General features: G+C 61.7%; 56 protein-coding genes (1 of these 56 only partly in view). 36 read left to right on the plus strand and 20 right to left on the minus strand.

Going from position 1 to position 55,971, the window contains the following annotated elements:
• Window positions 1-647 (plus strand): 3-ketoacyl-ACP reductase (locus BLR25_RS14215; RefSeq protein ID WP_143009870.1); only part of this gene is annotated, 647 nt, incomplete at its 5' end.
• A 4-nt stretch (window positions 648-651) separates the two neighbouring features.
• Complete coding sequence (locus tag BLR25_RS14220; protein WP_091938558.1) at window positions 652-2,733, plus strand: FAD-dependent oxidoreductase; 2,082 nt, start codon at window positions 652-654, stop codon at window positions 2,731-2,733.
• A 210-nt stretch (window positions 2,734-2,943) separates the two neighbouring features.
• Here BLR25_RS14220 and BLR25_RS14225 read toward each other — a convergent pair whose 3' ends face one another.
• Both BLR25_RS14225 and BLR25_RS14230 read right to left on the minus strand, forming a co-directional pair.
• Window positions 2,944-6,246, minus strand: coding sequence for a PAS domain-containing protein (locus tag BLR25_RS14225; protein ID WP_091938559.1), 3,303 nt, complete (start codon window positions 6,244-6,246; stop codon window positions 2,944-2,946).
• A gap of 405 nt (window positions 6,247-6,651) precedes the next feature.
• Window positions 6,652-7,110, minus strand: a complete 459-nt coding sequence (locus BLR25_RS14230; protein ID WP_218122756.1) for an Lrp/AsnC family transcriptional regulator — start codon at window positions 7,108-7,110, stop codon at window positions 6,652-6,654.
• 176 nt (window positions 7,111-7,286) lie between these two features.
• Between BLR25_RS14230 and BLR25_RS21315 the strand changes: the two genes are divergently transcribed.
• On the plus strand, window positions 7,287-7,526 hold the full coding sequence (locus BLR25_RS21315; protein ID WP_176785904.1) for a DUF2917 domain-containing protein: 240 nt from the start codon (window positions 7,287-7,289) through the stop codon (window positions 7,524-7,526).
• A 121-nt stretch (window positions 7,527-7,647) separates the two neighbouring features.
• Here BLR25_RS21315 and BLR25_RS14240 read toward each other — a convergent pair whose 3' ends face one another.
• On the minus strand, window positions 7,648-8,913 hold the full coding sequence (locus BLR25_RS14240; protein ID WP_091938561.1) for an Hsp70 family protein: 1,266 nt from the start codon (window positions 8,911-8,913) through the stop codon (window positions 7,648-7,650).
• Window positions 8,914-9,073: 160 nt separating this feature from the next.
• Between BLR25_RS14240 and BLR25_RS14245 the strand changes: the two genes are divergently transcribed.
• The 3 genes from BLR25_RS14245 (at window position 9,074) to BLR25_RS14255 (ending at window position 10,779) form a co-directional block, all read left to right on the plus strand.
• Window positions 9,074-9,328, plus strand: coding sequence for a hypothetical protein (locus BLR25_RS14245; RefSeq protein WP_091938562.1), 255 nt, complete (start codon window positions 9,074-9,076; stop codon window positions 9,326-9,328).
• Window positions 9,329-9,341: 13 nt separating this feature from the next.
• On the plus strand, window positions 9,342-9,881 hold the full coding sequence (locus BLR25_RS14250; RefSeq protein ID WP_091938563.1) for an RrF2 family transcriptional regulator: 540 nt from the start codon (window positions 9,342-9,344) through the stop codon (window positions 9,879-9,881).
• Between the two features lie 130 nt (window positions 9,882-10,011).
• Window positions 10,012-10,779: an NAD-dependent epimerase/dehydratase family protein gene (locus BLR25_RS14255; RefSeq protein ID WP_091938564.1), complete on the plus strand. Its 768-nt coding sequence runs from the start codon at window positions 10,012-10,014 to the stop codon at window positions 10,777-10,779.
• A gap of 141 nt (window positions 10,780-10,920) precedes the next feature.
• Here BLR25_RS14255 and BLR25_RS14260 read toward each other — a convergent pair whose 3' ends face one another.
• The gene (locus BLR25_RS14260; protein WP_091938565.1) at window positions 10,921-11,814 is read right to left on the minus strand and encodes a LysR family transcriptional regulator; all 894 of its coding nucleotides are present in this window, start codon (window positions 11,812-11,814) and stop codon (window positions 10,921-10,923) included.
• Between the two features lie 592 nt (window positions 11,815-12,406).
• Here BLR25_RS14260 and BLR25_RS14265 point away from each other — a divergent pair.
• From BLR25_RS14265 to BLR25_RS14320, 13 genes are all read left to right on the plus strand, one after another.
• Window positions 12,407-13,348 carry a LysR family transcriptional regulator gene (locus BLR25_RS14265; RefSeq protein WP_176785905.1) on the plus strand — a complete coding sequence of 314 codons (942 nt, stop codon included), beginning with the start codon at window positions 12,407-12,409 and terminating at the stop codon, window positions 13,346-13,348.
• Between the two features lie 353 nt (window positions 13,349-13,701).
• Complete coding sequence (locus BLR25_RS14270) at window positions 13,702-14,379, plus strand: aspartate/glutamate racemase family protein (RefSeq protein WP_091938566.1); 678 nt, start codon at window positions 13,702-13,704, stop codon at window positions 14,377-14,379.
• Window positions 14,380-14,435: 56 nt separating this feature from the next.
• Window positions 14,436-15,272: a transketolase gene (locus BLR25_RS14275; RefSeq protein WP_091938567.1), complete on the plus strand. Its 837-nt coding sequence runs from the start codon at window positions 14,436-14,438 to the stop codon at window positions 15,270-15,272.
• Window positions 15,272-16,204, plus strand: coding sequence for a transketolase family protein (locus tag BLR25_RS14280; RefSeq protein WP_091938568.1), 933 nt, complete (start codon window positions 15,272-15,274; stop codon window positions 16,202-16,204). The genes BLR25_RS14275 and BLR25_RS14280 overlap by 1 nt, the downstream gene beginning before the upstream one ends.
• A 56-nt stretch (window positions 16,205-16,260) precedes the next feature.
• Window positions 16,261-18,024 carry a thiamine pyrophosphate-binding protein gene (locus tag BLR25_RS14285; protein ID WP_091938569.1) on the plus strand — a complete coding sequence of 588 codons (1,764 nt, stop codon included), beginning with the start codon at window positions 16,261-16,263 and terminating at the stop codon, window positions 18,022-18,024.
• Between the two features lie 96 nt (window positions 18,025-18,120).
• Window positions 18,121-19,143, plus strand: a complete 1,023-nt coding sequence (locus tag BLR25_RS14290; protein WP_218122757.1) for a TRAP transporter substrate-binding protein — start codon at window positions 18,121-18,123, stop codon at window positions 19,141-19,143.
• A 314-nt stretch (window positions 19,144-19,457) separates the two neighbouring features.
• A complete protein-coding gene (locus tag BLR25_RS21040) occupies window positions 19,458-19,700 on the plus strand; it encodes a hypothetical protein (protein ID WP_143009872.1) in 243 nt (80 codons plus the stop codon).
• Complete coding sequence (locus BLR25_RS14295) at window positions 19,670-20,518, plus strand: sugar phosphate isomerase/epimerase family protein (protein ID WP_091938571.1); 849 nt, start codon at window positions 19,670-19,672, stop codon at window positions 20,516-20,518. Before BLR25_RS21040 ends, BLR25_RS14295 begins: the two co-directional genes overlap by 31 nt.
• Before the next feature lie 12 nt (window positions 20,519-20,530).
• Window positions 20,531-21,367, plus strand: coding sequence for a shikimate dehydrogenase family protein (locus BLR25_RS14300; RefSeq protein ID WP_091938572.1), 837 nt, complete (start codon window positions 20,531-20,533; stop codon window positions 21,365-21,367).
• A gap of 82 nt (window positions 21,368-21,449) precedes the next feature.
• Window positions 21,450-22,052 (plus strand): TRAP transporter small permease, encoded by a 603-nt coding sequence (locus BLR25_RS14305; protein ID WP_091938573.1) that lies wholly within the window; start codon window positions 21,450-21,452, stop codon window positions 22,050-22,052.
• On the plus strand, window positions 22,049-23,329 hold the full coding sequence (locus BLR25_RS14310; RefSeq protein WP_091938574.1) for a TRAP transporter large permease: 1,281 nt from the start codon (window positions 22,049-22,051) through the stop codon (window positions 23,327-23,329). The genes BLR25_RS14305 and BLR25_RS14310 overlap by 4 nt, the downstream gene beginning before the upstream one ends.
• A gap of 97 nt (window positions 23,330-23,426) precedes the next feature.
• Window positions 23,427-24,437: a TRAP transporter substrate-binding protein gene (locus BLR25_RS14315; RefSeq protein ID WP_091938575.1), complete on the plus strand. Its 1,011-nt coding sequence runs from the start codon at window positions 23,427-23,429 to the stop codon at window positions 24,435-24,437.
• Window positions 24,438-24,606: 169 nt separating this feature from the next.
• A complete protein-coding gene (locus BLR25_RS14320) occupies window positions 24,607-25,671 on the plus strand; it encodes a Gfo/Idh/MocA family protein (protein ID WP_091938576.1) in 1,065 nt (354 codons plus the stop codon).
• 134 nt (window positions 25,672-25,805) lie between these two features.
• Here BLR25_RS14320 and BLR25_RS14325 read toward each other — a convergent pair whose 3' ends face one another.
• Window positions 25,806-26,195, minus strand: coding sequence for an MOFRL family protein (locus tag BLR25_RS14325; protein ID WP_091938664.1), 390 nt, complete (start codon window positions 26,193-26,195; stop codon window positions 25,806-25,808).
• Between BLR25_RS14325 and BLR25_RS14330 the strand changes: the two genes are divergently transcribed.
• Complete coding sequence (locus BLR25_RS14330; protein ID WP_091938577.1) at window positions 26,155-27,792, plus strand: sensor domain-containing diguanylate cyclase; 1,638 nt, start codon at window positions 26,155-26,157, stop codon at window positions 27,790-27,792. The two genes, BLR25_RS14325 and BLR25_RS14330, sit on opposite strands and share 41 nt — an antisense overlap.
• Before the next feature lie 10 nt (window positions 27,793-27,802).
• Here BLR25_RS14330 and BLR25_RS14335 read toward each other — a convergent pair whose 3' ends face one another.
• Complete coding sequence (locus BLR25_RS14335; RefSeq protein ID WP_091938578.1) at window positions 27,803-28,366, minus strand: YgjP-like metallopeptidase domain-containing protein; 564 nt, start codon at window positions 28,364-28,366, stop codon at window positions 27,803-27,805.
• A gap of 291 nt (window positions 28,367-28,657) precedes the next feature.
• Here BLR25_RS14335 and BLR25_RS14340 point away from each other — a divergent pair, with 291 nt between their 5' ends.
• From BLR25_RS14340 to BLR25_RS14385, 10 genes are all read left to right on the plus strand, one after another.
• The gene (locus BLR25_RS14340) at window positions 28,658-28,978 is read left to right on the plus strand and encodes an ArsR/SmtB family transcription factor (protein WP_091938579.1); all 321 of its coding nucleotides are present in this window, start codon (window positions 28,658-28,660) and stop codon (window positions 28,976-28,978) included.
• Entirely contained in the window at window positions 28,975-29,478 is a 504-nt protein-coding gene (locus BLR25_RS14345; RefSeq protein ID WP_091938580.1) for an arsenate reductase ArsC, read from the plus strand. Before BLR25_RS14340 ends, BLR25_RS14345 begins: the two co-directional genes overlap by 4 nt.
• Window positions 29,475-30,548: an ACR3 family arsenite efflux transporter gene (gene arsB, locus BLR25_RS14350; protein ID WP_176785907.1), complete on the plus strand. Its 1,074-nt coding sequence runs from the start codon at window positions 29,475-29,477 to the stop codon at window positions 30,546-30,548. The genes BLR25_RS14345 and arsB overlap by 4 nt, the downstream gene beginning before the upstream one ends.
• A gap of 18 nt (window positions 30,549-30,566) precedes the next feature.
• Complete coding sequence (arsN2, locus tag BLR25_RS21790) at window positions 30,567-31,844, plus strand: arsenic resistance N-acetyltransferase ArsN2 (protein WP_176785908.1); 1,278 nt, start codon at window positions 30,567-30,569, stop codon at window positions 31,842-31,844.
• Window positions 31,841-32,395, plus strand: coding sequence for an RNA polymerase sigma factor (locus BLR25_RS14360; RefSeq protein ID WP_091938581.1), 555 nt, complete (start codon window positions 31,841-31,843; stop codon window positions 32,393-32,395). Before arsN2 ends, BLR25_RS14360 begins: the two co-directional genes overlap by 4 nt.
• A gap of 120 nt (window positions 32,396-32,515) precedes the next feature.
• Entirely contained in the window at window positions 32,516-32,764 is a 249-nt protein-coding gene (locus BLR25_RS14365; RefSeq protein ID WP_091938582.1) for a carboxymuconolactone decarboxylase family protein, read from the plus strand.
• A 31-nt stretch (window positions 32,765-32,795) separates the two neighbouring features.
• Entirely contained in the window at window positions 32,796-33,365 is a 570-nt protein-coding gene (sigZ, locus tag BLR25_RS14370; protein ID WP_091938583.1) for an RNA polymerase sigma factor SigZ, read from the plus strand.
• 104 nt (window positions 33,366-33,469) lie between these two features.
• Window positions 33,470-34,528, plus strand: a complete 1,059-nt coding sequence (locus tag BLR25_RS14375) for a permease (protein WP_245715569.1) — start codon at window positions 33,470-33,472, stop codon at window positions 34,526-34,528.
• A 19-nt stretch (window positions 34,529-34,547) separates the two neighbouring features.
• Window positions 34,548-35,318 carry a pyrroline-5-carboxylate reductase family protein gene (locus BLR25_RS14380; protein WP_091938584.1) on the plus strand — a complete coding sequence of 257 codons (771 nt, stop codon included), beginning with the start codon at window positions 34,548-34,550 and terminating at the stop codon, window positions 35,316-35,318.
• Between the two features lie 29 nt (window positions 35,319-35,347).
• Window positions 35,348-35,578 (plus strand): thioredoxin family protein, encoded by a 231-nt coding sequence (locus tag BLR25_RS14385; protein WP_091938585.1) that lies wholly within the window; start codon window positions 35,348-35,350, stop codon window positions 35,576-35,578.
• Here the strand turns inward: BLR25_RS14385 and BLR25_RS14390 are convergent.
• Genes BLR25_RS14390 through BLR25_RS14400 form a run of 3 tightly spaced genes read right to left on the minus strand, consistent with a single transcriptional unit; the run spans window position 35,575 to window position 39,644 of the window.
• Window positions 35,575-36,231 carry a TorD/DmsD family molecular chaperone gene (locus BLR25_RS14390; RefSeq protein WP_091938586.1) on the minus strand — a complete coding sequence of 219 codons (657 nt, stop codon included), beginning with the start codon at window positions 36,229-36,231 and terminating at the stop codon, window positions 35,575-35,577. The two genes, BLR25_RS14385 and BLR25_RS14390, sit on opposite strands and share 4 nt — an antisense overlap.
• A 54-nt stretch (window positions 36,232-36,285) precedes the next feature.
• On the minus strand, window positions 36,286-37,062 hold the full coding sequence (locus tag BLR25_RS14395) for a 4Fe-4S dicluster domain-containing protein (protein ID WP_091938587.1): 777 nt from the start codon (window positions 37,060-37,062) through the stop codon (window positions 36,286-36,288).
• Window positions 37,063-37,085: 23 nt separating this feature from the next.
• The gene (locus BLR25_RS14400; protein WP_091938667.1) at window positions 37,086-39,644 is read right to left on the minus strand and encodes a molybdopterin-dependent oxidoreductase; all 2,559 of its coding nucleotides are present in this window, start codon (window positions 39,642-39,644) and stop codon (window positions 37,086-37,088) included.
• A gap of 292 nt (window positions 39,645-39,936) precedes the next feature.
• Between BLR25_RS14400 and BLR25_RS14405 the strand changes: the two genes are divergently transcribed.
• Genes BLR25_RS14405 through BLR25_RS14415 form a run of 3 tightly spaced genes read left to right on the plus strand, consistent with a single transcriptional unit; the run spans window position 39,937 to window position 43,569 of the window.
• The gene (locus BLR25_RS14405; protein WP_218122758.1) at window positions 39,937-40,794 is read left to right on the plus strand and encodes a substrate-binding domain-containing protein; all 858 of its coding nucleotides are present in this window, start codon (window positions 39,937-39,939) and stop codon (window positions 40,792-40,794) included.
• Window positions 40,794-42,236, plus strand: coding sequence for a sensor histidine kinase (locus tag BLR25_RS14410; protein WP_091938588.1), 1,443 nt, complete (start codon window positions 40,794-40,796; stop codon window positions 42,234-42,236). The genes BLR25_RS14405 and BLR25_RS14410 overlap by 1 nt, the downstream gene beginning before the upstream one ends.
• Window positions 42,226-43,569: a sigma-54-dependent transcriptional regulator gene (locus BLR25_RS14415; protein WP_091938589.1), complete on the plus strand. Its 1,344-nt coding sequence runs from the start codon at window positions 42,226-42,228 to the stop codon at window positions 43,567-43,569. The genes BLR25_RS14410 and BLR25_RS14415 overlap by 11 nt, the downstream gene beginning before the upstream one ends.
• A gap of 49 nt (window positions 43,570-43,618) precedes the next feature.
• Here the strand turns inward: BLR25_RS14415 and BLR25_RS14420 are convergent, their stop codons facing one another.
• Genes BLR25_RS14420 through BLR25_RS21795 form a run of 3 tightly spaced genes read right to left on the minus strand, consistent with a single transcriptional unit; the run spans window position 43,619 to window position 45,093 of the window.
• Entirely contained in the window at window positions 43,619-43,807 is a 189-nt protein-coding gene (locus BLR25_RS14420) for a hypothetical protein (protein WP_091938590.1), read from the minus strand.
• Window positions 43,808-43,817: 10 nt separating this feature from the next.
• Entirely contained in the window at window positions 43,818-44,972 is a 1,155-nt protein-coding gene (locus BLR25_RS14425) for a putative sulfate/molybdate transporter (protein ID WP_091938591.1), read from the minus strand.
• A complete protein-coding gene (locus BLR25_RS21795; RefSeq protein WP_281245586.1) occupies window positions 44,965-45,093 on the minus strand; it encodes a hypothetical protein in 129 nt (42 codons plus the stop codon). The genes BLR25_RS14425 and BLR25_RS21795 overlap by 8 nt, the downstream gene beginning before the upstream one ends.
• Before the next feature lie 52 nt (window positions 45,094-45,145).
• Between BLR25_RS21795 and BLR25_RS14430 the strand changes: the two genes are divergently transcribed.
• Window positions 45,146-45,541 carry a hypothetical protein gene (locus tag BLR25_RS14430; protein WP_091938592.1) on the plus strand — a complete coding sequence of 132 codons (396 nt, stop codon included), beginning with the start codon at window positions 45,146-45,148 and terminating at the stop codon, window positions 45,539-45,541.
• 110 nt (window positions 45,542-45,651) lie between these two features.
• On the opposite strand, the gene moeA is transcribed toward BLR25_RS14430, so the two are convergent.
• From moeA to BLR25_RS14465, 7 genes are read right to left on the minus strand one after another with little or no spacing between them, the layout of a single operon-like run.
• A complete protein-coding gene (gene moeA, locus BLR25_RS14435) occupies window positions 45,652-46,920 on the minus strand; it encodes a molybdopterin molybdotransferase MoeA (RefSeq protein ID WP_091938669.1) in 1,269 nt (422 codons plus the stop codon).
• 22 nt (window positions 46,921-46,942) lie between these two features.
• A complete protein-coding gene (locus BLR25_RS14440) occupies window positions 46,943-47,770 on the minus strand; it encodes an ABC transporter substrate-binding protein (protein WP_091938593.1) in 828 nt (275 codons plus the stop codon).
• Complete coding sequence (locus BLR25_RS14445; protein ID WP_091938594.1) at window positions 47,746-48,465, minus strand: ATP-binding cassette domain-containing protein; 720 nt, start codon at window positions 48,463-48,465, stop codon at window positions 47,746-47,748. Before BLR25_RS14445 ends, BLR25_RS14440 begins: the two co-directional genes overlap by 25 nt.
• Complete coding sequence (locus BLR25_RS14450; protein WP_091938595.1) at window positions 48,465-49,160, minus strand: ABC transporter permease; 696 nt, start codon at window positions 49,158-49,160, stop codon at window positions 48,465-48,467. Before BLR25_RS14450 ends, BLR25_RS14445 begins: the two co-directional genes overlap by 1 nt.
• 54 nt (window positions 49,161-49,214) lie before the next feature.
• A complete protein-coding gene (locus tag BLR25_RS14455) occupies window positions 49,215-51,092 on the minus strand; it encodes an aldehyde ferredoxin oxidoreductase family protein (RefSeq protein ID WP_176785909.1) in 1,878 nt (625 codons plus the stop codon).
• 23 nt (window positions 51,093-51,115) lie between these two features.
• Window positions 51,116-51,463, minus strand: coding sequence for a MoaD/ThiS family protein (locus BLR25_RS14460; protein WP_091938597.1), 348 nt, complete (start codon window positions 51,461-51,463; stop codon window positions 51,116-51,118).
• Window positions 51,464-51,502: 39 nt separating this feature from the next.
• The gene (locus tag BLR25_RS14465) at window positions 51,503-51,820 is read right to left on the minus strand and encodes a 4Fe-4S dicluster domain-containing protein (RefSeq protein ID WP_091938598.1); all 318 of its coding nucleotides are present in this window, start codon (window positions 51,818-51,820) and stop codon (window positions 51,503-51,505) included.
• A 556-nt stretch (window positions 51,821-52,376) separates the two neighbouring features.
• On the opposite strand from BLR25_RS14465, the gene BLR25_RS14470 reads away from it, so the two are divergent.
• A complete protein-coding gene (locus BLR25_RS14470) occupies window positions 52,377-54,281 on the plus strand; it encodes a sigma 54-interacting transcriptional regulator (protein ID WP_143009873.1) in 1,905 nt (634 codons plus the stop codon).
• A gap of 57 nt (window positions 54,282-54,338) precedes the next feature.
• Here BLR25_RS14470 and BLR25_RS14475 read toward each other — a convergent pair whose 3' ends face one another.
• Window positions 54,339-54,533, minus strand: a complete 195-nt coding sequence (locus tag BLR25_RS14475; protein WP_143009874.1) for a hypothetical protein — start codon at window positions 54,531-54,533, stop codon at window positions 54,339-54,341.
• Between the two features lie 94 nt (window positions 54,534-54,627).
• On the opposite strand from BLR25_RS14475, the gene BLR25_RS14480 reads away from it, so the two are divergent.
• Window positions 54,628-55,971: the 5' portion of a hypothetical protein gene (locus BLR25_RS14480; RefSeq protein WP_245715570.1), read on the plus strand. It continues 9 nt past the right edge of the window; 1,344 of the gene's 1,353 nt are visible here — the first part of the coding sequence; the start codon lies at window positions 54,628-54,630; its stop codon lies beyond the right edge, outside the window.

Genomic DNA, 55,971 nt, shown 5'->3' on the forward strand with positions numbered 1-55,971 from the left:
CCAACTTTGCCGGCATCGAGCAGGCCGGCAATCCCTGGGTCTATGTCCAGGCGGACGTCTCGACGCCGGCCGGTCGCGAGAAGATCGTCTCGACCGCGATGGCGCGTTTCGGGCGCATCGACGTGCTGGTCAACAACGCCGGCGTCGCCCCCAAGGTGCGCATGGACTTGCTCGAGACCAGCGAGGAAAGCCTCGACCGGCTGCTCGACATCAACCTGAAGTCGACCTTCTTCCTCTCCCAATCGGTCGCCAGGATCATGGAAAGCGCCAAAGCGGAGGATCCGCAGCGGACGCCGAAGATCATCAATATCTCGTCGGTGTCGGCCTATACCTCCTCGACGATGCGGGGCGAATACTGCATCTCGAAGGCGGCGATCAGCATGGTGACGCTGCTCTTCGCCGATCGCCTGGCGGCGGCCGGCATCAATGTCTATGAGATCCGGCCGGGCATCATCGCCACCGACATGACCTCGGTCGTCAAGGACAAGTATGACGCGATGATTGCCAACGGACTGACGCCGATCAAGCGCTGGGGGCAACCCGAGGATGTCGCCAAGGCCGTCTGGGCGGCCTGCTCCGGCCTGCTCGATTTTTGCACCGGCGAAGTCATCAACGTCGATGGCGGATTCCACATCCGGAGGCTCTGAGATCATGGCAAACCCGATTCCCCAGCACATCCTGGATGCGATGACCGACGTGCATCTGCCGCGCGAGGTCACGGCGCCAAAAATCGACGAGATTGTCGAATTCGACGGGCTCAGGATTCCGGTCTACCGTGCGCCGGCCGTCGTCCTGGGCAGTGGCGCGGCCGGCTTGCGAGCCGCCGTCGAACTCAAGCGGCGCGGCGTCGACGTGATGATCGTCACACGCAAACTGTTCTGGGGAACCTCTGCCTTCTCCGGCTCGGACAAGCAGACCTTGCATACCGCCTGCACCAAGCACCGCGGCGATGATTTCACCAAGATGGCCCAGGCGCTCGGCGGTGGCGGCGCGATGGATTCCGACGTCGCCTACGTCGAGGCGGTCGGCTCGATCGATGCCTTCTCGGGCCTGAAGTTTCTCGGTCTTCCTCTTCCCGAGGATGCCTATGGCGCGGTGCTGCGTTACCAGACCGATCATGACGAGTATGGCCGCGCGACCAGTTGCGGGCCGCGGACCTCGCGACTGATGGTCAAGGTATTGGCCGAAGAGGCCATTCGCCTTGGCATCCCTTTTCTCGACCATGCAACGGGCATGGCCCTGCTCAAGTCCGGCGAAGGCGATGAGGAAAAAGCGGCGGGACTGCTCCTGCATGTTCGCACCAACCACGAAAATCCCTTTGGCTTATGCGCCGTCCTCAGCCCGAATGTCGTGCTCGCCAGCGGCGGACCGGGCGAACTCTACCGCGACAGCGTCTACCCGAAGAACTGCTTCGGCTCACTGGGGATGGCACTCGAAGCCGGCCTGGTGCTGACCAACCTGACCGAACACCAGTTTGGCATTGGCACGCGCCGCACCGAGTTCCCCTGGAACCTTTCCGGCACCTATGTGCAGGTGATGCCCTACGTCTACTCGACCGACGCGAACGGCAGCGAGTACAACTTCCTGGCCGACTATTACCGGACGACGCAGGAACTCGCCTCCAACGTCTTCCGCAAAGGCTATCAGTGGCCCTTCCATGCCTCGCGCACGCTGGATTTCGGATCGAGCCTCGTCGATCTGGCGATCTACCGGGAAACCCGCAAGGGCCGAACCGTCTGGCTGGACTTCAACCGGAATCCTCAGCCCGTTCCCGGCGACCTGCCCTTCGACCTGGCGCGCCTCGACCCGGACGTTCGCGCCTATCTGGAGAACAACCAGGCCTTGCAGTCGACGCCGATCGAGCGCTTGCGCTGCATGAACCCGTTGGCCATCGAACTCTATCGCCAGTACCGAATGGAGCTTGAAAAGGCGCCGATTCCGTTCAACGTCAATCACCAGCACATGAACGGCGGCATCGAAGTCGATACGCACGCCCGCAGCAGCCTCGCCGGTTGTTACGCGGTGGGAGAGATTGCCGGCACGCACGGCGTCACCCGCCCCGGCGGCGCGGCGCTCAATGCCGGACAGGTCTTTGGCCGGCGTTGCGCGGCGCATATCGCCGAACGCCTGAAGCGCCACCCGGCACCCTCGGACAAGCTCGCGCGCTTTGCCGACACGGTCGCAAACGCGTTGACCTGGTTCCGCAAGAACCATACGGAGAATCAGCAGGGGCTTGCCCTGCCGGCACTTGCCAAGGAAATTCAGGATCGCATGAGCGACCATGCCGGCTACATATGCCATGTCGACAGCGTCGGCGAAGCGCTCGAAGCCGCCCGCGATCTCAATCGCCGGATCGCAGAACAGGGCATCAAGGTCCCCGATTCCACGCATCTATATGAAGCCATCCTGCGCTCGCAGATCGCCTTGCTGTCGGAGGCGGTCCTGGCGGTGCTGGATTTCTACATCCGCGACGGTGGGGGAAGCCGCGGGGCGCGGATGCTATGCGATCCAGCCGGCGTTCCGGTACCGTCCTCCCGGCTCGGCGCGCTCGACGAATTCCGCATCCGCCCGGAAAACCCCGCGCATCGCGGCGAGAAGATTCTGCTTCGCTACCGGCCGGGAACAGGCTTCGAGATCAGCAAACGCACGCTGCGCGGTCTTGAGGACACCGGCAAGATCTATTTCGAAAAGAACTGGGGCGCGTACCTGACCGGCACCATCTACCCGGAGTGAATTGATTCGCGAAGCGCTCAAGCCTGAGGCATCGATGCTCCAATCTCGGCAGTTGGCCGACGAACGGGTCTTGACCCTGCCTCAGGCGGCAGATCCAGTCAGCGATGTCCGGCGCCGCTACGATAACCTACGGACTGCCTTCTGAACGCGGTCTTGCAACCGCTCCAGCGCAAGGTGCAACGCAATCCAGCGGTTGATTGAGAACACACCCTAGAGATATTTCTTTATTTCAGCATCGTAGCGGGTGACATGGTCAACGATCCAGCCTCGTAGAATCTGCAGCAGTTCCGGGCTGCTTGGAAGCTTTCCACGCATCAGATTAAAGTGAAGACCGGCATAGTCTTCAAGAATCCTGCTGTGTTCGTCGATATGCTTATGCAATACATTGGCAGGCATCGCGAGCGAATTCAGGAAGGATTCTTCATGCTTGAAGTGGGCTTTGAGTTGAGCGCCAAATTGCGTCAAATAATCAAAGAATTGCACGCTGCCGATCTGGACATCGACCAAGGCTTCCAGTTGTTTGACAAGTTCGAAATGCTCGCCGTCTATCATCGCCATCCCGATCTTCGGTAGCGATTCATGCTCCGCGAATTTTTCATGGTGCTCCAGCCACCTCAGGACTTTTTCGAAAAGTACATCTGGTTTGAATGGTTTTGAGATGAAGTCATTCATGCCTGCTTGAAAACAACGCGTCCTGGTTTCGGAAAACGCATTGGCGGTCATGGCGATGATCGGCATTCTGGAACCCACCATCCCTCGTATTGCCTTTGTCGCTTCAATCCCGTCCATCCGGGGCATCTGCATGTCCATCATGATCAATGCGTAGGCGTTTTCCTTGACCTTTGCAATCGCCTCGATGCCATCGCTGGCAGAGTGCGTGACCAACCCCGCCTCTTCCAGATAGATCCTGGCGATTTCCAGATTGGAGGGTTCATCGTCGACAAGCAGGACCACTTTGTCGTGATGACGCAGCCGAATTAACTGCTCTGCTTCGGCTTCCGCCAATTTCGGCCGCATTTCCCTGCGGCGCTCTTTCTTCGGCAAGCGCACCGTCAGCCAGAAAACACTCCCCGCCCCGAGTGTGCTCGAAACCCCGATTTCACCTCCCATCAGTTCGACGATTCGCCGGGAAATCGCCAAACCGAGCCCCGTTCCCCCATACTTGCGCGTCGTCGAATTGTCGGCCTGCTCGAAGGGCGCAAACAATCGACCAATCGCTTCTTGCGAGATGCCGATGCCAGTGTCTTCGACCTCGAAACGGACGATAACCGAATCTCCATGATCCTCTTGTGCGCGAACGCGGAGAACAACCGAGCCACTGTCGGTAAACTTGATCGCGTTGCCAACGTAATTCAGCAGCGCTTGCTGCAATCGCAGTGGGTCACCGTACAACACACGCAAAGAGGGATCTTTGTAGATTTCCAACATCAATCCCTTTGACTGAACGCGCTCGAACACGATCGATTTGATATTGGCGAGCAGTTCGTCGATCTCAAAATGCACATACTCGAGAGCGACTTTGTCAGCCTCTATCTTCGACAGATCAAGAATGTCATTGATGAGTCCAAGCAGATGTTCGGCGGCAATATGTATTTTTCCGACGCGATCCGCCTGGACTGCGCTTAAATCGCCACGGCGAAGAATATGGGCCATCCCGATAATGGCGTTTAGCGGCGTCCGGATTTCATGGCTCATGGTCGCCAAAAAGGTGCTCTTGCTCTTGTTGGCTGCTTCGGCAACCCGCTTTGCCTCGGTAAGTTCGGCCGTACGTGCTTCGACAAGTTGTTCCAGGTGGTGGCGATAGTGCTCCAACTCCTGTTGCGCCAACTTCCGCTCCGTGATGTCCTCGACCAGGGAAATGATGCCGAACGCCTGCCCAAGGTCGTTGCGCAACGGCGATGAGTACCATCTGCAATCGATGATCGAGCCATCTTTACGTACATTACGGATGCTGCTGCGATCGAAGGCCGCTCCGGCCAGAAGCGCTTGCATCTTACCCCGCATTGAATTGCATTCGTCATCTTTGACGATGAACGAATAGTGATGCCCCAAGGCTTCGTTCCTGGTGTAACCGAATATTCTTTCCGCGGCCGGATTCCATTGAGACACTTTGAAATCGCTGTCCCACTCGATGAACCCCAGCGGTGCTTGATCGAATTGAAGCGACAATTTCTGGTGGGCCGCCAATAGTTCGGCCTCCTGGAGCTTGCTGGCAGTGATGTCCGCATTAATTCCGAGCACGCGGATCGGATTACCGTCTCGATCACGAATAACCACGCCATTGGCCTTGATGTACCTCACCCCTGTCGTTGGATGAAGAATCCGGAACGATGTATCGAACTCACTTTCTCCCCGGAGGGCTGACTGATATTCGGCGAGCGTCCGTGCCCTGTCTTCCGGATGAAGGCTCTCGGACCATATTTCAATCGTATTGTTTGCGCTACTTCTATCGACGCCATATAGCTCGTACATACGGTCGTCCCAGAGCATTCTGTTTTCCTGCAAACACAGATCCCATATGCCGAGCCGAGCCGCATCCGTCGCCATCAGCAGCCTTTGGGACAGGGTGGTCATTTTCTCCTTGGCCAGCACAATGTCTTTCGTCCGCGCATTGACTTGACGCCGGAGTAACACAACGAAACTCGCCAATAGCACAACGGCGCCGAACGAAATCAACATCCAGGCGATAACACCTCTAGATAATCCGCGGTCCGCGCTCTCAAGCCACTTCTTCGACTTGATGTTCAGAACGGAGTCCTTGTCCGCCTTCATGCGCGCAATATGCTCATCAATTTTTGATATGAGCATTCCATTCTTATTTTTCTTGACCGCGTAAGTCAGCCGAACCGGAGAAAACAAAATCGGCGTTCTGATAACGGACTGACCTTCCAAGAAGCCGGTGTCCTGCTGGTTTCCCGCTGCGCCCGCGTCAACCTCCTTGTCACTGATCGCCTTGAACACTTCGTAGTAGTTGTTCTTGAATATCACCTGGGCGGATACCTGGAATTGCTCCAGCTGCGAAACAATTGCTTTCGCATATATATCGCCTTTGAGAACGGCAATTTTCTTGTTTGAAAGATCGGGGATGCTCTGAATGGAGCCGCCGGGACGTTGCCAGACTACCCCCCAATCCAGAATGACGAATTCTTCCGGGAAGTCATATGCTTTGGCTCTTTCAGCAGAGTATGCAACAGTCGTAACTAGATCGATCTCTCCATCAGCAAGGCGTTGCAGATTTTCGGCCCACGTTCCATAAACATACTCTAGCCCCCATCCCTCTTGCTCCGCGATGTAGTCGAGAACATCGACAAACAGGCCTTTGACTTTCCCATTTTCGGCAAAAACAAGCGGCTTCGTGTCATATACACCGACGCGAACGATGTTTGTGGCTGCATATGACAATACAGCGTTAAACAGGAAGCACAAAACCAGAAGGGCATGCAGGAGATTTCCCCCAAGCACTCGGACACGGATTGCTCGACACCGTTTCTCGACAAAATGCATCAGTCTCATGCCACGGCCCCTCAAGATCAATTTGATCGAAACATTGCGACACGCACCCCAAAAAACGCAAAACCAGACGCACAAACGATTATTATTGTTCGTTTATTATATCAAAATGATCGAATATGATTGAGTAATGATTTCCCCGAAGGCTGCTTTGGCTGCTACTTGAATAGAGGCAATCGGAAGCTTGCTGACCGAGATGACCGGGGTATTGAACGACGACGATGTCCGACAAGCGTCGATCGGCCAGGGCCGGGCTCAAGTAAAAGGCAGGTTGAGCCTTATAGCGCCGGAAACCGCGCGACTAGCAGTCACGCAAGTCCGTCGAAACGCCGGCAGGTCATGGCATGTTTTCACTCATCCGCCGCGAATGGCCGGCGAGGCGGTATGCCTGCGCTGCTCAAGCTCAACTCACATGCAAAGCATCCGGTCCTGAAAGACCGTTTTCATGACCAGCGTGGAAATGAGGCGGCGGACGTTCGGCAGCGACGAGAGCTGGTCGTCGTAGAGTTTCTGGAACGCATTCAAATCGCTGGTCGTCACCTGCAGGAGATAGTCCGGCTCGCCGAAGAGTCGCTTCGCGTCGACGATTTGCGGGATATCGACGACGGCCCGCTCAAACGCCTCCACCGCCGTGCGGTCTCCCTCCCGCAAGGTCACGAACACGATGGCCGAGAACTTCAGCCCGAGCGCGGCGGAATCCAGTTGCGCGCGATAGCCCTTGATCACCCCTTCCTGCTCGAGCGTCCGCACGCGGCGGTGGCACGGGGAAAGACTCAAGCCGACGCGATCGGCCAGTTCCGTAATAGAAAGTCGGCCATCTGCCTGTAGTTCGGCAAGAATTTTTCTGTCGATCTTGTCAATTTCCAATTTTCTTCCAATTCATTGCAAAAATCAGGAAGGATTTGGAAGCACATTCTACAGCTAAAAGCCTATTCTTTTCACACGCTCGACACCTCGATGTTTCCCGCTTTCCGGCACCCGGAACATCGATGCGGCGGGCGAACGCGAGCGCCAGACAGACAGGATCATTCGGGGGAATCACCATGAGCGAGAATGCATTTTCCATCGACCGTCATCAGGCCGTTCTGCTGCCACCGCAACGCCCCTTGACCGTGATTTCCGGGGAAAGCCCGGTCTGGATCACCCAGGCAGGCGATCCGCGTGATTACATCGTCAGACACGGCGAATCCGTCGCGTTTTCCGGCGCCGGGGTGCTGATTGCCCAGGCCCTGTCGCAAGACGCGGAATTCCTCGTCAGAACGCCAAACACGCCACTCAGCTAGACGGATGCGCGCCGGGTGGGCATCCCCCGCCCGATGCCTTTGCGCCAATGCAAATGTATTGGCCCGCCGCACGATTGCGGCATAAGACGCGACCGGCCGGCGGCCGGGAAAAACGGCGCGACTAGCCGTAGCGCCGGGCGGCCTCGATCGCCAGTCCGGCGCCGATACTTCCGAACAGATCGCCCTCGACCGGGCGCGCCTGCGGCAGCATGGCGGCGATGCGGCGACGCAGCTGCGGCACGCCGCTGGCGCCACCGGTGAAGAAGATCGTATCGATGCGTTCTGGCGCGACGCCGGCATCGCGCAGGAGTTCGGCGAGCTTCGCCTCGATCTTGCCGACCAATGCGCTCGTCGCCGCGTCGAATTCGTCGCGGCTCAGCTGCCGCTGCAGGCCGGCCTCGATGCGATCCAATACCAGCGTCGTATGCGGCTGATCCGACAGGGCGATCTTCGCCTGCTCGACCTCGTTGGCCAGCCAGTGGCCGGCGCGTTTCTCGATCAGCCCGAGCAGGCGCGCCGTCTTCTCCGGTTCCTGCGAATCAAGGGCAAAGCGCTTCTGTTCGCTCAGCACCCGGTAGGTGTAGGCGGCGTTGATGCTGTGCCAGGTGGCGAGGTCGTAATAGATGCGCGAAGGGATTTCGCGCTGGCTTTTCAGCAGACTGCGGAAACCGAAGAGCGGCATGACGCTGGCCAGGCTGAACAGGCGGTCGAAGTCGGTACCGCCGATATGCACGCCGCCGTTGGCGAGCAGATCCTCGCGACGATCCGGCCGCGCCGCGCGTTGCGGCGAGAGGCGGACAAGCGAGAAGTCCGAGGTACCGCCGCCGATATCGACGACGAGGACCAGTTCCTCGCGATCGATCTCCGTTTCGTAATGGAAGGCTGCGGCAATCGGCTCGAACTGGAAACTCACCTCCTTGAAGCCGACGCTGCGCGCGATCTCGCCCAGCGTCGTTTCCGCCATCCGGTCGGCGACCTGATCGTCATCGACGAAATACACCGGCCGTCCCAGCACCACGTGCTCGAAGCTGCGCCCGCCCTGTCGGTCGGCCCGCTGCTTGAGTTCGCCGATGAACTGGCTGAGCAGGTCGCGAAACAACAAGGAGCGCCCGTGGACTTCGGTTCTGCCGTCGAGGAGACGACTACCGAGCAGGCTCTTCATCGAACGCATCAGGCGCCCGTCATAGCCCGACAGATACTCCTGCAGCGCGGCACGGCCAAAGTAGGTACGACCATCGTCGGCATTGAAGAACACCACCGAGGGCAGCGTCACCTTGCCCTCTTCCAGCGGCAGCAGGGTTTCCCGCCCCGGACGAACACAGCCGACGGTGGAATTGGAGGTACCGAAATCGAGGCCGCAGGCGCGGGCGGAAGAAACGTGAGGCATGAAAAAAGCGGGGCGATGTGCAGCGGGGCGGCGATGCTACGCGAGCCGGCGGCGCTTGTCCAGACCGCGCGTCATACAGCGGCCCGGCGGAACAACACGATCAAGCAACGACTGACACAGGTCGACGCTACCGGAGAGAGGCCCCACCGCTTCCAGCGCCTTGGCGCAACTCGACGCGGCGATCCACGACATCGCCCAGCACGTCGAGACCATCGCGCTGATGACCGACGAGAACACCACGGCATCGGACTCGAATTGTGCAACGGCACGCTTGCTCGATGAACTTTCCTCGACCCTCGAAGGATCAGTCAATCGCCATAAGACGGAAGCATTGATCCGGGCGAAGCGGCGGAGCGATCGGCCGTTGCCGAGCCCCGCCCTGCCGCATCGAGTTGCGTTTTTTAACGCGGAGTAGTATTGTCCGCGTTATGGCACACATTACCAACAGCGTCGAATACGGCATTCACTGCCTGCTTTGGCTGGTCGATCCCGCCAGCGGGCAGCCCAGCAGTCGTGATCTTGCGGAATTGCAGGGGATCTCGCCTTCATTCGTCGCCAAGATTTTTCCGAAGCTCGAGAAGGCCGGCATCGTCCAGGCGGCAGAAGGCGTGCGCGGAGGATATCGGCTGGCCAGAGCGCCCGATGACATTACGGTACTCGACGTCGTCGATGCGATCGAAGGCTACAAACCGCTGTTCAACTGCCAGGAAATCCGCGACCGTTGCGCCGTGTTTGACGACGACGCACCCACCTGGGCAACCCAGGGCGTGTGCGAGATCCACGCGGCGATGCTGCGCGCGGAGAAGGCCATGCGCGACAGTCTCGCGCAGGAAACGCTGGCGAGCATCGCCGCCGTCGTTGAACGCAAGGCACCGAAGAGTTTCCCCGTCGAAGTTCGCGACTGGCTGAACGACAGAACACAAGGCCGCGCAGCGCGACGACCGGCCAAACCCTCCGGCGATCCATAGCCCCCCCCACGCTGTCGTCATCCTTTCCAGCAGCACCACCTTAACGGCCCCCCCGCCGGGCACCGCGACGGGTGTCGCACATCCGTTTCGCGGGTGTCATTCCACTGCCCGGCCTACATGGAGTCCACACATGATCGAGAAATCCGAAATCGAGAGCCCCTTCAAGAACAAACGCATCTTTCTCGCCGGCGCCTCCGGCGCAATCGGCCGGCAACTCGCGCCCCTGCTCGTTGCCGACGGATGGCAGGTGCTCGGTACGACACGATCGGCAGACAAGGTGCCGTTATTGCGGGCGATGGGCGTCGAAGCGGCGGTAGTCGATGTCTATGATGCCGCGGCCTTGTGCCGTGTCATGAGCGAATTCAAGCCGGAGATCGTCATCCATCAACTGACGGATCTTCCGCACGCACTGGAAGCGAGCCAGATGACAGCGGCGTTGGTCCGGAACGCCCGCCTGCGGGACGAAGGGACGCGCAACCTGGTCGAGGCGTCGGTGCTGGCCGGCGCCAAGCGTCTGATCGCCCAGAGCATCTCCTTCATTTACGCGGACGGTCCTTTGCCGCACCGCGAGGAAGATCCCCTGCTGGCCGAAACGCACGCGGTCTATGGTGAAACCGTCCAGGGCGTCGCCAGTCTTGAGCGCCAGGTTCTCAACGCGTCGCTCGACGGGATCGTGCTCCGATACGGCCTGATCTATGGCCCCGGCACCGGCTTCGAGGCCCCCATCGCTCCCGGCTCGGTCCATGTCGGTGCGGCAGCGAAGGCCGCACACCTCGCGATCACCCGGGCAACGCCCGGGATCTACAACGTGGCCGAGGACGATGGCAGCGTCGTGATCGGGAAAGCCACCGGCATCCTCGGCTGGGATGCAGGCTGGCGGCCGGATCGCCAAGCCTAAGACAGCGGAATTAGCAGGGCATCGGCCGGAGCGGTCTCTCCATCTCTCAACGGGACTTGACCGTTCCGGCGCAGCAAGCCGACCGGGAGCCGCGGAGACGTACCGGCGGATTTCCTTCGCTGTGTGCTGAAGCTGGTGACCTTACGCAGACTTCGAGCGATCGATGATGAAGTCACGGAAGCGCTTCACCGACGGCTCCAACTGATGGTCCTTCATCCACAAGAGATGGATGTCCCGGTGCATCGTTTCCCGTTCGTCTTCGTGGAAACGCAGCACCTTGAGTTTTCCGCCTTCGAATGTCGGCGATAGCGGCGTGATCGCGATACCGAGATTTGCGCGGACCAGCGCCGACATGCCGATGCATTCGGCCACTTCGCCGGCAATAATGGGCTTGGCACCGATTCTCTCGAAGCATTTGACGAGATGGTTGCGGATATCGCTCGTCTTGCTCAGGCTGATCAAGGGTTCGTTCCTGACGTCGGCCAGGCTGACGCAGTCGTTGTTCGCCAGACGATGGTTCTCCGGCACGACAACGAACAACTCCTGCTTGAAAACGGGAACGCCCTCGATGGTCTTGTCATCCGGGTTCGCGGACAAGAGCAAATCGACGCTTCCCGATTTGAGTTTTTCAATCAAGGTGTAGTGCAGCCCCTGAAAAAACTCGAACGTGATCTGGCTATTGCCCTGATCGGCATAAAACAATTCAAGCATTCTCGGCACGAAGTCGAAACTGATGCTGTAGATGTAGCCGAGATTCACTTTCCCCGTTGAGGCATCGAGCATTTCATACAGATGCGCCTTGGCTTCGTTCAGGGTTGAGAAAATCTGTTTCACGTAGGGGAGAAAACTCTCGCCGTACTTGGTCATCAAGGTGTGGTTACCCTTTCTTTCGAAGAACGGGACGCCCAATTCCTTTTCCAGCTCCGAAATGGCATAGCTGAGACTTGGCTGGGAAATGTAGAGCTGGTTTGCCGCCTTGGTGTAGTGCAGCACTTCCGCCATCACCAGGAAACACTTGAGTTGTTGCAGGGTCATCGACGCATCCTTTCCTGATGACAATTTCAAGGAGGACAGGCATTTCCGGCGTTCGGGGTCGGGTTTCAACCCTGGCGGCGCGTCCAGTTCGCCTGCCCTGCCCGTCGCCCCGCCTGTCCACGCGCCCGCCGTCGCCACCGGCAACCGGCAACAACGGATGTGCCTGTCCCGATTGCGGCGGGAACAATGGTGGCGAATTTAGGTGTTGAAAAAAATTCTGTCTATTGTATTGACCGAATAGTGACTATTCGTATGGAGAATTATGGAAAGACGATTGTCCTAGTTCAAGGGCAGGTCCCGGCACCGCGGCGACCGGCGTCGCTCCACCGGCACGGACAGCGTGCAGAAAAATGCCAGCCACGGAAATGAAACTCCGCAGGCTGGCGATAACGCGTCGGCATTGCAGTCAAATGCCGGCACGGAGGTAAGCACGTGGCCCGGACGAACTCTCCTGCATGCTTGGTCCAGGCGCCATTACGCACCCGGCGCCATGCATGCGAAGTCATGCGCACAAGCCTTATGCATAATTTACCGATTGCAACAAATTCTGTACATGCAATACTTGCTATACAGACTATTCGATTGATGAATAATGAAAAAACCTATTCGCTCATCGGAACTCCTGGATACCCAGTCAATCCAGCTATTCGAGTCGCTTTACGCGACCCGCAGCGTGACGCGGGCGGCGGAACGCCTGGGGATGGCCCAGCCAACCGTCAGCAATCAACTCAATCGATTACGGAGACATCTCAAGGATCCGCTATTCGTTCGAACGGCAACCGGAATGGAGCCGACCCCCGCCGCGGATGAACTGATAAGAACCGCCCGCGAGGCGCTCGAATGTCTGAGGCATTTCTCGAATTGGGAACCGGCCTTCGATCCGAACCGCGAACAACGTCATTTCCGCATCTGCATGAGCGATGCCAGCCACATCACCCTGTTGCCGCGGATACTGGCGCATGTCCGGGCCGTGGCGCCGAAGGTGCGGCTCGGAGTCGTCCGGATTGACTCGCAAACCCCACGTTTGCTGGAGTCCGGAGAAGCCGATATCGCGATCGGTCTCATTCCGGAATTGGGACAAGGCTATTACCAGCAAAGCCTGTTCGAACAGGATTGGGTATGCCTCGCCAGTCGCGACCATCCGAGAATCAAGACCCGACTGACGATGAAAAGTTACTTGAGCGAAGCGCATGTCGGCATCGTTTCAGGAACGGGCTATCGCCTGCTCAACGCCGCCATCAGCCGCCTGCAAATCGACCGCGAGGTCGTTCTCGATCTGCCCGGATTCCTCGGGCTTCCGGCGATCGTGTCGTCCACCGACCTGTTGGTGACCCTGCCACGGCATATCGGCGAAACGCTGGCCAATGCCAACGATCTCAAGGTCTTCGCCTGCCCGTTCCCGATCGAGAAGTTTACGGTCAAGCAGCATTGGCACGCCAGGTATCACCGCGATGCCGCCAATCGCTGGTTGCGCGGCATTTGCAGCGAACTCTTCCTGCGCAAAGCAGGCGAAGCGCCCGAGCGCCGGGCCTAGCGACGCCTGGCCACGCCGCCGCAATCACCGACAGAACGCCGGCGTGATGCGCTTTCAGGGCGTCATCGGCTGAGCCGGATGCGCGCCGATAGAGTCATTCGATGCGCCGATAGAAATCCGGTATTTCACCTCTCAACGTGATTTGCATAGTCTGTCGTCGGGACACCGGCATTCATGCCACATGCAACTCGACGGCGCCCGTCACTCCATCTCAAGCCACGGAAATATAAGACAAAAATCGCCATAGACTGGCTCTATGAGCGCATAAAAATTGAGTATTTCATTTTCCCGAAGCAAGTCTTTACTCTAAAAAAAAATCACATACCCGATGACGAGTAGAGCGGAGAAATTTGATGAGATACGAGAAGCGCATCACTGTCCTGCAGACCAGCTTCGCCAAAAGAGAAGACACCATCGCTTACCTTGAGGAGCACTTGCCGGGAATCACGGTCGATTTCATTACCGACAGCTCCCTGCTGCCCGAGATCCGCAAGGCAGGAAAGCCGACGCAGCCGGTTATCCGGCGCATGACGCTGTACGCAATGGCCGCCGAGGCAATGGGCGCGGATTTGATCCTGAACTCCTGTTCGACCGTGGGCGAGGTCGCCGACATCTACGCGCAACTCGTCTCGGTACCGGTCGTCAAGATCGACGACCCGATGGCCCGGGAGGCCGCAGCCCTGGGCGACAACATCGCGCTGATCGCAACCCTGCCGACGACGCTCGGTCCGAGCCGGCGTGCCATTCAGCGTTACGGCCAGGAGCAAGGGCGCGACATCAAATTCACCGAGTATCTCGACCAGCCGGCCTGGGAAGCATTGGCCGCAGGCGACAGCAAACGTCATAACGCCATCCTGATCGAGAGCATCCGACGCCTGGACGCCGCCGGCTTCGACGCGATCGTCATGGCGCAGGTGAGCATGCGGGCGCTCCTGCCCGATCTCCGGGAGGTCAGGACCCCGGTGCTCTGCAGTTTCTACAGCGGACTGGATCGGGTGATCGACACCGTCAAGCAGATGTGCAAGGCGTAATCGTCCGGCGGATTCCATCCGGGCATTCCCCAAATTTCCGTGAAAAGAGAAGCAAGATGGCCGATTTCGAAAAACTCGATGTACAAGAACTGAAGGACATGGCCCGCACCATCCGCCAGGACATCGTCAAGATGGTCCATGCGGCCGGTTCCGGGCACCCCGGCGGAAGCCTGTCGGCAACCGACATCATGACCGCACTCTATTTCAACGTATTGAACCTCGATCCGCAGCAGCCGAAATGGAAAGGGCGTGACCGCTTCGTGCTGTCGAAAGGACATTGCTGTCCCGTCCTTTATTCGGTGCTGGCGCGGCGCGGCTTCATCGATGTTTCCGATCTCACTACCTTGCGCAAGTACGGCAGCAAGCTGCAGGGCCATCCCGATATGCATAAGTGCCCGGGCGTCGAGATGAGCGCGGGATCCCTCGGCAATGGCATCGGCTGTGCCGTTGGCATGGCGATCGCGGCCAAGGTTCGCCAGGAAGATCACAAGGTCTTCGTCCTGCTCGGCGACGGGGAGTGCCAGGAAGGCTCGGTGTGGGAAGCGGCGATGTGCGGCGCGCACCATCAACTCGGCAATCTGATTGCCATCGTCGACGTCAATCGCCTGCAAATCCTCGACACCACCGACAAGGTCATGAAGATCGATCCGCTAGCCGACAAATGGCGCTCGTTCGGCTGGAAGGTGCTGGAAATCGACGGCCACGACATGGCGCAGGTGCTCGACACCCTGAATTATGCGAAATCGATCGACGGACCGGTTGCCATTCTCGCCGCGACAGTCAAGGGCAAAGGCGTTTCGTTCATGGAAGACGTCATCAAATGGCACGGCGCAGCGCCCAGTGAAAAAGAACTGGGACTGGCATTGAGTGAAATTGAAGGAGCGGCGAAATAATGGAAGCGACACGATTTGTATTTGGCAAGGAGATCCTCGAAATTGCCAAAACGCATGACGATTTCGTGGTTTGTAATGCCGACACGAAGGCCTGCGGCATCGAGGCGATGGGCGACCTCTTCCCGACGCGATCGTATTCGATCGGAATCGCCGAGCAGAACCTGATCAACGTCGCCGCGGGCTTGGCGGCTGAAGATTTCAAGGTATTCGCCTGTACTTTCGCCGTGTTTGTGACGATGCGCTGCTGCGAGCAGGTGCGCAATTTCATCTGCTATCCGCACCTGAATGTGACCGTCGTCGGTACGCACACCGGTCTGCAGGTCGGCGAAGACGGGGCGACCCATGCGGCGGTCGAGGATGTGGCGATCATGCGCGCCTTCCCCAACATGACGATCATCCAGCCGGCCGACGCTGTGGCGGCCAAGGCCATCGCCCACGCCGCCCACCAGTTCCACGGGCCGCTCTATGTTCGTTTGCACCGCAATCCCTCGCCGCTCATCTACGACGAGTCCTATACGTTCGAGCTCGGAAAGGCGACACGGGTACTGAACTTCGGCGACGACGTCGCCCTGATCAGCTCCGGAATCATGCTGCAGAAAGCCCTCGACGCAGCCGGCGCCCTCAAGGAAAAAGGAATCAAGGCCCGTGTCATCGACATGAGCACGCTGAAGCCGCTCGACGAAGACGCGGTGCTCGAGGCGGCGCGAGCGACCAACGCAATCGTCACGATCGAGGATCACTCGCTGATTGGCGGTCTCGGCTCGGCGGTGACCCAACTCCTCTCCGAGAAGCACCCCTGTCATGTGAAATGCATCGGCATTCCGGATGTATTCGGCGAATCGGGGCCGAGTGAGGTTTTGTACGCCAAGCACCGCATGGATGTCCCCAGCATCGTCGCCGCCGCCGAACAGGTGGTTGCGAAGAAGAGATAGGTCCGCATCAACACATTGAACGGCAGAAAATTTTTGCGCAATCAGGAGAAAATGCAATGAAAAGGAATATGTCGGAACAGATCGTCAAATATCTTGAGGATCGTGGCATTGAATACATTTTTGGCATGTGCGGCCATACGAATATCGCGTTTCTCGCGGAATTGGCCAAGAGCGAAAAGATCAAGTTCGTCAACGTTCGTCACGAACAGATTGCTTCCCATGCTGCCGATGGCTATGCGCGGATAACGAAGAAGGCGTCGGTGGTCTTGAGCACGCTCGGCCCGGGCATCACCAATAACGTGACCGGGGTCGCGACTGCGGCACTCGACTCGATTCCGATGGTCGTCATCGCCGGCGATGTCCAGTCCTACTATTTCGGCAAACATCCGCACCAGGAGGTCAACCTGCATGCGGACGGTGCGCAGAGCGAGATCTACCGGCCGTTCGTCAAGCGCGTGTGGCGCGTTGACCGCGCCGAACTGTTCCCGGAAATTCTCGAAAAGGCGTTCATCATGGCCGAATCGGGGCGGCCGGGCCCGGTCCTGATCGACGTGCCGATGGACATGTTCTCGGCGCATGTCGAGGAAGCCTTGTTCAATCGGGTGAAGTGCAATACCCGGAAACTCGAAAAGCCGTCGATCGACGAAGAATTGGCCGAGCGCGTCATTCGCGAGATCGCCGGCGCGAAAAATCCGGTGATCCACGTCGGCGGCGGCGTCAAAGGCGCGTGCGCGACCAAGGAGTTCGAGGAATTCGTCAAGCACATGGGCATCCCGGTCAGCTGCACGTTGATGGGCAAGGCCACATTGCCGGACACCAACCCGCTGATGTTGGGCATGACCGGCTTTTGGGGAACGAAGTTCATCAACGACAAATGTCGTGGCGCCGACTATATCCTCGCCATGGGGACGAGTTTCAAGGAGTGTGACTCCAGTTCCTGGTATCCCGATTTCACCTTTGCCGGCCCCCCGACCAAGCTGATCCATATCGACATCGACCCGGCCGAAATCGGACGGAATTATCCGGTCGAAATCGGCGTCGTCGCCGACCTGAAAAACGCGCTGAAGGTGCTGAACAAGGTCGCCAAGCGCTTGTATCCGACGCCGCGCAGGAATCCGGCAGTCGAGCAAGAGATCGCGCAGGCGAAGCAGGCATTCCGGGACGCCAACCGGGCGGTTGAGGAAAGCGCCCAGTTCCCGATGAGCCCGCAGCGCATCCTGGCCGATTTGCGCGCCGCCGCGCCCGCCGATGCGCTGATCGTGACCGACGTGGGCTGGAACAAGAACGGGATCGGCCAGCAGTTCTCGTTCTATACCGCCGACACCTTCATCACGCCGGGCGGCCTCGCGACGATGGGCTTCGGCGTGCCGGGCGCCATGGGCGTCAAGATCGGCGCGCCGGACAAGACCGTCATCGCCGTCGTCGGCGACGGCGGCTTCGGCCAGAATCCGGCGGTATTGGCCTCGATCGCCGCCGAGAACGTTCCGGTGGTCGTCGTCATCATGAACAACAACGCCTTCGGCACCATTGCCGGCCTCATCAAGGCGCACTACGACACGACCTTCGGAACGCTGTTCACCCGCAACGGCGAGGAATATGCCCCCGATTACGCCGGCATCGCACGCAACTACGGCATCGACGGCGTGAGCATCGAGCGCGCCGAAGACTTCAAGCCGGAACTGGAGAAGGCGATCAAGGCGAACAAACCGATCGTGCTCGACGTCCGGATGGTGAATATCCCGACGCCGACCGAGGGCCACTGGGACATTATGACGGTGTTCTCGCCCGGCAAGACGGTGCATCACGTCAGCACGCACTGAAGTCACCCGGCGCCGTCCCGGAAAGTCCGGTAGTTCGGGCTTTCCGCGGACGCGCCTTTTCAGCAACAGAATCGATCCATTGGACCGGAGAATGCCATGCGAATGAATCGTCTGATTGATGGAGTACTCGCGCTTACGGCTTGCCTGGCGCTATCGGCGGCAGGCGGGGCTAGCGCCCAGGAAATCCAGGAGCGCACGATCAAGTTTGGTCACCTGAACAATACCGATCACCCGATCAGCATGGGGGTGCGGAAATTCGGCGAACTGATCGCGGCCAAGAGCGACGGAAAGCTCAAGCTGAAGGAATATCCAGCCTCGCAACTCGGCAGCGATATGCAGCAACAGGGCGCGCTGCGGGGCGGGACACAGGAAATGTCGGCACCGGCCTCGACTTCGCTGGCCGGCATCGTACGGGAATTCGGCCTGCTGGATTTTCCCTTCGCGGTCAGTAACAGCGCCCAGGCCGATGCTCTTCTCGACGGACCGCTGGGCAAGGCCCTGATGGCCAAGCTACCGGAGAAAGGCCTGGTTGCGCTGGGCTTCTGGGAACTCGGATTTCGCAATGTCACCAACAGCAAGCGCCCGATTGCAAAGGCCGATGACCTGGTCGGCCTCAAGCTTCGTGTCATCCCGAACGAGGTCTTCGTGCAGAGTTTCAAGGCCCTCGGCGTCAATCCCGTGCCGATGCCGATCTCCGAGGTGTACACGGCAATGGAGACGAAAGCCATCGACGGACATGAAAACCCATTTTCGGTCATCCATTCCAACAAGTTCTACGAGGTCCAGAAATTCGTCAGTGCGACGAATCATGTCTATGGGGCCAATATTCTGCTCGTCAGCAAGAAGTTCTGGGACAAGCTTTCCTTGACCGAGCAGAAGATCCTGCAGGACTCGATGAAGGAAGCCATCGCCTACGAGCGGACCATGAGCCGTGCGACCGCGACGAAGTCGGTGGCCGAACTTCAGGCGGCCGGCATGCAGTACAGCGAATTGCCGCCGGCGGAGCTGGCCAAGATGGCGGCAACGGTCAAGCCGGTCACCGACAAGTTCGCAGCGGACTATGACCCGGCAATCATGAAGATCTATCGCGAAGAACTCGCCAAGGCGAGAAAACTCTAGCGAGTTGCCCTGACGGGTACGACGGGGATGCGGCCAAGACGGCATCCCCGCAGCCCCCCTCCCTTTTCCGGAAAAAACACACTCAGTGCGGGCGACGAATTGCCGTTCCCGCCGGCGTCGCTCTGTCCGATAACACGACATTGGCATAGTGAAACAACGGCTGCGTCAGCGCACGCGGTCGAGATCGCGACATCGATCGCTTTGCCCGACCGATGGCCGACGCCAGCAAGGCCTGTGATCGACTTAACCATTTGATTACGCGTAGCAAATTTACCTATTGACCTTCATAGAATGCGTCTATAAGCGGATAGAAAATGAGTATTTCATTTTTATTTTTGGCTCTTCTAGTATCCCCTTACACCACTTTCATGGGCCCGGTTCGACAGCAATCCGCAGTCCTCGCAGCGAAGTGCAATGCCATTGGCGAGTGTCATGAATCGCCCATCGGCGATGCAGCGGAATCGGCTCTCGAGGTCGCTCTTGTTTCGGCTGGCGCACCCCAACGATTTTTTCTCCAGGAGAAAACATGGCTTATCAATATTCGCTGGCGCATCTGACGGCGCTGGGTTGTCCGCCGCCGGAGCTGGCCTATGTGGCCGCCCGTGCCGGCTACGACTTTTTCAGTCCCCGCCTCATTTACATGGGATTGCCGGGCGAACCGAACTATGCGCTGGCCGACAACCCCGAGATGTTGCGCCAGACGAAGCGTGCGATGGCGTCGACCGGCATCCGGGTCCATGACATCGAACTGGCCCGCATCTATGACGACATGCATCCGACGAAGTACCTGCCGGCCATGGAAGTCGCGGCCGAACTCGGTGCCAAGGCGGTGCTGTCGAGCGTGTGGACGACGAATCTCGATTACGCCACGGAGAAATTCGCAGAGGTCTGCGACCTGGCGAGGCCCTTCGGCTTTACGGTCGACCTGGAGTTCGTTCCGATCGCCGGCATCAACAATCTCGCCGGCGCGGCCAAGATGCTGCGCGATGTGAATCGGTCGAATGCGGGATTGATGATCGACATGCACCACTTCCATCGCTCGCACGACAACCCGGAAGACCTCGATCGTCTGCCGCGCGAGTGGTTCCACTTCGCCCACCTGTGCGACGCCCAGGGAGAGATTCCCAGCGACCGCGACGAATTCATTCGCATCATGCGCGGCGAACGCCTCTATGTCGGCGAAGGCGGCATCGACATCGCGAATATTCTGAAGCGCATCCCGTCATCGATCATTTCCATCGAACTGCCGCACCTCGCCCGTGCCCAGGAATTCGGCTTTGCCGAACACGCATTCCGCTGTCTCGAGTCGGCGAAACACTATGTCAAGGAACATCTTCCCGAGTCGCTGCAACCCAAGTTGCATGGCGCGGCCTGAGGAGAAAAACAGATGCTAAGCGGAAAATCCACCCTGATTCCCCTTCTCGGCTACCCAACCTACGCGTTCAAGGCCCCGCTGGTTTACAACCCCTGGTTCGAGAAGCACAACATCGATGCCATGGTCATCCCGATGGGCGTCAAGGCCGAGGACTATACGACCACATTGCGGTCGGTATTCAACATGAGCAATGTGCATGGTGCACTCATCACCATGCCGCACAAGGTCGCCACGGTCGGACTGGTCGACGAGGTCTCGATAACGGCGAAGATCGCCGGTTCCTGCAACGCCATCCTGAAGCGACCCGACGGATCGCTGCTCGGCGACATGTTCGACGGTTCCGGTTTCGTGCGCGGTATCCAGCGTAACGGCTTCAAATGCGAGGGCGCGACGGTGCTGCTGGTCGGTGCCGGCGGCGTCGGTTCGGCAATCGCCGCCTCGCTGGCCGCAGCGGGCGTGAGAGCGATCTCGGTCTACAAGACGCGGAGCGATGCCGCCGTCAATCTGGTGGCACGCCTGAAGGAACACTATCCGCAGATCGATATCCAGTTGGTGTATTCCACCGACGTTTCCGGTTTCGATCTCATCGTGAACGGCTCTCCGCTCGGCATGAAGGATGACGATCCGCTGCCGTTCGATCTCACGCATCTGTCGCCCGGGACCTTCGTCGGCGAAGTGGTGACGAAGCAGGAAATCACGCCGCTGCTCGAAGTCGCCCGCGCCAAAGGCTGCCGTTACGTTCTCGGGACCGAGATGCTGTTCGAGATGATTCCCGCCTATCTCGAATTCTTCGGTTTTGGCACGGCGACCCCCGAAGAATTGAAGTCGGTGGCGCGTATTTCGTACTAGCCGGTGCCGACGATGACGACGTGGTTCGCGATCGCGAATGACAAATAACGGCGCCGACAGGCTTTTTGCCGAAGGGAGCGGTATGGCATATCTCATCGATTTGTACTTCAGGGGACTGAAGTTTCTGGTCGTTTTCTTCATCGGATCGATGGTCGTTCTGGTGCTGGGGAACGTGATCCTGCGCTACGGCTTCAACTCGGGCATTACCGTGTCCGAAGAGCTTGCGCGCTGGGGCTTCGTCTGGCTCACCTTCACCGGTGCGGTCATCGCCATGCGCGAACACTCGCACCTCGGCATGGATACGGTGGTTTCGCGCCTGCCGGTGGTCGGCAAGAAGATCTGCTTCGTGCTGAGCCATCTCATCATGATCTACTGCGTCTATCTCTTCGCCGACGGCAGCTGGAAACAGACCGTCATCAACCTTGGCGTCGAGGCGCCGGCCTCCGGGCTCTCCTCGGGCTTCTATTACGGCGTCGGCCTTTTCTTCAGCCTACCGGCGGCGCTGATCCTGATCCACGACCTGTACCTGATGCTGACCGGGCAACTGAAGGAAGACCAGCTTATCGGCGTCAAGGAATCCCAGGAAGACCTCGAAGAAGGCGAGCTGGAGGAATTGCAGCGCGAGATGGAGCGCGAAACGAAGGCGCTCGCAGCGCATCAACACCAGAAGCAGGGGACGCCATGACCATCGCCATCTTTACTTTCTCGTTGCTCGGCGCCATGGCCCTCGGCATGCCCATCGCATTCGCCCTGATCGCCTGTGGCGTCGCCCTCATGGCGCACCTGAGCATGTTCGACACGCAGATCATTGCGCAGAACCTGATCAACGGGGCGGACAGTTTCCCCCTGATGGCGATTCCGTTCTTCATGCTCGCCGGCACGACGATGAATGCGGGCGGATTGTCGCGGCGAATCATTCATGTGGCGATGACGCTGGTCGGGCATATCCGGGGCGGTCTGGGCTATGTCGTCATCCTGGCGTCGTGCATCCTGGCGTCGCTGTCCGGCTCGGCGGCGGCCGATGCGGCGGCGATGTCGGCGCTGCTCTTTCCGATGATGGTCAAGTCCGGCTACAACCCGGAAAAATCGGCCGGACTCATCGCCTCGGGCAGCATCATCGGACCGATGGTGCCACCTTCTCCGAACCTGATCCTGTTCGGCGTGACCGGCGGCCTGTCGATTACCAAGTTGTTCATGGCGGCAATCGTCCCCGGATTGATGATCGCGATCGGGATCACCATCGCCTGGTGGTGGATTGCGCGGAATGCCGATTTCGAAGTACCGCCGCGCGCGTCGGCCGCAGAAGTGGGCAAGGCGATCCGCGAAGGGCTTTGGGCCCTGGTGATGCCGGGCATTCTTGTCTTCGGCCTGAAATTCGGCATCTTCACCCCGACCGAAGCGGGGGTCGTGTGCTCCGCTTACGCGCTATTCGTGGCCATGTTCATCTACAAGGAACTGAAGTGGTCGCAACTGTACGGTGTGCTGGCGCAGGCCGGCCAGACGGCGGCGATCGTCATGTTCCTGGTGGCAGCCGCCCTGGTCTCCGCCTGGCTGATCGCCATCGCCGAAATTCCCCAGCAAGTCGTCGAAATCCTGCGTCCGTTCATGGGCAGCAAGATCCTGCTGATGGTTGCGGTCAACATCCTGGTCGTCATCATCGGCACCGCCCTGGATATGACGCCGACGATTCTGATCCTGACGCCGGTGCTGGTGCCGGTGATCGTCGCCGCCGGCATCGACCCGATCTATTTCGGCGTCGTCTTCATCATCAACAACGCGATCGGCCTGGTGACGCCGCCGGTCGGCACCACCCTCAACGTCGTCTGCGGCGTGACCAAGGTGACGATGGACAACGTCATCGTCGGGGTGCTGCCGTTCATGGTCGCGCAACTGGTCGTGATGACATTGCTGATCTTGTTTCCGGAATTGGTCCTGGTGCCGATGCGAGTGCTGATGGGCTAAGGGAATACGAACACCGGCAATGACCGCTGAATAGCGCGGATGGTTCTGTACGGAAAGTCTCTCCGATTAGAGGCTAACTTGATTAGGAGGAAGTGAAATGAGAATTGGCAATCTGCTTGGAAAGACGGCAATCGCTCTCTGTGCCCTTGGTCTCTTCTCGACCGTGCAGGCGCAGGTCAGCGAGCACACCTTCAGAATTTCGATTGCCGGCGCCCCGGGTCATCCCTCTGTCATGGGCGCGGAAAAGTGGGCCGAACTGGTGAAGCAAAAGAGCGGCGGCAAGATGACGATCAAGGTCTTTCCGAACGGCCTGCTCGGCGGCGACGTGCAGGTGCTGTCGGCGGTCCAGGGCGGAACGATCGATTTCACCTCGATGAATTCCGGCATCCTGCAATCGCAGGTGAAGGAATTCGCGATTTTCGACTTCCCGTTCATGTTCGAGAATGGCAAGGAAGCCGATCCGATTCTCGACGGCGCCTTCGGCAAGAAACTGGCCGATCTGCTGCCGGCGAAAAATCTGGTTAACCTCGCCTATTGGGAACTTGGTTTCCGCAACCTGACCAACAGCAAGCGTCCGATCGCCAAGGCTGATGACATCGCCGGCCTCAAGATCCGCGTGATCCAGTCGCCGATCTACATCGAGACCTTCAATGCCCTGGGCGCCAATGCCATCCCGATGCCGATCACCGAGGTGTACACGGCGATGGAGCAGAAGATCATCGACGGGCACGAGAATCCGTTCTCGGTGATCGAGACCAGCAAGTTCAACGAAGTGCAGAAATTCCTGACGGTCAGCAACCATATCTACAATCCGCAATCGGTCCTGGCCAGCAAGAAGAAATGGGACAGCCTGACCAAGGACGAGCAGGACCTCCTGATGGGCGCCATGCAAGAGGCGACGAAGTGGCAGCGTGACAACGCCCGCGCGCTGTCCGACCAATCGCTGACCAACCTCAAGAAGAGCATGCAGGTCAGTGTCTTGCCGCCGGAAGAAACTGCCAAGATCCGCGCCAAGATCAAGCCGGTGATCGACAAGTTTGCCGCGAACGTCGGCGCGGATCTGGTCCAGCAGTTGCAGGGCGAGTTGGAAAAGGGCCGCAAGAAGTAGGCTTTGCACGCTTCAGGATGCCCTCCTGTTTGTCCATGGCATCGCCGGGTGCCATGGACCTCTCCTGACAGAGGGATGTCCAGGCAATCCACGTAAACCAGGCGGTCGATCGGTGCCGGCGCCGGCCAGGCAGGCCGGAGCACAGCGATACGATTGCGGAGAAAGGGCAGTGAGCAAAGTCAGAATTGCGGTTGCCGGCGCCGGCCTCATAGGTCATCGGCATATCGAGGAAATTCGAAAAAGCGAGGCCTGCGCGCTGGCGTCGATTGTCGATCCCTGCCCGCCGGCCAGGTTCGCCGAGGCCGCGCGCGGTGCCGGCGTGCGCATCTACGCGGCGCTCGAGGACATGCTGGCGTCCGACAAACCCGATGGCGTCGTTCTCGCGACGCCAAACCAGATGCATGCCGATCAGGCGATGGTGTGCATCGGGGCGGGCATCCCGACCTTGGTCGAGAAGCCCCTTGCCCATACGCTGAGCGCCGGCATTCGGCTGTGCGAGGCCGCAGAAGCGGCGAAGGTCAAGATTCTGGTGGGGCACCACCGACTTCACAGCCCGATTCTGCACCAGGCGACCAAGGTCATTGAGTCGGGTCTTCTCGGGCAAATTGTCGCCGTCATGGGCAGCGCGGTGTTTTACAAACCGGACAGCGAGGGCTATTACGATGGCCCCAACGCCTGGCGCCGGGAACCGGGCGGGGGTCCGATCCTGCTCAATCTCATTCACGAGATCGGCAATTTGCGTGCCTTGGTCGGCGAGATCGTTGCCGTCCAGGCATTCAGTTCGAATGCGGCGCGGCGCTTCAACGTCGAAGACACCGCCGTGATCAACCTGAAATTCGACAATGGCGCATTGGGATCGTTTCTGCTTTCCGATACGGCGGCGTGCGCCAGGAGCTGGGAGCAAACCTCCCAGGAGAACAAGGACTATCCGAGCTACCCGGACGAAGACTGCTACACCGTCATCGGCACCTTCGGTTCCTTGTCCATCCCGACGATGCGCCTCAAGTATTATTCGCGGGCGGATGATCGTTCCTGGTACAAACCCTTCAAGTGCGGCGCGCTTGAAGTCCAGCGGAAGGACCCGTTAGCGGAACAAATCGATCATTTTGCCGCCGTCATCCGGGGAGAATGCGAGCCTCTGGTCAGTGCGCGCGATGGCCTGCAGAATCTGCGTGTCGTCGATGCCGTTCTGGAAGCCGCCGCGAAAGGATGCACGATCGGTACGGCAACCTGAACGCAAGTGCGGTTTACGACGATCCAGGATTGATAGAGCGGCCCCGGATTGCAACAGAAGGCATTTCGACCGGCGTTGCAGCGCCGGCCTTGGACGCTGCCGCTCCGTGCTTGAAAGCGCCTGAGCCAACAGGCTTACATAAGCAGAATTGCGCGAAAACCGCTCACGTTGGTCAAGATTGGTCCGGTAACGATCGAATTGCCGAGGCGCTTGAAGAAGGTATGCGCATCATTGTTGTCAAGAAATTCGCTGGGACGCATTCCCGTTCTCCAAACCCGATTCAAGGACTCCGGGCTGATGTAGGCGCCAGCAAGTGCGTATACGCTCTTCTCCCCGCCCAAGGCAATACAAAGCGAAAGAAGGAATTCAACATTTGCGCCACGACATTGGCGGCGACTCGGCGACGGATTGCGCCGGCAAGGCCTGCCGCGTTTCCGACGGCTATACTTACTTAACATTACTGCCATTTCGACGCGACAAACCATGCCTGTTCTGCTCGATACGCGAACCCTGTTGATGGTCATCACGATTGTGCTGATCAGTCGGGCCGTTGTCCTGTTTCATGTGTGGCGAGTGTCCAGGCGGTATTCCCCGCTCACCATGTGGGCGGCGGGTTCGAGCCTCCTCGCTGTCGGCGTCCTTCTCATCGGTCTTCGCGGCATCGTCTCCGACATCATCTCGATCATATGCGCGCAGGCATTGGTCATCACCGGCTGGATGATTTACGTCGGCGGGATCGGCCTGGCTGCCGAGCAACAACCGCCATGGCGGGCAGGAAAAATTCTGACGCTGATTTCAGTCGCGGCAATTGCCTGGTACACCCTTGCCACTCCGGATTTTCTCGCCAGAACCGTCGTAAACACCGTGGCATCGGTCACTTTCGAGCTGTACGCGGTACTAGCCTGCCTGAGATTTTCCGGGTCGAAGCGGAAAACCACCTTCCGAATCCTGGCGGCAGCGCTGATGATCGAGGCATGTTCGAACATCATCAAGCTCAGCTACATCCTCGACACTCGCACCGTCGATCTCTTTACCGGGGCATGGCAGATCGGTCAGTTCTTTATCGTTGCGCTGATCGTTACGGTAGTGAGTTCGATTCTCTTCGTCTTGCTGGCCGCGCAACGCTTGCAGGAAGACCTTGATGACGAGATGCGTTTGCGCCAGGAGGATCAACGCTTGCTTGCACGTTCGGAAGCCAAGTATCGACTCATCTACGAGGCGACTTCCGACGCCGTGATGCTCCTCAGCCAGGAGCGGTTTTTCGCGTGCAATGCGTCGACGCTGCGCATGTTTGGATGTCAGACAGAAGAAGAATTCTGCACATATAACCTGGTGGCATTATCGCCGCCGCGCCAGCCTTGCGGCAAGGAATCGTCGACACTCGTACAGCAGCATTTGGCACGCGTTTTCGAATGCGGCCACCATGACTTTGAATGGGTGAGCCGGCGCGTCGATAACGGCGAGCTCTTCACTGTCGAGATCCACCTGAACACCGTCACGATTGAAGGCGGGGCAACGCTCCAGGCCACGGCGAGAGATATCACCGAGCGTAAGCGCATGGAAGAGAGCATTCGCCAGCTTGCCTTCATCGACACCCTGACGCAGTTACCCAACCGAAGACTCCTCGTCGATCGTCTTGCGATGGCCATGGAATCGAGCAAGCGCAAGAATGTCCATTGCTGCCTGCTGTTTATCGACCTGGATAATTTCAAGCCGCTCAACGACACGTATGGCCATCCGGTCGGGGATCTCCTGTTGATCGAGGTGGCGAACCGTCTGCGCGGCGGTATACGCGCGATAGATACGGTAGCGAGATTCGGTGGCGATGAATTTGTCGTGCTGATCAGCGAACTGTTTTCCAGCCGGGACGAGTCGCGTAATGCAGCCGGTACGGTCGCCCTGAAAATTCTTTCCCTGGTATCGCATCCCTACCTATTGCACGCAACAGACGGGGATGGTCGTGAGCAAATCATCGAATATCAATGCTCCGCCAGTATTGGTGGCACCCTATTCACTTCTCATGAATTCAGCCGGGAAGAACTTTTCCGACAGGCTGACGCGGCCATGTACGCAGCCAAGCGCGCGGGACGCCATACTGTGCTGTTTTTCTCCGACATCTGACGCCGGGAATTCATGACATGCGCCTCTCCGGCAAGTCTTGTGGGAGCGGGTCAGGCGCAGTCCAGAGGGACTGACCGGTGATTTCCATGTAGCTCAGACAGGTGCGCAGATCGAACTCGATCTGATGGTAGTCGGGCTCCATATGCCGGCAAAGTTGATAAAAGGCCTTGTCATGCGCCCGCTCCTTCATGTGCGCCAGCTCGTGCACCGCGATCATGCGTAGAAATTCGATCGGCATATCCCTGAAGACCGACGCAATCCGGATTTCACGTTTTGCCTGCAGTTTGGAACCCTGCACCCGGGAAATGCTGGTGTGCGTTCCCAATGCCTGCCGGATCACCTGCAAGCGGCTATCGAACATCACCTTGCTCAGTTGCCCGACATTGCGCAGGTAGGTGTTCTTGATTTCCGAAACGTAGTCATACAGCGCCTTGTCGGTACGTACCCCGTGGGCGCTTGGATATTTCTGCAGCAGGATCTCCGCCAGCCGACCTTGCTCAATTAACTGATGCACCTGCTTGACGAGCGCCGGCGGGTAAGCGGCGAGATACTTGGGCAGCGTTTTCGGGGACATTGCATCGGTTTTGGGCAGCGAGGAAGGGTGAATCTTACCAGTCCTCCTGTCGGATCTGCCGTTTGCTGCCTCTCGTCGCCAAACGGCAGGCGAAAGACAGCGTGCCGCCCGCATCGGGGTCAGCGCAGAACGGCCACACAGGTCGAACGGCGCCGCCATTCGGGATGAGCGCCATATTCTCCAGCGCGCGGTCGGGAACATCCGGCACGCGCCCACGCAAGCATCACCTGCGCATTCCCCCTGCCACACAGGGTCTTGCACGACCTGCTATATTTTCATAATATTGGAACTATGGAAAACAAAACCGCTGTCACCGCCTTGTCCGCCCTCGCCCAGGAAAGCCGCCTGGCGGTCTTTCGCCTGCTCGTCCAGAACGGTCCGGACGGCCTGAATCCGGGGGTGATCGCCGAACACCTCGACATTCCGCTGCCGACGCTGTCGTTTCATCTCAAGACGCTGGCGCAATCGGGCCTCGTCTCGACCGTCCAGGAAGGCCGCTTCATCCGTTACCGGGCCGACATGGCCGCCTTCAACCGCCTCACCGATTTCCTCCTCGAAGACTGCTGCGGCGGAGAGCTTCAACGCTGCGCCACCCCCAACACCGACCAATGAACCTGAAGCCGCCTTTCAACGCGCTGGTGCTGTGCACCGGCAATTCGGCCCGCTCGATCCTCGGCGAGTCGCTCTTCAACCACCTGGGCAAAGGCCGCATCCGCGCCTTTTCGGCCGGCAGCCGGCCTTCGGGCGCGGTCAACCCGGTGGCCATCGAAACGCTGGACAAACACGGCATCCCGCGCCCGGCCGACCTGCGCAGCAAGTCCTGGGACGAATTCGCCGGCGACGGCGCGCCACGGATCGATTTCATCTTCACCGTCTGCGCCAGCGCTGCCGGCGAAGCCTGCCCCGTCTGGCCGGGCCACCCGGTCACCGCGCACTGGGGCATCGACGATCCGGCGCATGTCGAGCCGCTGGCGGCACGCCGCGTCGCCTTCGAAAACGCCTACCAGGCGCTGGAAAAGCGAATCGCCGCCTTCCTGGCCCTGGACCTTGAACACCTGCCGGCCGAAGCGATTGCGGCGGCCGCCCGATCGATCCATGAGGCCTGCCAATGAGCGTCCAGTGTGAAATCTCCGGCAAGAGCGCAACGCCGGCGCCGATGAGCGTCTTCGAGCGCTTCCTGACCGTCTGGGTCTTTCTCTGCATCATCGCCGGCGTCGTGCTCGGCCAGTGGTTCCCCACGCTGTTCCAGTCGATCGGCCGGCTGGAAGTCGCCCAGGTGAATCTGCCGGTCGGCATCCTGATCTGGGTCATGATCATCCCGATGCTGGTCAAGGTCGATTTCGGCGCCCTGCACGAAGTACGACAGCATGGACGCGGCATCGGCGTCACGCTCTTCATCAACTGGCTGGTGAAGCCCTTCTCGATGGCATTCCTCGGCTGGCTCTTCGTGCGCCAGATCTTCGCCCCCTACCTGCCGCAAGAACAGCTCGACAGCTACATCGCCGGCCTGATCCTGCTCGCCGCGGCGCCCTGCACCGCCATGGTCTTCGTCTGGAGCCGCCTGTCCAACGGCGACCCGCTCTTCACGCTGTCGCAAGTCGCACTCAATGACACGATCATGGTCATCGCCTTTGCGCCGCTGGTCGCCTTCCTGCTCGGCATCTCGGCCATCACGGTGCCCTGGGACACGCTCTTCACCTCGGTCGTGCTCTACATCGTCATTCCGGTGATTCTCGCCCAGCTCTGGCGGAAGTCGCTGCTCCGGCACGGCCAGGCCGCTTTCGACGCGGCCATGGCGAAGATCGGACCGTGGTCGATCTCGGCGCTCCTGCTCACCCTCGTGCTGCTCTTCGCCTTCCAGGGCAGGGCCATCATCGCCCAGCCGCTCGTCATTGCCCTGCTGGCGGTGCCGATCCTGATCCAGGTCTTTTTCAACGCCAGCCTGGCGTATTGGCTCAACCGCGTCCTCGGCGAAAAGCATTCGGTGGCCTGCCCCTCGGCCCTGATCGGCGCCTCCAATTTCTTCGAACTGGCCGTCGCCGCCGCCATCAGCCTGTTCGGTTTCGAGTCGGGCGCGGCACTCGCCACCGTCGTCGGCGTGCTCATCGAAGTGCCGGTCATGCTGCTGGTGGTAAACGTGGTCAATCGCAGCCGCGCCTGGTACGAACGGCCGACGGCCTGAACAGACAAGGAGAATGAAATGAGTGCCGTCCAGCACGACGCGATTCGCCAGACCGTGCGCCAACGCTACACGCATATCGCCGAAAACGAAGGCTGCGGCTGCGCGCCCTCCTGCTGCGGCTGCGCGCCCTCCTGCTGCGGCGGCCCGGACAACGACTCGGCGGCGACGTCGCAGAGCGTCGGCTACGCGGCGGCCGACACCGCCGCTGTCCCCGACGGCGCCAACATGGGCCTCGGTTGCGGCACGCCGCTGGCGATCGCCGATCTCAAGCCCGGCGAGACCGTGCTCGACCTCGGCAGCGGCGGCGGTTTCGACTGCTTTCTCGCGGCACGGGAGGTCGGTGCAACGGGCCACGTCATCGGCATCGACATGACGCCAGCAATGATCACCAAGGCGCGCGGGAACGCCGAGAAAGGCGGCTACGCAAACGTCGAATTCCGGCTTGGCGAAATCGAACACCTGCCGGTCGCCGACGGGTGTGTCGATGTCATTATCTCCAACTGCGTCATCAACCTGTCGCCGCACAAGGCGCAGGTATTCGCCGATGCTTTCCGCGTCCTGAAACCGGGCGGCCGGCTGGCCGTCTCCGACGTCGTCGCCTTCGCCGACCTGCCCGATGACATCCGCAATGACCCGACCCTGCTGGCGGGCTGCATGGCCGGCGCGTCTTCGATTGCCGACATCGAGGCAATGCTCGGCGCAGGCGGTTTCGAGCAGATTCGCATCCGTCCGAAAGATGAAAGCAAGTCCTTCATTCGCGACTGGGCGCCGGACAAGCCCATCACCGATTACGTCGTTTCCGCCACGATCGAAGCAGTCAAACCCGGCGCGTGCACGTGCTGCTGCAGCGACACGGACACACCGACGCTGCGCCAGGCCTCTGCCGACGATCTGGAGGCGATCAGGTCGCTGCTGTCGCGTTGCCAGTTGCCCGGCGAGGATCTCACCGAAGCGAGCCTGCGCACCTTCAGGGTGCTCGTATCGGGCACGCGAATCGTCGGGGTCTGCGGCATCGAGATCTTCGGCAGCGACGGCCTGCTTCGCTCGCTGGCGGTCGATCCCGCGCTGCGTGGCCGGAGATTCGGCGAACAGCTGGTCACCGCGTGCGAATCGGCGGCCCAGAACATTGGCATCGAACGGCTGTACCTGCTGACGACCACCGCCCGCGACTATTTGCTGCGCCTCGGTTATGCGGACATCGCCCGTGAATCGGCGCCGGAAGGCGTGCGCACCCACCCCCAGTTCCAGGGGCTGTGCCCCGCCAGCGCGCGCTGCCTGGCCAAGTGGCTCCAATGACTCCGGAAGCGCTGCTCCAGCATTACGGCCGCCATCGCGTGAAGCTGGTCGCAGTCCTGTCCCGCCTGGTGAGACGAGAGGAAGCCGAGGAACTGGCCGACGAGACTTTGACGAAGGCGCTGTCATCGGTCGCAAGCTTCCGGGAAGAAGCGGATGCCGGCACATGGCTGCACCGTATCGCCGTCAATCTCGCCTATGACTTGCTGCGCCGACAGATGCGTCATCCCGAGGTCTCGCTGGAAGACGGAATCGAGTCCCTGGAGCATGCCGCCGATGCGGGACAGGCGCCGCAGGAACAACGGGAGATGAGCCAATGCGTGCGGAATCTGCTGACAACGCTGCCGCCCGAGCAGCACGAGGCGCTCGTCCATGCCGACATCCATGACCTGACGGCCGCCGAGATCGCGCGGAACACCGGTGTTTCCACGGGAAACGCCAAGATCCGGCTGCATCGTGCGCGTCGCGCCATGAAAACCCTCCTCGAAACCCACTGCGATCTCGCGGTTGAAGCCGATGGCGTTTGCCGCTGCACACCGAAGGCTGCCGAATGAGACGCGCGCTGTATCCTTTTGCGTGGCGATTTCGTCCAAGGGAAGTACCTCGCCGGTACAAGCACTGAGAAGCTGTTTGTTCTCGCTCCCCGAACGTGATTGACGAAAGGAATCACCACAATGTTAGATGAAGCCACCAAAGAACTGATTGCGATTGGCGCATCGGTGACCGCCCATTGCCAGCCCTGCCTCGACTACCACGTTTCTGCCGCAAGACGGCTGGGTGTCAGGGAGGAAGACATCCGGATTGCCGTCGATGTCGGCAAGCAGGTCGGGCGCGGCGCCGCTTCCGCCATGGACAAGAAGGTCATCGAAACGCTGGGCAGACCAGCTGAGGCCTGTGCATCGGCGGGTTGCGGCTGTCATTAACCGGACGCCGGGCCTTGTGACAGAATGGGATATGGACGCAACTTCCGCCTTTACCTGCCTTAATCGGGCCTGGCACACCCACAGGACCGAGATCAGGAGTTTTCTGAGTCGTCGCATTGCCGACAAGGCAGAGACCGATGATCTCCTGCAGGATGTCTTCCTGAAAGCCCTGCTGCTGGGTCGGTCGTTTTGCACGATCGACAATCCGCGTGCATGGCTGTTTCAAGTGGCCCGCAACATGCTGATCGACCGGCTCCGACTCACGCGCGAGCAGGTACCCTTGCCCGACGACCTGCTCGCCGCCACCGAGTCTTCGATGGACACCGTGGATGCGCTGACCCAGTGCTTGCCGAGAGTCCTGTCGGAATTGACTGCCGAGGATCGCGAAGCCATCGTCCTATGCGACCTCTCTGGCGTCACCCAGCAGGAATTCGCCGACCGTGCCGGAATCTCCCTGCCGGCGGCGAAATCGAGGGTGCAACGCGCACGGCGTCGCTTGCAGTCACGCATGGTCGATGCCTGCCAGGTCAAATTCGACGAACACGGAAAAATCTGCTGCTTCGTTCCGCGACCGCCGCTGGGCGAAACGCCGAAGGTCTGAACCCCAGCCCCGGCCTGAACGGAGCACTCAATCCGTTCAGGCTGCATCCTTTTTCCACCTGATTCGTCTACCTCTGCAAACCGACACACTATCCGGAGACTGAAATGCTCACAGATTCGATGACGAATGCCCACAAGGCGAAGCCCGGCCTCAATGGCTGGCTGGCGATGATTGCCATCGCCACCGGCGCCTGGTTCGCCATCTACAGCCACCTGACCGACTTCGCCGATGCGCTGATCGGCATGCTGGGACTCAGTCGCGAGACGCGACTCGGCGAGGCGATCCACTTCTTCAGCTATGACACGCCCAAGGTACTGATGCTGCTGGTCGGCGTCGTCTTCGTCATGGGCATCGTCCAGACCTTCTTTGTCCCGGAGCGCACCCGTGCGCTGCTCTCGGGCAAGCGACTCGGCCTTGGCAACGTGCTGGCGGCGACGCTCGGCATCGTCACGCCGTTCTGCTCCTGCTCGGCCGTGCCGCTATTCATCGGCTTCCTGTCGGCCGGCGTCCCGCTCGGCGTGACCTTCTCGTTCCTGATCTCGGCGCCGATGGTGAACGAAGTCGCGCTGGTGCTGCTGTTCGGGATGTTCGGCTGGAAAGTCGCCGGCCTGTATCTCGGCCTGGGGCTGCTGGTCGCCATCGTTTCCGGCCTGGTCATCGGCGCGCTCAAGATGGAAAAGCACCTCGAAGACTGGGTGCAGAAGCTACAGTCGGGGGCCGACCTGCCCGCCAGCACCTTCTCGATGAGCTGGGTCGAACGCTTCGAAGCCGGTTGGGCGCACGTCAAACAAATCGTCGGCAAGGTCTGGCCCTACATCCTGCTCGGCATCGGACTCGGCGCGGCCATTCACGGCTATGTCCCCGAAGACCTGATGGCCAGCTTCATGGGACGCGATGTCTGGTGGGCCGTCCCCGCCGCCGTCGTGCTCGGCGTGCCGATGTACTCCAATGCCGCAGGCATCATTCCCGTAGTCGAGGCGCTGATCGGCAAGGGCGCCGCGCTCGGCACGGTGCTGGCCTTCATGATGGCGGTGATCGCGCTCTCGGCGCCCGAGATGATCATCCTGCGCAAGGTCTTGAAGCCGCGCCTGATCGCCGTCTTCGCCGGCGTCGTGGCCACCGGCATCCTGATGGTGGGTTATGTGTTCAACGCAATTTTCTGACCTATAACAAGGAGCTCAAATGTTCAATTCAGTGAGTTTCATCGGTGCCGGGCGAATCGCCCGCATCATGCTCGGCGGCTGGCAACGTGCCGACGCGCTGCCGTCAAGGATTCTTGTCGTCGACGCCAATCCGGACGCCGTCGCCGCACTGCAGGCGGACTATGCAGAGGTCATCGCGGCGACGCTGGACGAGGCCGCTCAGGCCGATCTCGTTTTCGGCGCCTTGCATCCGCCGGCGCTGAACGAGGTGCTTCCGCTGATCGCCGGTGCGCTCAAGCCGACGGCCGTCTTCTGTTCGCTGGCGCCGAAGATCAAACTGGCGGCCTTGCAGGAGAAGCTTGCCGGTTTCAAGCGCCTGGCGCGAATGAACCCGAATGCGCCGAGCATTATTGGCGAAGGCTATAACCCGGTTTCCTTCGCACCGGAATTGCCGGGTCCCGCACGCGACGATCTGCTGGCCTTGTTGAAGCCGCTCGGACAAAGTCCGGAAGTCGATGAGCGGCTGCTCGAAACGTATGCCGTCATCAGCGCCATGGGGCCGACCTATTTCGGCTTCCAGTTTGCCGAAGTCGAACGGCAGGCGAAGAGCTTCGGCCTGGACGCATCGGCAGCACGCGCGGCCATGCACGCCATGCTGATCGGTACCGTGGACACGCTGTTCGCGAGCGACGTGCCGAGAGACAAGGCGCTCGACCTGGTTCCGGTCAGGCCGATGGCGGAATATGAACCCGACATCGTCGGCATGCTGCAACGCCAGATCGGCGGAATCCACGCCAAACTGAGCAGTTAGAATTTCAATTTATTGAGGAGATTTTCAGGATGAAAGACGTCAAGATTCTCGGCACCGGCTGTGCCAACTGTCGTAACACTTACGCCCTCGTCGAGGCCGTCGCCAAGGAGAAAGGCGTTGCCGTCACCCTGGGCAAGGTCGAGGACTTCCCGTCGATCGCCGCTTACGGCGTCATGTCGACGCCGGGCGTCGTCATCGACGGCGTCGTCGTTCATGCCGGCGGCGTACCGAGCCGGGAAAAAGTGGAGGGCTGGTTCTAGGGCAATACGACGGACGACTGGCGCGCACGCAGGTCTTCGCCGGCCTTTCGCATGAACGCGGCGGTCATCGCCGCGAGATCGCGATAGAAGCTGCATTGGGCGTTTTGCCGTAACGCGTCGACGAAGGCGCCGAGCCAGGCATCGGTATGCCGCGTCTGAAGCGACCATTGCAGCGCCTGCGCGTGCGCTTGCATTTTCGCGTCGCCGTTTTGCCGTGCCGCCGCTTCCTGGAAGAACAGCGTATAGAGGAACTCCAGCTCGACCGCGAGGTGGTCGGGCAAGTCACGGAAGTCCGGATCGACGACGAAACCGCCATCGTCATACAGTTCGATCAGCGCCTGGACCGAATCCATGGGATCGTCGCTGTTCTTGTCGCGCCAGGCCGATTCATAGGGCGGCGCGAGCGTGTGTCCCGGCCCCAGAAACAATTTCGCGTAGTCGACGAGCAGGCTGTCGATGCGCTCGCTCTCGAACGACCGCTTGAGCTGCATCGCCTGCGCCGCCAGGGCCGGATCGAGCGACTCGGCGGCCATCCGCAAGGCATCGAAAAGCCTTTCCTCAACGAACTCAGGGCCAGGCTCGTAGTAACAGGCCGAGAGAAGACGGCACAGGTCTGCTTTCGCAACCACGGACTGGAAATCGCTATCTGACATTCAGGCCCCCAAAAAAAGGGCGAGGAACCCTCGCCCAATGATGCATCGCCTGACTTACAGGCGCGGACTGTACTTCCCGACATAATAGACGCTCGGCCTCGTTCCGGCCTCGGGCTTCAGGACAAAACTCTTCGTCGCCGACAAGCGCTTCGAGACGTTTGAATTGGGATCGTCGAGATCACCGAAGATTCTCGCCTCCGCCGGACACGCCTCCACACAGGCCGGCTGCAGCCCGTTCAGGGTACGGTGGGCACAGAAGGTGCATTTTTCGACGATACGCTGCTTGCGCAGCGGCCCGACGTCTTTCGATTCGAACGCATTCATCGACGGCACCGGCACCCCGGCCTTCTGCGCCGTTTCGACGCCGGAAGCCGTCACACCGGCCAGCATGGGTGTCGCGTCCTCCCACTTCGGCTGCGTCTTGCCATACCGGTTGTTGTAGCTGATGACGCTATACGCCTCGCCGTTGAAGCTGGCCGCGCCCAATTCCTCGACACTGTAGGGACAGGCTTCCTGGCATTCCCGGCAGCCGATGCACAGGGACGGATCGTGCATCGTGATGCCTTCGGGCGTCTTGTACATGGCCTTATTGGGCTTGACCGGACACGCCTCGACGCAGGCCGCATCGGCGCAGTGATTGCACAGGACCGGCATCACCCAATGCGTCGTGTTCGGGAATTTTCCTTCCGTCCGCATGATGAAATCAGCCCAGTTGAAGCTCTGGCCGTTCTCCTCGTCACGATCCCGCGTATTGTTTTCCGCCTTGCACGCCAGGGCGCAGGCACTGCAACCCACGCAACGCTGCAGGTCGATAACCATTCCGAATTTCATATCGTTCTCCTTCAGCGCGCCGCTCAGGCAGCGACTTTTTCGACACGGACGCCGGTGAATCCGCCGTTGCGCGCGGTAGCGCCGCTCAGCCGGTCGTAGTCATCCACCAGGATTTCGTTGTTGTTTCCGCCGCGAGGCGCCTTGCCGTAGTCCTTGGCGGCGACGCGACCATACGCCCAGTGCCCCTGTCCATAACACTTGGTGACGGTGCCCGGACGCACGCCCTCCCAGAGCTTGAGCCGGGTGACGATGCTGCCCGCCGGCGACGTGATCTTGACCCTGTCGCCCGACTTGAGCCCCAGTTTCGCGCCATCCGACGGATGCATCTTCAGCACGTCGTCCCACGACACATCGCCCGGATCGACCTTCTTGAATTCCTGATACCAGGCAGTGTTGGCCGAGCGCCCCTCGCGGTTGAGCCGCGACTTGTAGTCGATGAAGTCGAACGGATACTCCGACACGCTGCCATTGCGCTTCGGCGGTTCGTAGTGCGGCACGAAAGCGAGATCGCCGCGCGCCACATAGCCCGAGACGGTGAGAATGTCATCGACCGTCGTTTCATATTTCTTGGCATGCGCAAGCAAACCCTTCTTGGCCGTCTCGCTGTAGAACTCGAATTTCTTCGTGGCCGTGGCGAACTTGCCGCCCCAGCCTTTTTTCAGGCTGTACTTCGGTCCGCTGAACATGCCCTTGGCACGGAAATCATCCCAGCTCTTGATCGGGGCATCGCCCTTCAACGGCTCTTTTGGCTTCCAGATTGCCGAACTGCTGATCTTCGTCGTGATGATCGCGAACTCCAGCGCGCTGGTCGCCGTCTTCCCGGTTTCGGGATCCTTGAACTCTTTCGAGTAGTAGTCGAAGAGATTCGAAAAGCCCTTCTGCTTGAGCTTCTCGGCGAGCAGCCACATGACTTCGGATTCTTCCTGCTTGACGTCCCACAGCCGCTTCACCGCGCCTTGCTGGATCGAGACATAGCCATGGCCATTGCCCATATTGGAGACCACCGACCATCCTTCGGCGGCGTTGAAGGTCGCCGGCAACACGATATCGGCGAACTGCGTCATTTCCGAGGCATTGGTGACCATGTGGACGAAGAACGGCACCTTGGCCATCACGGCATCCCAGCGCAATGCGCCGGTCGCCGAGAAATTGAAGTTCGACCACGACGACAGGAAGACCTTGACCGCGCCGGGATCTTTCAAGAGGCCGTTGGCGACATTGTTGGTCACCACGCCGCTGCCCGGTTGCGCATTCATCATCGCCGGCATGTCTTTGGCGCCCCGGCCGTCGAGTTTCTTGCCCTTGCTGGCGGTTTTCGCCAGATCATCGACGTAGGCGTCGGCCTTGGGGAAAGCGGTGACCGGCGCACTGCTCGACTGCCAGACGCCGCCTTCGACATCGATCGACCCGAGAATGCCGTTGAGCGCATGAACGGCCATTGCCGAATAGGTTCCGCGCGGCGTCATGGCGGCGCCCGGCCCCATCCAGACGGCCGTTTTCGGCGCGGCCTTGCCCATCATTTTCGCCACGCGAACGATTTGTTCGGCGGGAATCAACGTTTCCTTTTCCGCCCAGGCCGGCGTGCGATCCTTGAGTTCCAGGTTCCACCACTTGATCAGGCCGAAGGTCTCCTTTTCCACGAACTCGTCTTCGCCGACCGTCTGCCCGGCCTTGAAACCGCCCCAGAAGCTCTTGAAGTCGCCGACGAATTCCTTGTTCCACAGTCCCTCGGTCAGCAGGACGTGGGCGATGGCGCAGGCCAGCGCGCCGTCCGCCCCGGGCTTGATCGGCAACCATTCGTGCGCCTTCGCCGCGACGTTGGACAGGCGCGGATCGACCGCAATGACGCTGCCGCGCGCCAGAATCTCATGGAAGTAGTGGATGGTGTTCGGCACCATCCGGTTGGAGGCCAGCGGATCGGTCCCCCAGAGCACCAGGCACTGGGTCTTCGGCAGATCGTAATCGCGATAGCCGAAGAACCCCTGGGTCAGCCCCGGCCCCATCTTTTCGGCCTCGGCGCACAGCGCGCTGTGCGAGAAATAGTTGCCCGTGCCGAACACCTTGGGCAGCGTGCCGTAGAGCAATTCCGTGGACGTCGACGAATAGCGGCCGCGCATGTACAGGAGCTTGTGCGTTTCGTTGGCCCGCCGCAATTCCATCATCTTCTCGGCAACGGTGTCGAGCGCTTCGTCCCAGCTGATCGGAACGAACTTGGGATCGACGCCGCGCCCCTTCTGCGGATTGGTCCGCTTCATCGGCACCTTGATGCGGTCGGGATCGTAAACCTGCTGGGTGATCAGGTGGCCGCGCGGACAGCAGTACCCGTGATTGGTCTTGGAAAGCGGATTGCCGCGAACGCGCACGCCGCGACCGTCCTGCACGTAAATCTGGATGGCGCACCACTGCGTACAGCCCTGGCAGGTGCTGGCGATCCACTCGCCTTTGGCCGGGCTGCCGCCGTTCGACTTGCGCGGGATCAAAGCGGCTGAAGCCGGCTTGACCGGCCCGGTGGAGCATCCGGCGGCCAGCAGCCAGGTCGTCGCCGCCGAAAGCTGTATGAATGAACGTCGCGTGAGTTTCATCTGATCGCTCCCCTTGCTATACATGGTCTTGATGACAAACTCCCTGCAAGGAACGGACCACCGACACCGGCGCAACACTCACCCAGCGAAAGAGCCCACCCGGGTTTCCCTAAGCACCTGTTTTTGCGCGATGAATAATTTTTCGCCAAGAATCGCCACGGCGATCATCACAAAGATCACCCGCTGATCTTCTGTTCGTCGCCGATATTGGTTACTATTTGGTAACAACAAAACCCTGCATGCCGTTACGATCCGGTAACAGCGCCACAATAAAATTGCCAAGGAGGTCTGAATGGGGCTTGAGCGTTTGTTGCGATTGTGCCTCGCCGTCTGGGTGCTGACGGCCTCGACCATTGGCATGGGCGCTGAATGGACGCGCCCCATTCGCGTTGGAATGACACCGGCATTCCTGCACGACCAGCACGCGATGCTCGCCGAATGGAAACTCTACCTGCAGAACGAACTCAAGCGCCCTGTCGTCTTCGTCCAGCGCGACAGCTATCAGGAAACCATGGACCTGATCCACAAGGGGAAACTCGATTTCGCCTGGCTCTGCGACTACCCCTACATCGCCCTGGGCCGACTGGTGAAGATCCTCGCGGTCGCATCCTACCGGCAACAGCCGATCTATCACTCCTACCTGATCGTTCCGAGTTCAGATACCCACACCCGTTCGATCCTCGACCTGAAAGGCAAGGTCTTTGCCTACGCCGCCCCCCAGTCGAACACCGGCTATGTCGTCCCGCGCTACCAGTTGAGAAAGGCCGGCGTCGATGCGAACACATTTTTCCGGAAGACTTTTTTCACCTGGTCGCACAGCAAGGCGATCCGGGCGGTGGCGAGCGGTCTGGCACAGGGCGCCGCCATCGACAGCTACGTCTGGGACAGCCTGCAGAAAGTCGATCCCAAGCTGGTGGCCAAGACCAGGATCGTCTGGACATCCGAGCCCTTCGGTTTCCCGCCGATCGTGGCTGACCACGCCGTTTCCAAGGCGGATTTCCAGGCATTTCAAAACGCGCTGTTCCGCATGAAGGACGATCCCGCCGGCCGCGCCCTGCTTGACAAACTCAACCTCGACGGTTTCGTCGAGGGCACGCCCAGCCTCTACAAAGGGGTGACCGACATGATGCGCGAACTCGGCGATCTCTGATGCTGTTCAACCTCAGCCTGCGCATCAAGCTGCCGCTACTCGGCGCTGCCCTGATCCTGGTCACGGCGCTGGCGCTGTCGACTTCGTTTCTCTATCAAACCTGGGAGGCGGTGCGCCGCGACACCTTCAAGAACCTCAACGACCTCGGCCAGACAATGTCGAGGGCATTATTCCCGGCCTTGCTGCACGACGATATCTGGCGGGCCTACGAGACGGTGTCGCTGCCCTTCAAGGACAGCGAATCGGCGCAGGCGGAAAGCCTCATCGTGCTCGATGCGAAGCGGCGGGTCTTTGCCTCCTCGCACCCGGAAAAGCATCCCGTACTCAGCGAACTCGCCTCGCTCGGCGCCGATTTCGCGACGCTCGACCGCGACATCGCCGCCCATCCCGAGGACCAGATATTGACGGTGGAGCGGGACAGCGCGACGCATCTCTTCATTGTCATACCGATCGAGAGCGATACCATCCGGCTCGGCTCGCTGATCGTCTCCTACGACAACGCCTGGATCCGGCAGCGCTTCATCGAGTTCATCGAACGCGCCGCCTGGATCACGCTGCTGATCCTCGCCGTGCTGCTGCCGATCAACTGGTATTGGGGCCGGCGCATGGTCGCCCCGCTGCAGGAAGTCACCGACCGGCTCAGCCAGATCAGCGGCGGCGAGCCGCCGCCGCTCGATCCCAAGCTCTACCCGTACAACGACGAGGTCGGTGCGCTCTACCTGGCCTACGGGCAACTCGTCGAAGAGATGAAGGAAAAAATCGTGCTGAAGCGTGAAGTCGTCAAGCACGAGCGCATGGCCGCGGTCGGCCGGCTGACGGCCAGCATCGCCCACGAGATCAACAACCCGCTCGGCGGCCTGCTCAACGCGGTAAGCACGCTGAAACGCTATGGCTCGGCCGATCCGCTCAACCAGAAAACGATCAGCCTGCTCGAACGCGGCCTCACGCAGATCAAGGAGACCGTCGCCGCCCTGCTCGTCGAAGCCAAGATCACCAGCCGGCAACTGACGCCGCACGACCTCGAAGACGTCCGCGTTCTCGTCTCTCCCGGCGCGCATGCGCAAAACACCCGACTGCTCTGGAAAACGGCGCTCTCGGCGGCAGTGCCGCTGCCCTCGACGCCGATCCGCCAGTTGCTCATCAATCTGACGCTCAACGCCATCCAGGCGGCCGGCAACGACGGCCAGGTCGAGGTCAACCTCCATGCCGGCGAAACCGAATTGCAGATCGTCGTCGAAAACGATGGCGAGGGCCTCTCGCCGGCAGTGCGCGAGCGGCTGTTCGAGCCTTTCGCCCAGGTCTCCGAACATGGCAACGGCCTCGGCCTGTGGGTCTGTTACCAAATCGTAACGCAGCTCGACGGCAGCATCCGGGCCGAATCGGCAGGTCCGCTCACCCGATTCGTCGTCACCCTACCGCTAAGTGAATCCAGTGAACGCTAACACCACCCGAATCTGTCTCGTCGAAGATGACGAAATCATGGGCGAATCGCTCGTGGATCGCTTCTCCCTGGAAGGCTTCCCCTGCGACTGGCACCGAAACGCCAGGGATGCGGAAACGGCGCTGGTCTCGCGCGACTACCTGCTCGTCATCTGCGACATCCGTCTTCCCGGCGTTTCCGGCGACGCGCTCTTCGCCAAGCTGCTGGCCGAACACGTCGCCTTGCCGCCCTTCATCTTCGTCACCGGCGCGGGCGACATCGATACGGCGGTGACGCTGCTGAAGCAAGGGGCGCACGATTACATCACCAAGCCCTTCGACCTCGATGCGCTGATGACCCGCATCCGCAGCATCGCCGCGACGAAGAGCGAGGATGCCGCGGTCTCGCTCGGCGCTTCCCCGGCCATGCGTCACGTCGTCTCGCTGCTGCCGCGCCTGGCGGCGAGCAATTCGACCGTGCTGATCACCGGCGAATCCGGCGTCGGCAAGGAACGCATCGCCCGAACGCTGCACAACATGGCCGGCGAGCAGCGGCCCTTCGTCGCCGTCAATTGCGGCGCGCTGACCGAAACGCTGCTCGAAGCCGAACTCTTCGGCTACGTCAAAGGCGCCTTCACCGGCGCCATCCGCAGCAAGAAAGGCGTCTTCGAACAGGCCGACGGCGGCACCCTGTTTCTCGACGAGATCGGCGACATGTCGCTGACGATGCAGACCAAGCTGCTGCGCGCCATCCAGGAGCGCAGCGTGACCAAGGTCGGCGGCGAGACGGCGACGCCGGTCGAGCTGAAACTCATCTGCGCGACGCACCGCGACCTCAAGGAGATGGTCACCGACGGGACCTTCCGCGAGGACCTGTACTACCGCGTCAACGTGGTGCAACTGCGGATTCCGCCGCTGCGCGAACGACGCGAGGACATTCTCTGGCTGGCCCGGCTGTTCCTGGCGGAGATCGCCGGCCCGAACAAGAAACCGCCGGTGCTCACCGCCGCCGCCGAACAGGCCTTGCTCCGCCATGCCTGGCCGGGAAATGTGCGCGAACTGCGTAACACCCTGGAACGGGCCAGTCTGCTGACCGAGGGCCGCAGCATCTCGATGGAGCACCTGTTCGACTCCCCGGCCCCGACCGCCAGCGAAGATCCCGACCCTCGGGGCAGCTTGCGCGACCATCTCGACGCCTGCGAGCGCGACTACATCGTTCGGGTGCTGAATTCCTGCAACTGGCAGATCCAGGGCGGCGCCGACCTGCTCGGCATCAGCCGCAAGAATCTCTGGGAAAAAATGCGCCGGCTCGGAATCGAGAAGACGACACCGGCATCGACCGACCAGGTCGGGTGAGGATCAACGCGGCGCCCTTTCGGATGCCGCGGTTACAATGCCAAAAGCATCAGCGTCCCGGTTCGATCGGGACGCCCGCCTCGCAGGGCTCGCGGTAGCGGCAGCGGGCACATTGACCGGTGCAGCCGGTCCATTCATCCGATGCCGGCGCGGACGCCGGCGTCTCGCGCTCGATGGCGCCAGGCAGCGACTCAGCGACACCGCCGCTCATGCGTTCATCATCCGATGCGGGCATCATCGCCACGACCTCAGGCCCGGATCCAGCCGCGTCGGGCTGCCCACACGAACAGGCAGCCGTAGAGCGCGGCGATGCCGACATGCCAGGTCGCCAATGCTGCCGTCGTCAGCACGACGAAGCGGCCGCCGCGTTCGGCGTCCTGCGTGCGTCCGCTGATCGCCAGTTCGGCGCCGGCGAGGAAGAGCACGACGCCGAGCACCGGCGCCGGAAAGAGTTGCAGGATCAGCAGCAGCGAGTCGCCGAAGCAAAGCGCCAGCACCACCAGCAGCCCGCCGAGCAGGATCGAGGCGCCGCCGGTGCGGGCGCCGAAACGGACATGCCCGGCCATGCCGCCGGCACCATGACACATCGGTATGCCGCCGATCGCACTCGCCCAGACATTCATCAGCCCGGTCGTCAGCGCGACGCGGCGCACCTCGATCGGCCGGTCGGCGAATTCCCGGTTGTTCTCATCGACGAGCGCGACGAGGCCGTTGCCGAAGGTCAGCGGCAGTTGCGGCAGCGCCAGGAGCAGCGCGCCCTGCCAGAGATCGTTCGCCGCGAGCGATGGCCAGGCGAAGGACGGCAGGCGGAAGTCGGGACGGATCAGCGCCAGCCGGTCGGCCAGCGTCGGCTGCGCGCACAGCGCCACGGCAACGCCGATGAGCAGCAGCACCAGCATCGCCGGCAGGCGCGAGCGCGCCAGCAGTACCAGCGCGACAACAAGGACCGCCGCCGCCAGCCAGGCGTTCTGCCCCATCATCCCGATGCCCTCGCGCATGAAGCTCAAACCGAGTCCCATGACGATGCCGATCAGCACCTGCGCCGGCACGAGGCGCGCGAGCTTCGTCGCCAGCCCGGAAACGGCAAGCAGCAACCAGAAGACACCGGTGACAAGGCCGGCACCGACGACCGTCGCCGGCGTCAGCACGGCGCTGCCAGCGGTCTGCGCGATGGCGATGGCGCCGATCGCCTTCATCGGCTGCACCGGCACCGGCGTGCGATAGACAAGACCGGCGGCGATCAGCGCACCACCGACGCCGAGCAGCAGCCCGGTCGGATCGACCTTGAGGATCGAGACATAGGCGACGACAAACGGAATCAGCGTGCCCAGGTCGCCGAAGGCACCGGCGAGTTCGGCCAGGTCGAAGCGGTTGCGCCCGCCGGCCGGGATCGCGTCAGCCATCGCAGGACTCCGGCGCGCCTGCCGCCACGCTTTTCTCCACACTCAGCCGCCGCTGTCCCTCGAGGTCGATTTCTGGCAGCATGATGTGCCGGCTGTCGCGCATCAAGCGTTTGTCATCCATGCCTCCGCTCCCTTCATCTTGTTTTTAGTTCTCTTGTGCTTCGCGTCCCGCCATGTCTTCCGCCAAACCGCCCGCCCCGCCGAACGAGAAACCCGAGCGCCGCGACCCGCCGCTGCGCCGCTGGCTCAACGTCGCCTGCCGCAGCCTCCATGTCGTCGGCATCATCCTGCTCGGTGCCGCGCTGCTGGCCGGCACCTCGACAAGGTCCGGCGCGCTGCTGACGGCGGCTTCCGGCCTCGGCATGCTGGCCCTCGACACCTGGCGCAAGCCGGCGCATTTGCTCGAAGTCTCCGGTCTCGGCGTCCTCGCCAAGCTGCCCTTCGTCGCGCTGGCGGCCCTCATCCCGTCGGCATCGCTCGGACTGTTCTGGTCGATTGTCGTCGTTTCCATGGTGCTCTCGCACGCGCCGGCGGCCTTCCGGCATCGGCGACTCTTCATGCGCCACTGACGCCCGGCGTGTGCCGGCCCGCGCGCCGCGACCGGATCGTCTTCCGCCGCCGCGCCCGCTGCCGGATTTCTTTTTTCTTCCTGTCGTTCTCCCCGTATTCGCCGCGCCGCTCAGCAGCCCGGCGACAAGCCCTCGAAGGGCTGCACGCTGACGATGTCGCCGGGCGACACCGAGGCGCAGTCCTCGGGCAAGACGATGAAGCAGTTGGCCTCGGTCATCGAGCGCAAGACGCCCGAGCCCTGATTGTCGGTGGTGCGCACTTCCCACTGGCCATCGACGGCGCAGAGCACGCCGCGCTGGTACTCGCGCCGGCCGTGCGGCTTGCGGATCGAACAGGCGGCACGCACCTTCACTTCGAGCGGCAGCGGCGAGACGTCGCCGCCGGCGAGCTTGAGCAGCGCCGGCCGCGCGAACTGGCTGAAACTGACCATCACCGACACCGGGTTGCCCGGCAGGCCAAACAGCCAGGCCTTGCCGACGCGGCCAAAGGCCATCGGCCGCCCCGGCTTGACGTTGACCTTCCAGAACTTGACCTCGCCCGACTTGGCCAGGATCTCCTTGACGAAATCGGCCTCGCCGACCGACACGCCGCCACTGGTGATGATCGCATCGGCTTGCGTGGCCGCTTCGTTGAGCGTCTGTTCGAGTTGTTCCGGCTGGTCGGGCACGACGCCCTTGTCGATGATGTCGGCACCGAGCCGGCTGAGCAGGCCGAACAAGGTGTAGCGGTTGCTGTCGTAGATCTGGCCCGGCGCCAGCATCTGGCCGATCGAGGCCAGTTCGTCGCCGGTCGAGAAATAGGCGACGCGCAGGCGACGCTTGACCTCGACTTCGGCAACGCCGAGCGAGGCGATGACGCCGAGTTCGGCCGCGCCGATGCGCTTGCCGGCATGCAAGGCAACGACGCCGCGGGCGAGATCCTCGCCGGCATAGCGGATGTTCTTGCCGCGCGCCTGCCCCGGCGGAATGACGACGAGATCGCCGCCCTCTCCGACTTCCAGACGCGTGAGTTCCTGCTCGACGACGAGGTCGGCGCCGGCCGGCAGCACGGCGCCGGTCATGATGCGTACCGCCTGGCCCTTGCCAACGAGGCCCGAGAACGGCCGGCCGGCGAAGGCGGTGCCGACCACGGCCAGCGAGGTCTCGGCGTCCGCGGCCAGGCTGTCGGCGCGGAGCGCGTAGCCGTCCATCGCCGAATTGTCGTGCGCCGGCACGTCATAGGGCGAGGTCACGTCGGCGGCGAGGATGCGCCCGAGCGCGGCGCGCAAGGGAACGCATTCGCTGCCGCTGATCGGCGTCACCGCCGAGAGCATGTAGTCGAGGGCCTGGGAAACGCTGAGCGCGGCGTTTTCGCCGTCGCCGGAAGATTTCGGTGTCATTGCCATGAAGGAGTCTCTGTAATCACTTTTTCGAGTTCGGGAAGAAGACCTGCTGCCCGTCGGCGCGGAAGCTCGCGATCGCCTCGCGTCCGGTGTCGGACGTCAGCCAGTCGCTGAACTGCTGCGCCGCGCGCGCCTTGACGTGCGGATGCCGCGCGGGATTGACCGGAATGACGCTGTAAGGATTGAACAAGGCCGGATCGCCGTCAAGCACCATGACGAGTTCGCGACGGTTCTTGAAAGCGCCCCAGGTGGCGCGGTCGGCCAGCGTATACGCGTTGATCGCCGCCGCCATGTTCAGCGTCGGCCCCATGCCGCTGCCGGTTTCCTTGTAGCCCGGCAAGGCCTTGGGATCGATGCCGGCAGCCTTCCACAGGCGCAACTCGGCCGCGTGCGTGCCGCTCTTGTCGCCGCGCGAGATGAAGCCCTGGCCGCTGGCCGCGATCGCCTTGAACGCACCCTGGGCGCCGCCCGCCGCAGCGAGCCTGGCCGGGTCGTCCTTGGGACCGACAAAAATGAAGTCGTTGTACATCACATCCTTACGTTGCGTGCCAAAGCCCTCGGCGACGAATTTCTCCTCCGCCTCGCGGTCATGAACGAGCAGGACGTCGGCATCGCCCCGGCGACCGATGTCGATCGCCTGGCCGGTACCGACGGCAACGATTCTGACCTTGATTCCGCTCGCTTGTTCAAAACGCGGGATGATCCACGAAAACAGGCCGGATTGTTCGGTCGAGGTGGTCGAGGCGACCACCAGGGTTTCTTCTGCCGCCAGCGGCAGCGATGCCGCCAGGGTAAGTCCGAGTCCGAGGCCGACACCGGCCATCAGCGATCGAATGCGATTCGCCATGGAAGTTCTCCTTGCAAAAAGGCCCGCGCCGCGGGCGACTGAGGTTGGGAAAAGAAGCGCCGCACCGGCACGTGTTCCTGCACACAGCCGTCGGCGAGAAAGACGATGTCATCGGCGAGGCGCTGCGCCTGGCCGAGGTTGTGGGTGGTCATCAGGATCTTGGCGCCGTCGGTGCGGATCTCGCGGATGATGCGCTCGACCGCCTCGGTGGCGCTCGGGTCGAGGCTCGCGGTCGGTTCGTCGAGCAGCAGCATGCGCGGACGCAGCGCCCAGGCGCGGGCCAACGCGAGCCGCTGACGCTCGCCGCCCGAGAGCAGGCGCGCGCTTTCGTCGAGGCGATGGGCCAGTCCGACGCGTTCGAGCACCTCGCGCGTACGGGCGTGCCGCGCGGCACGTTCGCCGCCCTGCGCGGCGAGGGCAAATTCGACGTTACGAAAAACCGACAGGCGCAAGAGCGCCGGATGCTGGAAGACCATGGCCAGGCGGCCGTTCGGCTGGTCGCGCCCGTTCCAGTCGATGCGGCCGGCGCTCGGCGCGAGCAGGCCGGAGAGCAGCCGCAGCAAGACGGTCTTGCCGCTGCCGTTAGGACCGAGGATGACACTGATGCCGTCGCCCGAGAGATCGAGGTCGAGGTCCTGCAACACCGTCTGCCGCTCCGGACGAAACGCCAGCCCCTGCACCCTGAGCGGAAACATCAGCCGACCCTTCGCAGCGCCCAGCAGCGCAGACCGTACGCCAGGGCATTGAGCATCAGGATCAGGCAGATCAGCACCATGCCGAGCGCGATCGACAGCGCCAGATTGCCCTTGCTGGTTTCCAGCGCGATCGCCGTCGTCATGACGCGCGTGAATCCGTCGATATTGCCGCCGACGATCATCACCGCGCCGACTTCCGACATCGCCCGCCCCAGCCCGGCCAGCGCCGCCAGCGACAGGGAAAAACGGCAATCGGCGATGAGCAGGACGACGGCATCCCAGCGACGCACGCCGATGAGCGTGAGTTCGGGGGCATAGTCGTTCCAGGCATCCTCGACGATCTGGCGGCTCACCGCCGCGATCAGCGGCACCACCAGCAGCGTCTGGGCGAAGATCATCGCCGCCGGCGAGAAGAGCAGTCCGAACTCGCCGAAGGGGCCGCTGCGCGACAGCAGCAGATAGACGATGACGCCGACGACGACCGAGGGCAGCCCCATCATCGCATTCAACACGACGATCAGCGCCCCGCGGCCGGGAAAGCGCTGCACCGCGATCGCCGCCCCGACCGGCACGCCGATCAGCACGCCGATCGCCAGCGCGCTCAGGCTGACGCGCAGCGAGAGCGCGACAATGGCCAGCAGCTGGTAGTCGACAACGACCACCAGCCGCAAGGCTTCGAACAATGTCTCCGTCATCGACGACGGCCGGCGTGGCCGGCACACGCGGTGCCGGCCACGCCCTGCGGATCGTCAGAAATCGTCAATCGCGAACTCCAATCCCAACTCCTTGAGCTTGGCGGGCGTCGGGTTACCTGTTTTCTTGTCCCAACCGCGATACTCGTAGTAATCGTCCTTCAGGCGTTCGAGCGTCTCGCGACTGATGACACTGCCCTTCATCGGCCCCTCGGGGATCGGTTCTTCCATGAAGCGGATCGGCAACTGGTCGTAGTCGCGCGTGAAGCCTTCGCGCGCCGACAGGCAGCGTATCATGTTCCACTGGCGCTCGGCGATTTTCCGCGCTTCGTCATATGACAGGTTCCAGTCGGTGATGGCGTTGAGCGCCTCGATCTGGTTCTGGCTGATCTTGAGCGGTCCCCAGATCGGCTCGCCGAGATGGCACAGGCCCATCGAGTCGGCGAAGATCAGCCAGTGGTTGACCTCGACCGCCAGCGCGCCCTTGCCTTCGAGTACCTTGCGGTCGACGAGACCGCTCTTCTCGGCGGTCGGCCGGATGTCGTGGTGGCTGCCGCCGCGCGGCCCGGTGGCATAGCCGACGGCGCAGGCAGGGAAGGGACGGCAGGTATGCCCGGCCCATTCGATACCCTTGTTCTGCATGGCGAAACGTTCGGTTCCCTTGCCGACGATGCGAGCCGCTTCGCGCGTGCCCTTGGCCAGCAGCGCGCCGATGCCCGGCTCGTTGCGACCGATCTTCTCGAGCACCTCGATCATCGCGTCGGCATTGCCGAAGCGCAGGTCGATGCCATCGGTATCGTCCCTGGTCAGCATGCCCTTTTCATAGGCTTCCATGGCCCAGGAAATGCACACCGACGCCGAGATCAGGTCGATGCCGTATTCGTCGCAGAGTTCGTCGGCCTTGCACAAGGCTTCCATGTTATCGACGGCGCAGCAGCTGCCGAAGCCATAGATCGTCTCGTAGTCGGCGCCGTTGATGATCGACTTGTAGGGGCCGTCGGGGACGACGCTGTACTTGGTGCAGTTGATCGAGCAGGCCATGCAGGCGCGGTTGCCCTTGACGATCTTCTCCTTCATCGCCTCGCCGGTGATGTTCTGCATGCCTTCGAACACCTCGGTCTGCCAGTTGCGCGTCGGCAGGATGCCGGCGTCGTTCATCGAGGCGACGTTGCGCGGCGTGCCGTAGCTCGACAGCCCCTGGATCGCCGGCGTCGTGGCAACGAGATCGTTGAGCCGCTGCGCCTTGTTATAAACGCCGAACATATTGGGCACGCTGACGCCGCCGGTGCCGCGCACCGCCATCGCCTTGAGGTTCTTCGAGCCCATCACCGCGCCGACGCCGCCGCGACCGGCGGCACGCATGTCGAGCAGGACCATGGCATAGGCGAGGCCGGCCTCGCCGGCAACGCCGATCGACGCGACGTGGATTTCGTCGTCGCCGATTTCCTTGCGGATCGCCGCCTGCGCGTGGAAGGTACTCTGGCCCCAGAGATGCCGCGCGTCGCGGATCTCGACCGTGCCGTCGTCGATCCACAGATAGACGGGATGCTCGGCCTTGCCCTCGATGATCATGCCGTCATAGCCGGCGGCCTTGAGCTCGGGCGCGAAGAAACCGCCGAAGCTGCTGTGGAAGAACGAACCGGTCGTCGGCGACTTGGCGCACAAGACGGCGCGCGAGGCGGTCGGCACCATCGTGCCATTGACCGGTCCGGTCATCATGATCAGCTTGTTTTCCGGCGCGAACGCATCGATCTTCGCCGGCACTTCGTCGTAGAAGATGCGGGCGGCGAGGCCGGCACCGCCGACGAAATCGCGGACCAGATCCTCGTACAGCGGTTCCTTGCCGATCGTGCCGCTGTCGAGATTGACCCGCAGAATCCAGCCGACATAACCCTGCCCCTGTATCTGCTTGCGCGTGCCGTTTTTCGTTTGCATCGTTTTATCCCCTGAACTCATGCTCAACCCCCGCCAATCGGGAAAATGAAGGCCACTTCACCGCCGTCCTCGATCGACCGGCCCATGTCGAAACGCGACCGGATGATTTCGTCATTGAGACGGATGAGGAAAGGCGTCATCGCGTTTTCCTCGCGATCCCAGAGCTTTTCCCTGAGATCCTCGCCGAAGCGCGCCAGCAGCGCGTCCATGACATCCTGCACGGTGCCGGGTTGGTCGACCTCGACATCGACATACTCGGCGCCCATGACGTCGCGGATCACCGAGAACGCCTTGAAGCGCACATGCGCCTTCGCGGCCATGCCGCTCAATCCTCCGCCGGGCGAAGCCCCGGCCTGCGTTTGCAATTGCATGAAATCCTCCGCAAGAGTGCTGTTGAATTCCTGACCGGCCTACTTGGCGCAGGTCCGCGCGAACCAGTCGCGCGCGATCGCCTTGGCCTGCGACACCGGCGGCCGCTCGGGCTTGGCCTCCATCTCCTTCCACTCGAGCGCCTTGGGCAGGCAGAAGCGGACGCAGACCGGGTTGTCGAAACAGTAGTCGCAGTTGTCGAGCAGCAAGGGCACCGGGATCTCCGGAATGTCGACGAGCGTCACCTTGATGCGCGACATGCGCGTATTGAAATTGCCGCCCTTGACGGCCGAGCAGGCCAGTTCGCACAGGCGGCAGCCCGTACACAGCGCCATATTCACTTCGATGTGTTTTGCCACGGCATTTCTCCCTCTCCCGATTCAAGACATGATCTTTTCCGCCGTGCCGGCCGGTGCGGACGTCGGCGCTGCAAAACTGCAACGCTCCGCCAAATTGAACTTAGAGCCTATTTCGGTAGGGCTCGCGGACCGCGTTGTCGATAGGGGCGGATGGATGCAAGGCGCGAGGCGCAGCGCATGGTTGTTCCATGCACAAGCGGAGCAACGCCGCAGACACCGCCCCTATCGGCAACCCGAAGGGCCGCTTCGTTGCGGGCGCATCGCTGCGTTGCGGTCGATTCGTGGAGAACAACTCCACTTCATCGCCCACGCCTTGCGCTGCCTCCCGCAGCGAAGCGGCGCGGCCCACGATCCCTACCGAAACAGGCTCTTATCGCAAGGAGCATGCCAATCGCAAGAAATCGACATAGGTCATTGACATCAAAGGAAAAAAGTCACAACCAGCATCAACAGCGCAAAAAATGCCGTTGCAATTTGCAGAAGCGCGTTGCAAACTGCAACAAAAAAACTGCAGTCATTCCTTCGGCATGGGATAAAAACAAGACGGAGAGACGGAGTGAAAGAAATCGTCGTGGTTGCACCGATCCGGTCGCTCGCCGACCTTGCCGGCGAGATCGTCGCCGACGCGCCCTTCGACAACGTCGACATCGTGCCCGGCACGCTCGCCGACGGCGTCGCCGCCGCCCGCGCGGCCATCGAGCAAGGCGCCCGCATCATCGTCTCGCGCGGCGGCACCTACGACCAGATCAAGGCCGAGGTGGCGATCCCGGTCGTCGAGATCAAGGTGTCCGCCTTCGATCTCATCGAGAGCCTCAAGAAAGTCCGGCAACACGGCCGCGACGAGCTCATCGGCATCGTCGGCCATCGCAACGTCATCAGCGGCGCCGACATCGTCGCCGACGCCATGGGCCTGCGCTCGGTCTCGGTCGAGGTCGACAGCCGCAGCGACGTCGCCGTCGAGGTCGACCAGCTCATCCGCCTCGGCGTCGGCACCTTCGTCGGCAACAGCAAGGTCGAGGCCGAGGCCCGGCGGCGCGGCTGCAGCGCCGTCTGGGTCCAGTCGGGGCGCCGGGCAATCCGCGAGGCCATCGACGAAGCCCAGCAGATCCTGCGCGCCGCCTGGCAGCAAAAGGAACGGGCGCAGCAATTCGCGACGATCATCGATTTCGTCCATGACGGCATCGTCGCCATCAACCGCGCCGGCGCCGTCACCGTCTTCAACAGCGCGTCCGAGAAAATCACCGGCGTCGGCCGGCTGTCGGCGCTCGGCCGCAACATCGCCGACGTCATTGCCAACACGCGCCTCACCACCGTCATGGAAAGCGGCCACCCCGAAATCGGCGACATCCAGCATATCGGCAACGACGTCGTCGTCGCCACCAACCGGGTGCCGGTCATCGTCGATGGCAAGGTCATAGGGGCGGTGGCGACTTACCAGGACGTCACCGAGGTCCAGCGTGTGGAGCAGAAGATCCGCACCCGCCTGCTCGAAAAGGGCTTCGTCGCCAAATACACATTCGATGACATCGTCCATCGCAGCGCGGCGATGGCCGAATGCATCCGCACCGCCCGCAAGTTCTCGGCCTACGAGGCCTCGGTGCTGATCTCCGGCCCGTCCGGCGTCGGCAAGGAACTGTTCGCGCAGAGCATGCACAACGCCAGTCCGCGCCGCAACATGCCCTTCGTCGCCATCAACTGCGCCGCCCTGCCCGAAACGCTGATCGAGAGCGAGCTGTTCGGCTATGTCGAGGGTTCCTTCACCGGCGCAGCGCGCAAGGGCAAGGCCGGCCTCTTCGAGATGGCGCACGGTGGCACCATCTTCCTCGACGAGATCAGCGAACTGCCTTATGCGCTGCAGGGCCGGCTATTGCGGGTGTTGCAGGAAAAGCAGGTGATGCGCCTCGGCGACAACAAGCTCATCCCGATCGATGTTCGCGTCATTTGCGCGAGCAACCGCGACCTGCGCGACCTGCTGCGCCAGAACCTGTTCCGCACCGATCTCTATTTCCGCATCGCCTTCCTCAACCTCTTCCTGCCGCCGCTCAACGACCGCATCGAGGACCTCGAACCGCTCTGCGCGCATTTCGTCGACGTGCTCTCGCGGCAATACCGCAAGGGCGCGGTCCGGCTCGGCGCCGAAGCGCTCGCCTTCCTGCAACGGCACAACTTCCAGGGTAACGTGCGCGAATTGCACGGCATGCTCGAACGCGCAATGGTCGTCTGCGACGGCGGCACGATCGGCATCGCCGACCTGACGGCGGTCCCCGCCGAGAATGCGCCGTACTGCAGCATCGACCGCCTGTCCTTCCCGGTCTCGGGACATACGCTGCGCGACGTCGAGCAAAGCTACATCCGCCACGTCTACCAGACCACCAACGGATCGATCAAGGATTGCAGCACGATCCTCGGCATCGACCGCACAACGCTATGGCGCCACCTGCGCAAGCAGTCGATGGCTTAGGAAAAGAAATGACGGGTGAAATGAATGGCGATGCCCGCGAACGCCGCGCCAGGCCGACTAGGCCATGCTCGACAGCGCCTGCGCCAGCGCATTGCCGCCGCTATCCGGCAAGGTGCCGGACATGCTCTCGATGCGAACCACATAGCCGCGCTCGCGCAGCTGCGACTGCCAGTAGTCGGCTTCTTCCCGGCTCTTCAACCACGGCCCGCGCTCCTGCTGCCGCCGCCCGGAATAGTCATTGACGAATGTCACCAAACGATACATCGAATACCTTTGCCACGATCACAACAGCCGGCGATTGTAGCGCCTCGTCGCCGCAAAAACTACATTTGGATACGCTGAACGCATGAACACCGACGCTCCCGCCAATCCGCCCCGCCCCGGTCAACCGCAGCGCCCGCCGACACAACGCCGCGCCGCGACGCTGCTGCTGACCGCCATGACCCTGCTGGCCGCCGTCTCCGGCATCGGCGTCGGCCTGCCGGTGTGGTGGGCCGGCATCGCCGCCTGGCTCGCCGCCGCGGTGCTCTGGCCGCAGCTCCCGAGCGCCCAGAAGCGGCAGGCGCTGCTGCTCGCCGGCGTCGGCGCGGCCGCCTTCGGCCTGACCCTGATGCGCGGCGGCAAACCGGTCTGGATCGGCCTGCTGACCCAGAACACAGCGCTGCTCGGCATGCTCGCCGCCGTCAGTTTCCTGCAGATGCTCGGCGCCTCCGACGATGCGCGCGAGGAACTGCCGACCGGACGCGGCGCGCTCTGGCGTTCGGCTGTCGGCGTACACCTGCTCGGCGCCGTCATCAACCTGTCGGCGCTCTTCATCATGGCCGACCGCGTCGGCCGCGGCGGCCATCCCAGCCAGCAGCAGGTGGCGCTGCTCTCGCGCGCCTACCTCGCAGCGGCCTTGTGGTCGCCCTTCTTCGCCGCCACCGCCGTGGCGCTCACCTACGCGCCCGGCGCCAGCCCCCTCGGCCTGATGCTCGCCGGCGCGACGCTGGCCGTCGTCCTCGTCTGGCTGGCCGGGCGCGACATCATCCGCGCCAGCGACGACCGCGCCGACAGCTTCGTCGGCTACCCGATGCACCCGCGTGCGCTGGCCTTGCCCGGCATCCTGGCAGCGGCCGTCTGGTGCGGGCACCTGGCGTTTCCCGGCTGGTCGATGCTGTCGGTGATCAGCCTCGCCTCGCTGCTGATGGTGTCGGCGACCCTGCTGCAACGACTCGGACCGGCACCGGCCGTCCGCGCCATCGCCACCCACGCCGGCCAGCGCCTGCCGGCCATGTCCGGCGAACTCGTGCTCTTTCTCGCCGCCGGCTGCTTCGCCAGCGGACTCGGTGCGCTGATCGACACCGGCGGCATCTGGATGCCCTTCTCCCGCTTCGGCGCCTTCGAAGCCGCCCTGGTACTGGCGGCGATGATCCTGCTCGCCGCGCTCGGCATCCACGCCGTCATCTCGATCACCATGGCCTCGACCTGGCTGGCGCCGCTGCATCCGGCGCCGACGCTGCTGGCGCTGCTCTTCGTGCAATCCTGGGCGATCGGCCTGGCTGCCGGCCCGACCTCGGGCACCAACCTGACGATCCAGGGCCGCTACGCCATCCCGTCGGTGACGATGGCACGCGGCAACCTGCGCTATTGTCTGCAGGCCTATGCCGCCGCCGTGCTGTGGCTGGTGATCCTGGCCAATTGGCCGATC

The sequence above is a fragment of the Propionivibrio dicarboxylicus genome, from assembly GCF_900099695.1.
GTDB classification, from domain to species: Bacteria; Pseudomonadota; Gammaproteobacteria; order Burkholderiales; family Rhodocyclaceae; genus Propionivibrio; species Propionivibrio dicarboxylicus.

What these genes read in the sequence shown, in the direction of transcription:
- BLR25_RS14420 (WP_091938590.1), bottom strand. Translation starts at nt 43,807, where the DNA reads ATGATGCCCGCATCGGATGATGAACGCATGAGCGGCGGTGTCGCTGAG.
- arsN2 (WP_176785908.1), top strand. Translation starts at nt 30,567, where the DNA reads ATGAGTGCCGTCCAGCACGACGCGATTCGCCAGACCGTGCGCCAACGC.
- BLR25_RS14430 (WP_091938592.1), top strand. Translation starts at nt 45,146, where the DNA reads ATGTCTTCCGCCAAACCGCCCGCCCCGCCGAACGAGAAACCCGAGCGC.
- BLR25_RS21315 (WP_176785904.1), top strand. Translation starts at nt 7,287, where the DNA reads ATGAGCGAGAATGCATTTTCCATCGACCGTCATCAGGCCGTTCTGCTG.
- BLR25_RS14295 (WP_091938571.1), top strand. Translation starts at nt 19,670, where the DNA reads ATGGCTTATCAATATTCGCTGGCGCATCTGACGGCGCTGGGTTGTCCG.
- BLR25_RS14425 (WP_091938591.1), bottom strand. Translation starts at nt 44,972, where the DNA reads ATGGCTGACGCGATCCCGGCCGGCGGGCGCAACCGCTTCGACCTGGCC.
- BLR25_RS14280 (WP_091938568.1), top strand. Translation starts at nt 15,272, where the DNA reads ATGGAAGCGACACGATTTGTATTTGGCAAGGAGATCCTCGAAATTGCC.
- BLR25_RS14305 (WP_091938573.1), top strand. Translation starts at nt 21,450, where the DNA reads ATGGCATATCTCATCGATTTGTACTTCAGGGGACTGAAGTTTCTGGTC.
- BLR25_RS14340 (WP_091938579.1), top strand. Translation starts at nt 28,658, where the DNA reads ATGGAAAACAAAACCGCTGTCACCGCCTTGTCCGCCCTCGCCCAGGAA.
- BLR25_RS14250 (WP_091938563.1), top strand. Translation starts at nt 9,342, where the DNA reads ATGGCACACATTACCAACAGCGTCGAATACGGCATTCACTGCCTGCTT.
- BLR25_RS14460 (WP_091938597.1), bottom strand. Translation starts at nt 51,463, where the DNA reads ATGCAATTGCAAACGCAGGCCGGGGCTTCGCCCGGCGGAGGATTGAGC.
- BLR25_RS14325 (WP_091938664.1), bottom strand. Translation starts at nt 26,195, where the DNA reads ATGACCATCAACAGGGTTCGCGTATCGAGCAGAACAGGCATGGTTTGT.
- arsB (WP_176785907.1), top strand. Translation starts at nt 29,475, where the DNA reads ATGAGCGTCCAGTGTGAAATCTCCGGCAAGAGCGCAACGCCGGCGCCG.
- BLR25_RS14265 (WP_176785905.1), top strand. Translation starts at nt 12,407, where the DNA reads ATGAAAAAACCTATTCGCTCATCGGAACTCCTGGATACCCAGTCAATC.
- BLR25_RS14405 (WP_218122758.1), top strand. Translation starts at nt 39,937, where the DNA reads ATGGGGCTTGAGCGTTTGTTGCGATTGTGCCTCGCCGTCTGGGTGCTG.
- BLR25_RS14375 (WP_245715569.1), top strand. Translation starts at nt 33,470, where the DNA reads ATGCTCACAGATTCGATGACGAATGCCCACAAGGCGAAGCCCGGCCTC.
- BLR25_RS14310 (WP_091938574.1), top strand. Translation starts at nt 22,049, where the DNA reads ATGACCATCGCCATCTTTACTTTCTCGTTGCTCGGCGCCATGGCCCTC.
- BLR25_RS14455 (WP_176785909.1), bottom strand. Translation starts at nt 51,092, where the DNA reads ATGCAAACGAAAAACGGCACGCGCAAGCAGATACAGGGGCAGGGTTAT.
- BLR25_RS14390 (WP_091938586.1), bottom strand. Translation starts at nt 36,231, where the DNA reads ATGTCAGATAGCGATTTCCAGTCCGTGGTTGCGAAAGCAGACCTGTGC.
- BLR25_RS14285 (WP_091938569.1), top strand. Translation starts at nt 16,261, where the DNA reads ATGAAAAGGAATATGTCGGAACAGATCGTCAAATATCTTGAGGATCGT.
- BLR25_RS14400 (WP_091938667.1), bottom strand. Translation starts at nt 39,644, where the DNA reads ATGAAACTCACGCGACGTTCATTCATACAGCTTTCGGCGGCGACGACC.
- BLR25_RS14395 (WP_091938587.1), bottom strand. Translation starts at nt 37,062, where the DNA reads ATGAAATTCGGAATGGTTATCGACCTGCAGCGTTGCGTGGGTTGCAGT.
- BLR25_RS14410 (WP_091938588.1), top strand. Translation starts at nt 40,794, where the DNA reads ATGCTGTTCAACCTCAGCCTGCGCATCAAGCTGCCGCTACTCGGCGCT.
- BLR25_RS14270 (WP_091938566.1), top strand. Translation starts at nt 13,702, where the DNA reads ATGAGATACGAGAAGCGCATCACTGTCCTGCAGACCAGCTTCGCCAAA.
- BLR25_RS14445 (WP_091938594.1), bottom strand. Translation starts at nt 48,465, where the DNA reads ATGTTTCCGCTCAGGGTGCAGGGGCTGGCGTTTCGTCCGGAGCGGCAG.
- sigZ (WP_091938583.1), top strand. Translation starts at nt 32,796, where the DNA reads ATGGACGCAACTTCCGCCTTTACCTGCCTTAATCGGGCCTGGCACACC.
- BLR25_RS14225 (WP_091938559.1), bottom strand. Translation starts at nt 6,246, where the DNA reads ATGAGACTGATGCATTTTGTCGAGAAACGGTGTCGAGCAATCCGTGTC.
- BLR25_RS14365 (WP_091938582.1), top strand. Translation starts at nt 32,516, where the DNA reads ATGTTAGATGAAGCCACCAAAGAACTGATTGCGATTGGCGCATCGGTG.
- BLR25_RS21040 (WP_143009872.1), top strand. Translation starts at nt 19,458, where the DNA reads ATGAGTATTTCATTTTTATTTTTGGCTCTTCTAGTATCCCCTTACACC.
- BLR25_RS14380 (WP_091938584.1), top strand. Translation starts at nt 34,548, where the DNA reads ATGTTCAATTCAGTGAGTTTCATCGGTGCCGGGCGAATCGCCCGCATC.
- BLR25_RS14275 (WP_091938567.1), top strand. Translation starts at nt 14,436, where the DNA reads ATGGCCGATTTCGAAAAACTCGATGTACAAGAACTGAAGGACATGGCC.
- BLR25_RS14450 (WP_091938595.1), bottom strand. Translation starts at nt 49,160, where the DNA reads ATGACGGAGACATTGTTCGAAGCCTTGCGGCTGGTGGTCGTTGTCGAC.
- BLR25_RS14330 (WP_091938577.1), top strand. Translation starts at nt 26,155, where the DNA reads ATGCCTGTTCTGCTCGATACGCGAACCCTGTTGATGGTCATCACGATT.
- BLR25_RS14315 (WP_091938575.1), top strand. Translation starts at nt 23,427, where the DNA reads ATGAGAATTGGCAATCTGCTTGGAAAGACGGCAATCGCTCTCTGTGCC.
- BLR25_RS14385 (WP_091938585.1), top strand. Translation starts at nt 35,348, where the DNA reads ATGAAAGACGTCAAGATTCTCGGCACCGGCTGTGCCAACTGTCGTAAC.
- BLR25_RS14300 (WP_091938572.1), top strand. Translation starts at nt 20,531, where the DNA reads ATGCTAAGCGGAAAATCCACCCTGATTCCCCTTCTCGGCTACCCAACC.
- BLR25_RS14360 (WP_091938581.1), top strand. Translation starts at nt 31,841, where the DNA reads ATGACTCCGGAAGCGCTGCTCCAGCATTACGGCCGCCATCGCGTGAAG.
- BLR25_RS21795 (WP_281245586.1), bottom strand. Translation starts at nt 45,093, where the DNA reads ATGGATGACAAACGCTTGATGCGCGACAGCCGGCACATCATGCTGCCA.
- BLR25_RS14290 (WP_218122757.1), top strand. Translation starts at nt 18,121, where the DNA reads ATGCGAATGAATCGTCTGATTGATGGAGTACTCGCGCTTACGGCTTGC.
- BLR25_RS14440 (WP_091938593.1), bottom strand. Translation starts at nt 47,770, where the DNA reads ATGGCGAATCGCATTCGATCGCTGATGGCCGGTGTCGGCCTCGGACTC.
- BLR25_RS14240 (WP_091938561.1), bottom strand. Translation starts at nt 8,913, where the DNA reads ATGCCTCACGTTTCTTCCGCCCGCGCCTGCGGCCTCGATTTCGGTACC.
- BLR25_RS14335 (WP_091938578.1), bottom strand. Translation starts at nt 28,366, where the DNA reads ATGTCCCCGAAAACGCTGCCCAAGTATCTCGCCGCTTACCCGCCGGCG.
- moeA (WP_091938669.1), bottom strand. Translation starts at nt 46,920, where the DNA reads ATGACACCGAAATCTTCCGGCGACGGCGAAAACGCCGCGCTCAGCGTT.
- BLR25_RS14255 (WP_091938564.1), top strand. Translation starts at nt 10,012, where the DNA reads ATGATCGAGAAATCCGAAATCGAGAGCCCCTTCAAGAACAAACGCATC.
- BLR25_RS14345 (WP_091938580.1), top strand. Translation starts at nt 28,975, where the DNA reads ATGAACCTGAAGCCGCCTTTCAACGCGCTGGTGCTGTGCACCGGCAAT.
- BLR25_RS14220 (WP_091938558.1), top strand. Translation starts at nt 652, where the DNA reads ATGGCAAACCCGATTCCCCAGCACATCCTGGATGCGATGACCGACGTG.
- BLR25_RS14260 (WP_091938565.1), bottom strand. Translation starts at nt 11,814, where the DNA reads ATGACCCTGCAACAACTCAAGTGTTTCCTGGTGATGGCGGAAGTGCTG.